Origin of the sequence: Aeromonas sp. ASNIH7 (genome assembly GCF_002903485.1) — a bacterium.
GTDB classification, from domain to species: domain Bacteria; phylum Pseudomonadota; class Gammaproteobacteria; order Enterobacterales; family Aeromonadaceae; genus Aeromonas; species Aeromonas caviae.
Genome location: NZ_CP026226.1, coordinates 2,342,101 through 2,399,771, shown reverse-complemented (window position 1 = coordinate 2,399,771; position 57,671 = coordinate 2,342,101). Strand labels below are relative to the sequence as shown.

Genomic DNA, 57,671 nt, shown 5'->3' with positions numbered 1-57,671 from the left:
GGTATGTGCTATCCAGATGGTCAGCATGCCCCGCTCCGCGGGCCAACCCACCAGCTGGGCCATGGCCACGAACAACAGCAGCAGGGAGAGACCGGTGATCACCTCGGGCATCACCAGCGGCGCCGTCACCATGCCGCCGAACAGGGTCCGGCCACGGAAGTGAGGGATCCGGGTCAGCACGAAGGCCGCCACCGTCCCCAGCGCCACCGCCGCGATGGCGGTGTAGAAGGCGATCTCCAGGGAGCGGAACACGGACCCGATCAACTGTTTGTTGTCGAGCAGGCCGAAGTACCACTTGAGCGACCAGCCTCCCCACACCGTCACCAGCTTGGAGGCGTTGAAGGAGTAGATGACCATGATGATCATGGGCAGGTAGATGAACAGCAGCCCCAGCCACAGCATCAGCTTGGCAAAACCGAAACGTCTCATGCCTTGCCCTCCAGCTCTTTGGCCTGGTTGCGGTTGAACAGGATGATGGGAATGATCAGCACCGCCAGCATCACCACCGCCAGGGCGGAGGCCACCGGCCAGTCACGGTTGTTGAAGAACTCCTGCCACAACACCTTGCCGATCATCAGGGTCTCCGGGCCACCCAGCATCTCGGGGATGACGAACTCGCCCACCACCGGGATGAAGACCAGCATGCAACCGGCGATGATGCCGTTCTTGGAGAGTGGCACCGTGATCTGCCAGAACCGGGTCAGGTTGCGGGCACCCAGATCGGAGGCCGCCTCCAGCAGGCTCTGGTCGTGCTTGACCAGGTTGGCATAAAGCGGCAGCACCATGAACGGCAGGTAGGAGTAAACGATGCCGATATAGACCGCCAGGTTGGTATTGAGGATCTGCAGCGGTTCGTCGATCACCCCGATGCCCAGCAGGACACTGTTGAGCAGGCCGTTGTTGCTGAGGATCCCCATCCAGGCGTATACCCGGATCAGGATCGCCGTCCAGGTCGGCATCATGATGAGCAGCAGCAGAACGGTCTGGGTCTCCTTGTTGGCCCGCGAAATGGCGTAAGCCATGGGATAACCGATCAACAGGCAGAGCAGGGTGCTGACCAGGGCTATCTTGAGGGACCCCAGATAAGCCGCGATATAGAGCTCATCCTCCTGCAGCAGCAGGTAGTTGCCCAGGTTGAGCAGTATGGTGAGCTGATTGTCTGCCCAGCTCACCACGTCCGTGTAGGGCGGGATGGCCACGTCCGCTTCGGCGAAGCTGATCTTCACGACGATGATGAAGGGCAGCAGGAAGAAGAGGAACAGCCAGAAGAAGGGGATACCGATGACCAGCTGCCGCCCTCCCACCTGTTTGAGTCGTCTCAATGCCTTCATGATTGCAGCACCACGCCGCTGTCATCTTCCCAGTAGAGGAACACCTGGTCATCCCAGGTCGGCCGTTTGCCGTGGCGTTCGGCATTGGCGATGAAAGCCTGAACGATTTTGCCCGAGGGCAACTGGATGTGATACACGGAATGGCCGCCCAGATAGGCGATGTCATAAACCTCGCCCTTGGTCCAGTTGAAGTCCGGATGCTCGATCTCTTCCGGCTTTTGCAGGCTCATCAGCAGTTTTTCCGGACGCAGGGCATAGGTGACCTTCTTGTTCTCCGCCCGGGAGCTGATGCCGTGACCCACATAGATGGGCTGCTCCAGATCCGCACAGGCGATGATGGCGTGGTCCTGCTCATCCTCCACCAGCAGGCCGTCAAACAGGTTGACGTTGCCGATGAACTCGCACACCAGCCGACTGGCCGGGGTCTCGTAGATGTCCATCGGGCTGCCGATCTGCTCGATGCAACCGAGGTGCATGATGGCGATCCGCTCGGCCATGGTCATGGCTTCTTCCTGATCGTGGGTCACCATGACGCAGGTCACGCCCACCCGCTCGATGATCTCGACCAGCTCGAGCTGCATGGTGGAGCGCAGCTTCTTGTCGAGCGCCCCCATGGGCTCATCCAGCAGCAGCAGCTTGGGACGCTTGGCCAGGGAACGAGCCAGCGCCACCCGCTGACGCTGACCACCGGAGAGCTGGTGCGGCTTGCGGCGGGCGTACTGGGTCATCTGCACCAGCTTGAGCATCTCTTCCACCCGGGCATCGATCTCCGCCTTGGGCAGGCCATCCTGCTTGAGGCCGAAGGCGATGTTCTGGGCCACCGTCATGTGGGGGAACAGGGCATAGGACTGGAACATCATGTTGATGGGGCGTTCATAGGGCGGCATGTCGGTAATGTCGACGCCGTCGAGGAACAGCCGTCCTTCCGTGGGTCGCTCGAACCCGGCCAGCATCCGCAGCAAGGTGGACTTGCCGGAGCCGGACCCACCCAGCAGGGCGAAGATCTCGCCCTTGTGGATGTTGAGAGACACGTTGTCGACCGCCAGCGTTTCGTCGAACTGCTTGCTTACCCTGTCTATTTTGACCAGCACTTCTTTACGCTGCTGGCTGCCCTCGAGGGCTTTCTTGTAGGCACTGGAGGCTATCGCCATTACCAAACTCCCAAAGGTGATTCCGGCCTGGGCCGATCCATCAATACAATCTGGCGCCCCGGGATGGGCGCCAAGGTTAGGTTCCGGATTTGATCTTGGTCCAACTCCGGGTGATCAGGCGCTGCACCGAGCGGGGATGTGCTTCCTGCACATACAGACGCTCAAGCACCGCCTGGGGGGATAGACAGACTCGTCCTCGCGCACGGCCTTGTCCATGAACTCTCCCGCCTTGATGTTCGGGTTCGCGTAACCCACATAGTCGCTCACCTTGGCGATGACCTGCGGTTCGAGAATGTAGTTGATCAAGGCGTGAGCCTCTTTCACGTTGGTGGCATCGGCCGGGATCGCCATCATGTCGAACCAGAGATTGCCACCCTCCTTGGGGATGCTGTAGGCAATATTGATCCCCTTGCCCGCCTCCTCGGCCCGGGACGCCGCCTGCAGGATGTCGCCGGAGAAACCCGCCGCCACGCAGATGTTGCCGTTGGCGAGGTCACCGATGTACTTGGAGGAGTGGAAGTAGGCCACGTAGGGGCGCACCTTGAGCAGCTGCTCTTCGGCCCGCTTGATATCCGCCGGCTCATGGCTGTTGGGGTTGAGCCCCAAGTAGTTGAGGGCAGCCGGGATCATCTCGTCCGCCGAATCGAGGAAGGCCACGCCGCACTGGGAGAGCTTCTTCATGTTTTCCGGCTCGAAGATGGTCGCCCAGGAGTCAATCTTGTCGACACCCAGCACTTCCTTGATCTTGTCGACGTTGTAGCCGATGCCGTTGGTGCCCCAGAGGTAGGGCACGGCGTACTGATGGCCCGGATCCACCTTCTCGAGCTGCTTGAGCAGCATGGGGTCCAGGTTGCTCAGGTTTGGCAGCAGGGTGAGGTCCAGCTTCTGGAAGGCCCCCGCCTTGATCTGCTTGGCCAGGAAATTGTTGGAGGGCACGACCAGATCGTAGCCGGTGCGTCCGGTCAGCAGCTTGCCTTCCAGCGTCTCGTTGGAGTCAAACACGTCGTAGACGGTCTTGATCCCGGTCTTCTGCTGAAAGTCACTGAGGGTGGTCTCGCCGATATAATCGGACCAGTTGTAAAAATGAACCACAGGGGCTGCCTGGGTCAGATTTGCAAACCCCAGGGTCAGGGCCAGCGTTGCCATCTTGGTCATGTGCACTTATCAGTCCTCATTTGTGTGATTTTGCCAGTCGCGCATCCATACGCGCCGTCCAACCTGTCGGGTGGTCACCACCCTCCCGGCCGAACTGCGGACCGGGAGGGGTACTCGTCACTCTTACTTGCCTGACTTGATCTTGGTCCAGCTGCGGGTCATCAGACGCTGCACCTTGGCCGGCAGATCCGGGAAGGTGTAGATCTTCTTGAGGGTATCCGGCGTCGGGTAGATACCCGGGTCGGTACGGATCGCCTCGTCCACCAGCGGCGTGGCCGCCTTGTTGCCGTTCGGGAACTGCACCACGTTGGTGATGTTCGCGATCACGTCCGGCTTCATCAGGTAATTGATGAAGGTGTGGGCCGCCTCGACGTTCTTGGCATCCGCCGGGATGGCGATCATGTCGAAGAAGCTGCCTGCCCCCTCTTTCGGAATGGTGTAAGTCAGGCTGACACCGTTCTTGGCCTCGGCGGCACGCGCCTTGGACTGCTGCAGGTCACCGGAGTAACCCACTGCCACGCACAGGTTGCCGTTGGCCAGATCCGAAATGTACTTGGAGGAGTGGAAGTAAGCGGTATAGGGACGGATGGAGAGGAACAACGCCTCTGCCTTCTTCAGCTCGTCCGGCTTCTGGCTGTCCGGCTTGAAGCCCAGGTATTGCAGGGCGGCCGGCAGCATTTCGGTCGGCGAGTCGAGGAAGGAGACACCGCACTCCTTCAGCTTGGCCATGTTCTCCGGCTTGAACACCAGATCCCAGGAGTCCACCGGGGCATCGGCCCCCAGCACGGCCTTCACCTTCTCGGCGTTGTAGGCATAGCCGATGGTGCCCCACAGGTAAGGGATGGAGTATTGGTTGCCCGGATCGCTCGGTTCGAGCGCCTTGAGCAGGTCGACGTCCAGGTTCTGCCAGTTGGAGAGTTTGGACTTGTCCAGCTTCTGGAAGACACCTGCCTTGATCTGCTTGGCCAGGAAGGGGTTGGACGGTACGACGATGTCATAGCCCGACTTGCCTGCCAGCAACTTGGCTTCCAGCACTTCGTTGCTGTCGAACACGTCGTAGACCACCTTAATGCCCGTCTCCTTCTGGAAGTTTTCCAGCGTATCCGGCGCGATGTAGTCGCTCCAGTTGTAGACGTGCAGCACCTTCTCGTCGGCCATCGCCCCGGTACTCATCATGACCAGCGCCACGGAAGCAGCCATCATTCCCTTTTTAAAAGACATAGTCCTTGTCTCCTAAGCAAATTGTATGCGTAAGCCAACCTGCCCGGTTCCCGCCTATTCCCGCAGCTTTGCAGCCGTCAGGTCCAGACTGAGCCTGGCCAGTTTGACCAATTCATCCACCTGTTCCTCGGTGATCACCAAGGGGGGCGATATGATCATGGTATCGCCGACAGCCCTCATCACCAAGCCATTGTTAAAACAGAACTCCCGACAGGTCATCCCGGCATGGAGCTCGGCCGGGAAGCGACGTTTCGTCTGCTTGTCCTGCACTATTTCCAGCGCGGCGACCAGGCCTTTTCCACGGGTTTCCCCCACCAGCGGATGGTCCGCCAGCTCAGCCCAGCGGCGCTGCAAATAGGGGCCGATACTATCATGAACTCGCTTAACTATGCTCTCCCTTTGCATAAGCTGGATGTTGGCAATGGCCACGGCGCAGGCGACCGGATGGCCGGAATAGGTGAAGCCATGGTTGAACTCCCCCCCCTCTTCCACCAGCACCCTGGCAACCCTGTCCCCCACCATCACGGCGCCCATCGGCAGATAGCCGGAGGTAATGCCCTTGGCCAGGCACATGAGGTCGGGTTTGATGCCAAAACCTTCACTGGCAAACCAGTGACCGGTGCGGCCAAAGCCGCAGATCACCTCGTCGGCGATAAGCAGGATGCCGTACTGGTCGCAGATGCGCTGGATCTCGGGCCAGTAGCTCTCGGGGGGAATGATGACCCCCCCCGCACCCTGGATAGGCTCGCCGATGAAGGCGGCCACCTTGTCCACCCCCAGTGCCAGGATCTTCTCTTCCAGCTGGCGGGCACGGGCCAGACCGAACTCGTGGGCGCTCATGCCCTCTCCCTCACCGAAGTGATAGGGCTGGTCGATGTGGACTATGCCCGGAATGGGCAAGCCGCCCTGGGCGTGCATCCCCTTCATGCCCCCCAGACTGGCCCCCGCCACGGTGGAGCCGTGATAGGCATTGTGGCGGCTGATGATCACCTGCTTGTCAGGTTGTCCCTTGCTGGCCCAGTAGTGGCGCACCATGCGCAGCACGGTGTCGTTGCACTCGGAACCCGAGCCGGTGAAGAAGACGTGGTTGAGGTGGGAAGGCGTGATCTCGGCGAGCAGGGTGGCCAGCTCGGCAGCAGGGGGGTGGCTGGTCTGGAAGAAGAGGTTGTAGTAGGGCAGTTGCTGCATCTGGCGGGTGGCGGCATCCACCAGCTCCTGACGGCCGTAGCCCATGTTGACGCACCACAGACCCGCCATCCCGTCCAGAATGCGCTTGCCTTCGGAGTCTTCCAGATAGACGCCTTCGGCCTTGGTGATGATGCGACTGCCCTTCTTGTTCAGGGCCTGAAAATCGGTAAACGGATGCAGATGATGGCTGGCTTCCAGTTGCTGCCACTCACGGGTGGTGTGCTGCATTGCTTGCTCCTCGGTTCCTTCGATTCGGCGAATCTTGTCGCCATTCATGAGGGCACGGGTGGCCTGCCCGGTCACTGCCATTCACGGGGCTGGCACTCTCTTGCCTGCTCGATGCCTTTCCATGGGGCGAACATCGTCGCCAGTTGATTGCAGGTGACGCCCCTCTCCATTGCGAGAGCGGGCCTCACCTATACTCGGTGCCTTCCGGGTCGCGGGCGCCGCCGCGAGACGGGCCTTCGGCACCTTGCTTGCGATATGACGGGGAGAGGCCTCGCCTCCCCCGGGGACAGATCAGACGTTCAGCAACAGGAATTCCCGTTCCCAGCGGCTGATCACGCCGAAGTAGGTCTCGTACTCCTTGCGCTTGACGGCCACGAAGGCGCGGATGAAGCGCTCCCCCAGCATGTCCTTGATGGGTTCACACTGCTCCAGGTGGCTCAGCGATTCCTCCAGCGAGCGGGGCAGGCTGTAGGGCAGGTCATAAGCACTCGCCTTCATCTCCTGCATGGGTTCGAGCTTCTCCAGCATGCCGAGGTAGCCGCAGGCCAGGGTGGCGGCCAGGGCCAGATACGGGTTGGCATCGGCCCCGGCGAAGCGGTTCTCGACCCGACGTGCGCTCGGTTCGGAGAAGGGGACCCGCAGGCCGCAGGTGCGGTTTTCCACACCCCACTGCACGTTGCGCGGCGCACTCTCGCCAAAGGTGAGGCGGCGGTAGGAGTTGACGTTCGGCGCCAGCAGGGCGGTCACTGCCGGGGTGTATTTCTGCAGGCCGGCGATGAAATGCATGAACAGATCGGAGTTGCCCCCTTCGCTGGTACCAAACAGGTTGTTGCCATCCATGTCTTCCAGGCTCTGGTGGATGTGCATGGCGGAACCCGGTTCGTTGCTCATGGGCTTGGCCATGAAGGTGGCATAGATGCCGTGGCGATGAGCGGCCTCGCGCATGGTGCGCTTGAACAGAAACACCTGGTCGGCGAGATCGATGGCATCCCCGTGCAGGAAGTTGATCTCCATCTGGGCGGCGCCGGATTCATGGATCAGGGTGTCCACCTCAAGCTCCTGGGCCTCGCAGTAGTCGTACATGTCCTCGAAGATGGGGTCGAATTCGTTCACCGCATCGATGCTGAACGACTGGCGGGCCGTTTCCGGGCGGCCGTTGCGGCCCACCGGCGGCACCAACGGATAGTCGGGATCTTCGTTGCGGGTCACCAGGTAGAACTCCAGCTCCGGCGCCACCACCGGCTTCCAGCCCTGCTTCTCGTAGAATGACAGAACCCGGCGCAGCACGGAGCGGGGAGCGATGTCGATGAGCTTGCCGTTGACGTCAAAGCAGTCGTGGATCACCTGGGCGGTGGGCTCCAGCGCCCAGGGTACGAAACGAATGGTGTTGGGATCGGGATAGAGCTGCATGTCCCGCTCCAGCGGGTCTATCATGCTGTCGTCATCCGGGTACTCGCCGGTCACCGTCTGGGTGAAGATGACCTCGGGCAGCCGCATGCCCCCTTCGCGCAGAAACTTGTTGGCTGGAATGATCTTGCCTCGGGCATTGCCGGTGAAATCCGGAAACAGGCACTCCACTTCCGTGATGCGATTGCTCTCCATCCAGCCCTTGATACTGTCCATGTTAAACCCCGACTTTACGGTTGCCATTGTCAAGGGTGTCTAATATAAGGAACACCCTTGTTAAGAAAATGTAATCGACCACACCATAAAAGCCCGTGATAAAGGCCTTTGTCAAGCAGCGGTGTTTAAAAAACTATAAACAACGGCCTGTATAATGACCAGCTCGGCACCAAATACTAAACACTTTGTGTCACGATCAGCCCACTGCAAGCTCGATGCCAACGGCGGCGGGATCTCGTTCGATACTCAGTCAGACCCTGTCGGAGAAGGCCCATTTCTTTGCAAGGGCGCACACTCCTTATCCAATTTCCTTTGCATGTCTGCATTTTTTTGGTACAAGGCCCGCCCTGATTTGCACTCTCCTGCATGGATTTGGTGCAAAACGGGATACAAGGGCTTGGTCTGACGACAGACAGCCCCCATCAATGGGTAACATTGGGAAACTGACTGGTAGCAAACCGTATGTGTGATTTCATGACAGAAGACCAACTGACCTTCTACAAAGGCCAGATCGAGCGACAAATCCTTGAGCTCGAAGAACGTCTCAACTCCCAGGCCAGCCAGGCTATCGCCACCGATACCAACGAGATGGCGGATGAAATTGACCGTGCCAGTGTCGAGGAGGCCCGTCGCCTGGAGCTGAACCGCATCGAGCACGACAAGTTGCACCTGCGCAAGCTGAAAGGGGCGTTGAAGCGGATCAATGAAGGGGATTTCGGCTATTGCGAATCCTGTGGCGACGAGATCTCTCTCAAGCGGCTGCAGGCCCGTCCCGAGTCCCGCTTCTGTGTTGAATGCCAGAGCACCAAGGAATTCAACGACACTCACGTGTTCCGTCGCGTCGCCTGATGCGGCGAACAAGCCCGGCCTCGGTACGAGCCGGGCACAGGGCAGGCCATGCCCGAAGATGACGCGGCCGGGTGATCCCCGGCCCCTTTCACAGCAAGAGCGTGACAACTTCTGTTAGACTCCGGGCAAGTCCCGGATCCTACAGGAGATCAAAGCGTGAAATGGCTCATCAGGCTGTGCTTGTGCCTGCCATTGCTGGCACAAGCACAGACGCTCACCGTCAAGGTCCCCAGCCGACCGATCAACGATCTCGACAACGAATACCAGCTCAAGCTGCTGGAACTGGCGCTCAACCACGCCGGGCAGCCCTACAAGCTGGAGCGGGTCGACCTCAATCTCAACCAGTACAGCCTCCAGCAGGCGCTTGCCAAGGGCAAGGTCATCAATGTGTTCTGGATGGGTACCTCCAGCGCGCTGGAATCCTCCCTCACCGCAGTGCCAATCCCGCTGTTTCGTGGCCTGGAAGGGCTGCGCCTCTCCTTCATTCACGCCGATGCCCAGGAGCGGTTCAACCAGATCAACACCCTGGCAGACCTCAAGAAACTGAAAGCCGCACAGGGGGTGGGCTGGGCCGACAACAAGATCCTGGAACTGGCAGGCATTCCCACCTATGCCGGGCGCTACAGCAACCTGTTTCGCCTGATGAATGACGGCGACAAGCTGGACTTCTTCCCCCGTGGTCTGGTGGAAATCTTCGCCGAACGCAGCGAGCTGGCGGCACAATATCCCAACCTGGTGATCGATCAGCACCTGCTGATCCGCTACCCCTTCGCCGAGTTCTTCTTCGTCAGCCCGGAGTCGCCGAAGCTGGCCAAGGCGATCCAGACCGGCCTCGAGCGTGCCTATGCCGACGGCAGCTTCATGGCGTTCTTTCGGGAGAACCCCAAGATCCGCGAGGCCCTGGCCAGCGCGAATCTGGAGCAGAGAGTCACCATCGCCCTGCCCAATCCCGACATGACCCCCTTGCTCAAAAGCATTCCGGCCCAATATTGGGAATATCCACCGTCGCAGGAGTAAACGGACACGATATCCGGCGTTGAGAATATCCACCGCTGCGAGCATAAACGGACACGGTATCCCGGCGTTGGGAATATCCGCCGCCGGGAGCGTGATCAGCCGCGGGTCATCCCATCCGGTGGGCGCAGCCCGCCGCAGACGCACAGGAACGCGAGGTCGCCCGGCCTCAATACGCGCACCAGGGAGGTGCCATGAAACGACTGGATGACTGGTTTCGCGACTACGGCCAGAGCCATCAACACCCCGTCAATGTGGCCATCCACAAGGTGGCGGTGCCAGGCATCTACCTCTGCATCCTGGCACTGCTCTGGTGCCTGCCCGCTGGTCCCCTGCCAGCGTCCCTCAACTGGGCGGAGCTGGCGGCCATCCCGGTGCTGGTCTTCTACCTGCGGCTGTCGTTGACGATCTTTACGGGGATGACGGCCCTGACCGCCCTGGGGCTGGCCTTCTGCCACGTCTGGCAGGGGCCGCTGCTGTGGCCTGCCCTTATCGGGTTCGTGCTGTTCTGGATAGCCCAGTTCGTCGGTCACCATATCGAGGGGAAACGCCCCTCCTTTCTCACCGACCTGCAATTTCTGCTGGTAGGCCCCGCCTGGGTGCTGGCCAGCCTCTATCGTCGTTTGGGCATCCCTTTCTGAGGGAGGCCAACAGGAGAGACCATGAGACATCTTCAGACCCTTGCTCGCACCCTGCCCCTGCTGCTGGGGGCACTGATGGCCGGCCCGGTGCTGGCCGACAAGGCCGATCCCGTCGGCGAGGTGAGCACCGCCTTCAAGCTGCTCGGCCCCAACCACAAGATCCTGGTGGAGGCGTTCGACGACCCTAAAATCGCCGGTGTCGCCTGCTATCTGGCCCGCCCCAAGACCGGCGGCGTCAAGGGCGGACTCGGGCTGGCGGAAGATCCCTCCCACGCCTCCCTCTCATGCCACCAGATCGGCCCCATCACCCTGCCCGCCAAGCTGAAGGCGGGGGAAGAGGTGTTCGACGTCAGCACCTCGCTGGTGTTCAAGGAGCAGAAGGTGGTGCGTTTTTACGACGAGAAGCGCAATGCCCTTGTCTATCTGACTTACAGCACCAAGTTGGTGGATGGTTCGTACAAGAGTGCAGTGAGTGCCGTCCCCATCATGCCCTGGGGTTGAAACAGCACCACTTATCCCGTGATGACGGCCACTATTTGTTGTAATTTAACCACATCATTATCTACGGAGAGCGCACCATGAGAGTCGCCGTTTTCAGTACCAAGAGCTACGACAAGGAACATTTCCACCAGGCCAACGCCCAGTACGGTTTCGATCTGGAGTTCTTCGACGTGCGGCTGGAGGCCAAGACGGCCCGTCTCGCCCACGGCTTCCCCGTGGTCTGCCTGTTCGTCAACGATGATGCCGACCGCGAAGTGCTGACCGAGCTGGCGCAGTACGGCACCAGGGTCATCGCCCTGCGCTGCGCCGGTTACAACAACGTGGATCTGGCCGCCGCCAAGGAGCTGGGACTCAAGGTGGTGCGGGTGCCTGCCTACTCCCCCGAGGCCGTTGCCGAACATGCGGTGGGCCTGATGATGACCCTCAACCGCCGCATCCATAAGGCGTATCAGCGCACCCGGGACGCCAACTTCTCCCTGGAGGGGCTGGTGGGCTTCAACATGCATGGCCGTACCGCCGGCATCATAGGCACCGGCAAGATCGGCATCGCCACCTTGCGCATCCTCAAGGGGTTCGGCATGCGCCTGCTGGTGAGCGACCCCTATCCGAACCAGGCGGCCATCGATCTGGGCGCCGAGTACGTGGATCTCGACACCCTGTTCCGTCAGTCCGATGTCATCAGCCTGCACTGCCCCCTGTTCAAGGAGAACTATCACCTGCTGAACAAGGAGGCCTTCGCCAAGATGAAGGACGGGGTGATGATCATCAACACCAGCCGGGGCGGCCTGCTCGACTCCAACGCCGCCATCGAGGCCCTCAAGACTGCCCGCATCGGCGCCCTGGGGCTGGACGTCTATGAGGAGGAGGAAGACCTCTTCTTCGAGGACAAGTCCAACGAGGTGATCACCGACGACGTCTTCCGCCGCCTGTCTGCCTGTCACAACGTGCTGTTCACCGGTCACCAGGCCTTCCTGACCCGGGAGGCGCTGCACGCCATCGCCGACACCACCCTCAGCAACATCCAGGCCATCGAGAGCCAGGGCCGCTCAGACAACGAAGTGGAGTGATCCCTGAGACGTTGTCGCCACGCCATTGATCCCGCCGCCGGGTTGTGAGACCCGGCGGCATCGGGTAGGCTACCAGCCCTTTTTTGTACAGGAGTCTGGCCAGCATGTTCATCGGATTTGATTACGGTACCTCCAACTGTGCCGTCGCCGTGATGGAACAGGGCAGCCCCAGGCTGCTGACCCTCTCCGGTTCCCATTACCTTCCCTCCACCCTGCACGCCCCCCACCGGGACGCCATCGCCGGCCTCCTGGCCGAAGGCCTGGCCCCCGTCCAGCAGAGCGAATACCTCAAGCTGCGCGGTCCCGTGGTGACCCGGGCCCAGGCGGTGCGCCGCCAGATGCGCGAAGAGGGACTCATCGACGAGCTGAGCTTCGGCGGTGCGGCGCTGGCGCGCTATCTGGAAGAGCCGGACGAGGGCTACTACATCAAGTCCCCCAAATCCTTTCTCGGGGCCTATGGCCTCAAGGCTCCCCAAATCGCCCTGTTCGAGGACATTGTCTGCGCCATGATGTTGCACGTGCGCCGGGAGGCGGAGCAGCAGACGGGCAGCACCATCCGCCAGGCGGTGATCGGCCGACCGGTCAACTTCCAGGGACTGGCGGGGGAAGAGAGCAACCGCCAGGCCATCGCCATCCTGAGGGAGGCGGCACGCCTCGCCGGGTTCGAGCGGGTGAAGTTCCTCTATGAGCCGGTGGCCGCCGGCTTCGAGTTCGAAGCGCGCCTCACCGAGGATGCGGTGGTGCTGGTGGTGGATATCGGGGGCGGGACCACCGACTGCTCCGTACTGCGCATGGGCCCGAGCCACCGTGACCAGCTGGATCGCAGCGGCGATCTGCTCGGTCACAGCGGCCAGCGCATCGGGGGCAACGACTTCGACATCCGCCTGACCGTGGAGGGCATGATGCCGCTGCTCGGCATGCACGAGACCCTCAAGACCGGCAAGCCACTGCCCCATCCCCTGTTCTGGGACGCCGCCGCCATCAATGACGTCAGTGCCCAGAGCCGTTTCTACAGCCTGGATACCGCACGTCAGTTGCAGGATCTCCAGCTCGACAGCCAGCCGGGCAGCAAGCTCCCGCGCCTCGCCAGCCTGCGGGCCCACAAGCTGAGCCATCAACTGGTGTGGCGCGCCGAGCAGGGCAAAATCGCCCTCTCCGACCACGAGCATAATCACCAGACCCTGAACGAGCTGGAAAAAGGGCTGGAGGCGGCACTCACCCGCCCCCAGCTGGCCAGTGCTTCCGCCCCCTTGCTGGAGAAGATTGGCGAGCTGATGGACGAGGCTATCCTGGCGGCAGGCGTGCAGCCTGACCGGGTCTTCGTCACCGGCGGCAGTGCCCGCTCCCCCCTCATCAAGGCCTTCATCCAGCAGAAACTGCCCAAGGTACCGCTGGAGGGGGGTGATGACTTCGGTTCGGTGGCCTCGGGCCTCGCCCGCTATGCCGAGCGCCTGTTTGCGGACTGAGACGGCCAGGGGAGCCATGGGCAACCGGTAGACAGGTTCGCTCGGGGCGGGTGTTGCCATTTGCCGACACCCCCTCTTCCCCCGGGGCGACAGAAGCGGTCGGGCTCCTCCCCCCTCGCCCTGCCGCCTGGGCCCGGGGACAGGTATGCTTGTCATACCCACCACCGGAGCCCCTTCAATGCCCAGATACCTGCTACTGTTGCTCGCCCTGCTTCTGCTCAGCGCCTGCAGCAGTGCTCCCCGCTTTGCCTCGCAAGACCTGCAACACCATCACTGGGTGCTCGATCGGCTGGATGGCCAGGCCATCGCCAGCCGCCGCAGCAATCCCCCCGACATCGAGATCGGTGAGCACTTCACCGTCAACGGCATCGCCGGTTGCAACCGCTACTTCGGCCAGGGTCACCTCAAGGGGAACAAGCTCTGGGTCACCAGCCTCGGCAGCACCGCCATGGCCTGTCCCCCCGAACTCGATCTGATAGAGCAGGCCGTGCTCGCCACACTGACGGAGGGGGCCACACTGAGCGGTTCCACCCAGACCCTGATCCTCCAGGGAAAACGGCACCGTTTGGAATACAGACTGCAAGACTGGGTGTACTAGGGCTCACAAAACCGCTCGCCAGCAGGAACAACTGGCCAGGCTGTGGCACAATATGAGGCATTGTTAGCAATGGAGGCTGCCTCAGCCATGTCGATGGATCGCCTGTTTGGCAAGATCAAGCAACTGCCCACAATTCCGAAACTGCTGCACGAGCTGATGCAGAGTTTCAACGACGAGAATGCCCGCATCGACGAGATCGCGGCCAAGATCGCCATGGACCAGGTGATCAGCGTCAAGGTACTGCGGATGGCCAACTCCGCCGCCCTGCGCCGTGGCAATGAAATCACCTCCATCGAACAGGCGGTGATCCGCCTCGGTTTCAACCGCCTGCGCTCCGTGGTGGTCGCCTCCGGCATCATCAGCAGCTTCAAGGCCCCCCCCGGCTTTGACAAGCTCCACTTCTGGACCCAGACCTTCCAGGTCGCCACCATTGCCCGCACCCTGGCACAGCAGACCACCTCGGTGGATCCCGAGACCGCCTTCACCTGCGCCCTCATTCACAACATTGGCGAGCTGCTGATCCAGAGCACCCTGCCGGAAGAGGCGGGGCTCATCAATCTGGCCATCGAGAAAGGCAGCAGCCGGGTCGATGCCCAGCGGGAGATGCTGGGTTACGACTATGCCCAGCTCGGCGCAGAGCTGGCGCGGCGCTGGAACCTGTCGCCCGCCTTCGTGGATGCCATCGCCCAGCAGCTCGACCCCCTCTCCCACGATCCGGTCAGCAAGGAGGCCGTGCTCATCCGGCTCGCCGTCTTCGTCTCCTTCGCCTGGCAGGCCGGCGTACCGGCCCAGGCCATCATCGCCCGTTTCCCCAGAACCCTGGCTGACCAGCTGGGGCTGGATCCCGCCAGCCTGGCGGATCAGCTGGAGCAGCTGCACGAACAGGGCAACGCCCTGGCCGATTTGCTGACCCAGTAGATGTACAACGGCCGATCAGCAGGAGCCGGATCCCCGTCTCATTCTGGCGGAACAGCTCGAACACCTGCACGAGCAGGGCAACGCCCTTGCCGATTTGCTGACCCAATAGCGTCACGGCAGACCGCCCAGCCAAGCCGGAAGCACCGTCTCATTCTGGCCGGTCGTCACATACACACGCCCATGGACGGGATAAGATGGCCTGCGCCCATCCCCCATTCCTGAGCCTCTCTGACACAGTAGATACCATGACCCATCCCTTCCTGTTTCACCCCCAGGCGGCACCCTGGTTCAAAGAGAGTGCCGACACCCTGCAGCTCACCCTGTTCAGCGAGCTGGACGCCCCCATCCGCGAGGTGTGGCTGCGCCACGAGCCGGACAACGAGGAGTATCTGGTCGCCATGACGCCGGTCGCCACCCGGGACAGGCTTCAGGTCTGGCAGGTCGAACTGCCGCTGGCCAGGGGGCAGGAGATCCACCTCTACTGCTTCAAGTGCCTCACCGACGAGGAGCAGTGGTGGCTGCACGGGGCAGGCGTCAGTGCCGCCATGCCGCCGCGGGAGCAGCATTTCCGCTTCAACAGCCATCACCAGCCCCCGGCCTGGGTGCAGGATCAGGTGTTCTACCAGATCTTCCCCGACCGATTCTGCAACGGCGACCCGTCGCTGAGCGTCAAGCATCACGAGTACGAGTACAGGGGCAAGGCGGTCATCAGCAAGGCCTGGGGCGAGCCGGTCAGCCGCCACGAAGAGGGGCACGGCGCCTGTGAATTCTACGGCGGGGATCTGGCGGGCATCGACGCCAAGCTGCACTACCTGCAATCCCTGGGGGTGACGGCGCTCTACCTCAACCCCATCTTCGATTCGCCGAGCAACCACAAGTACGACACCCAGGACTACTTCAAGGTGGATGCGCACCTCGGTACCAATGCCCAGTTTGCCGAGCTGACCCGCAACCTGCACCAGCGCGGCATGAGGATCATCCTGGATGCGGTGGTCAACCACACCTCCACCGAGCACCCCTGGTTCTGCCCACCGCTGGGCGCCCAGAGCAACCCGGACTCCCCCTGGCGCAGCTTCTACACCTTCGATCAGGAAGGGGATTATGTTAGCTGGAAAGGGATCCGCAGCCTGCCCAAGCTGGATTTCTCAAGTGAACAGGTGCAGGACGCCGTTTATCGGGCAGACAACGCCATTCTGCGCTACTGGATGCGCGCCCCCTACCAGATCGATGGCTGGCGCTTTGACGTCATCCACATGCTGGGGGAGCGAGGCACTGCCGAGGGCAATCGCGGCCACGTGCGCGCCATTCGCGGTGCGGTGAAGCAGGAGAATCCGGACGCCTACGTCCTCGGCGAGCACTTCTTCGAGGCGAGCCAGTGGCTGCAGGGGGATCAGGAGGACGGCGCCATGAACTACTACGGCTTCGCCCACCCCATCCGCGCCTTCCTGGCGGGGCAGGACATCGCCTATCACCCCATCAAGATCAGCGCCACCGAGCTGGATCACTGGCTCAAGCTGGCGCGGGCCCATATTCCGTTCAAGAACCAGCTGGCCCAGTTCAACCTGCTTGACAGCCACGACACCGCCCGCTTCCTGCACCTGCTGGGGGAAGACAAGCAGCGGATGCGACTCGCCGCCACCCTGCTCATCACCTACATCGGCGTGCCCTCCATCTACTACGGCGACGAGGTGGGGCTCTCCGGCGGCAACGACCCGGACTGCCGCCGCTGCTTCCCCTGGGATACCACCGACTGGGATCACGTGCTGCACGACCACTATCGCCGCCTGATCCAGCTGCGCCGCCAGCGCCCGGCCCTGCGTCGGGGAGACATCCAGACCCTCTACGCCGGCCCTCACAGCTATGTGTTCGCCCGTACCCTGCAAAGCGATCAGGTGGTGGTCGCCTGCAACCGCCACCCCACGGAGCCGCGCACCATCAGCCTGCCCCTGTGGCAGACCGCCAGCCCCGCCAGCCGCTTCACCGATGCCTTCAACGGCGACAAGTTCGAGGTAGTGCAGGGGGAGGTGCAGCTCACCATCCCGGCCAACTCGGCCAGGGTACTGCTGTCGAGCTAGGGATCGCGGCAATAGAAAACCGGCGCTCGGGGCGCCGGTTTTTTTATGCCTGCATCCCCCGAAGTGACGGATGCTGCCTCATCGCTGTTTTTCGATCCAATAACCCTACGCCGCCATGTGTGATGCGACGAATACATCAAACATCATCTCTTCATCAGTAGTTGATGCTGACATAGGGGACTTCGGTCACATCCCACGCCTGCTTGAGGTAGACGGTGAGCACGAAGAAGAAGTTGGCCAGCAGGTTGGCGAAGCGATAGAGGATAGGATCGAAGCGCACGCCGCTCTCTTCCAGGCGTACCAGCAGACGCACCACCTTCTTGCTGCCACAGCGGCACAGGTGCAGGGTGGGAATGGGCTGGGGCCCCTGGGGCAGCACGAAGCCGGTCACTCGGCCGCGACTCGCCTCGTTGTAGTGATCGTACCGTCCCTTCAGCCAGTCCAGATCCTCCTCGAAGATGCCGAGCCGTCCCCGCACCGAGCCGTTGAGGTTGTAGATGAGCCGCTGCAGGGTCGCCAGATCCGCCATCACGGGCCGGGTATCCTCATCCGGCATCAGATGAGAGAGCACGGCCCCCACCTGGCAGCAGAGCTCGTCGGTGGCGATCTCGTAGTCGCACTGGAACTGGGTTTCGAAGATGAAGGGGTAGCAGAGCTCGCGCTTGTCTCTTGGCTTCTTGGGGTTCATGGCATCGCCGGGCTGGGGAAAAGGGCAGTGTGCCAGCCCGGGGACGGGCTGGCAAACACCCCGCCCCCGCCGGCATCACGGGGGCGTCGCCAGACTAGCCGGTCGCCATCTGCTGGCCAAGCAGCCTCATGGCTTCCAGCATCCGCTGGTTGAAGCCCATGAAGCCTGCCCCCTGGGTCGCCCCGTCCTGACCCCGCGCCGCCAGCACGGTGGGCGTCAGCGCCTCTTGCTGGGAAGGGGGCAGCAGGGCGTCGGCCTGCTGCTGCAACCGGCTGAGCCTCGGCAGGTAGTCCGCCAGGGGCTTGAGGCTCTCCTGCAGGGAACTGGCCCCCTGGTAGGTCTGACTCAACTTGGCCGATTGCTTGAGCTTGAGGGAGTAGGAGACCAGCTGGCTGTCATCCAGTTGCAGCCCGTTCAGCCCGTCAGCCAGAGTCTTGCCGTCGCCCCCCTTGAAGAACTGCCCGGCCAGCTCGTCCAGCCCCTTGACCAGGGTGCCGATGGCATCCATCTCGGCACTGTCGAGATCCCCCTCCAGGGAGAAGTCGAAGCTCTGGCTCGACTTGAGGCTGAACTGGCTGCCGCCCCCATCGCTCTGGGACTTGAACTGCCAGCTGTCGCTGAAGCGCAACATCACCTTGTCCCCATCCCGGGTCTCGATCTCGAGGAGGGCCTGCTGGCGGCTGGCCATCCTGGCATCCCCCAGATCCGTCGTCGACACCTTGCCGAAGAACTCCTTCTCGAACTCGTCTAGCCCCTTCTGGATCAGCTTGTAGCTCTGATCCATGCCGGTCTTGATGTCCTCGTTGTCCGCCCAGTCACCGAGCTGCTTCCTGGCGTCACCGAAGCCCTTGTCCACCCCCTTGCGGGCCTGCTCCATCATCTTGGTCAGGTCGTCGTCGGACTTGCCGTCCGCACGGGCCGCGCCTATCCGCCCGGTGACGAACTGCAGCACGTTGTCCGCCACCGACTGGAAATCGAACAGGGTCTCCGGGGTGATCTCCTGGGGTTCCTGCACCTTGGGTGCCTTGTAGCCCTGGCCGTTGATCTCCAGCGCAAATTGCAGCGCCTGCTGGATCAGCACCTGGGCCCATTTCGGGGGCTTGTTCAGGGAGACCTCATCCCCCTTGTCCGCCGTTTTCGACTCCGTCTGTTGAGGCGATTTGGGAGCAATGCCCACTCCCTTGGGTTGGGCTGCGCCCATGCCATCAATTTGCATCATTACTCTCCCGCCTATAGTGGTGGATCGGTTATCGGCCCGACTGGCCACTTCTTGACCACAAAAAATTACATCTAACTAAAACTTAGATTAAAAACTTAGAAAGCCCTTGTATAAAGCAGCCTACAATGACTTTATCTAATTTATGGCCTATTTATCTAATTTTTCACGCTTTTCAAAGGGTTGACTCACGGTGGCAAGCATGAAAAATTAGACAGTTAGCATGCAGAAATTTATCTAAAAAAATTTGAAAAAGATCGCTTGATGGTCATTTCATGTTCAATTGCGATCCACACCTGCCAGATGATGAGAAGTGGGCATGGTGGAGAGGTGAAGGCGTTGCTGCTGCTCGATGGTCGTAGTATCGTCAACGGCGAGGCTATCAAGCTGACTATCCCCCGCACCAACTTGACACCGAAGCGACAAGCCCATAGATATCGAGCTGGAAGGGAAGTTACTTGCAATGGACAGGGAAATCGCGCCCTCAATGTGGCGGCCGATAACTGTTTGATGGTTGATGAATGGAAAACGGCGGGAGACCCTCTGCTACTCCAATCAGTGGCTGGAAAGTATCTTAACCGCTTATGTCGGCGTTGTAGACTCCAAGGGTAGGAGAAAGAATTTCATACGAATCTACGAAGACGAAAAATGAAATAACAATCTTCGTTTGTTCCATTGATGTTAAATCGATCTAACAAACCCTTTCATAAAATTTTCTAGAGAATAATTATGCTTGATAAAGAAGAAGTATATAAAAAATTCATAGAAATTCACCTCACCTCCACAAATGATTTTCTTTCGTTTTTTTCACCATATCTTAATTCGAAGTTTGATTTTAGAAACTTTATATTTAGAGGGCATGGGAATATAACCCACAAACTCATCCCATCAGTCCTGCGCAGAGATGCAATGACTATTGATAAAATACAAGCAATGAGCGCACGAATATCGATAACTGAAACTGATTTATTTTTTGAGTCTAAACAAATTCAAGCCGAAATAGCTATACTTAGACAGTTCTATAAAATATCTAATCGAAATGGTCTGTTCACTCCACCTACTGAAAGATGGTTTAAAGATGATATACATTTGGCAACCAACCAGTTTGCTATAGAAAATCGTAGTGAAGATGAAGAGTGGCCGCCAAAAGAATTGTTAGAACTTGGTGCGTTGGCACAACACTATGGTATACCTACACGTCTTATGGATTGGAGTCATGATCCTATGGCAGCCTGTTTTTTTGCATGTACCTCTGATGTTGAGAGTGCAAATGATTTATGCGTATGGGCAATGAATGCTCATTGGATTACTCTTTTAAAAAAATCAGGGAAAGTTAATAAAATTAACTTCTTTACACCTAATTATCAAAACAATGAAAACGTTACAGCTCAAAAAGGATTATTTACCTATTGCACGTCCACTTTAAAGAAAAACATTTTCCCGAGAGAAATTTTTGCGCTTCCACACGATCAAAGAGATCATGTTCTTGGTCTTAAAGATAGAGTTGACATCAGACCATTGAATGATGTTGTATTTGATGAATTAATAGAGAGTTCAAATACAAATCTTGGTGATGAACCTTTATTTATAAAGGTTACCCTTCCTAACTCTCTTCGCATGGAATTATACAGAATGTTAATTCTCTTAGGGTATGATTATCCTCGTATCTACCCAGGATACCATGGAGTAGCAAATCATTTAACTTTTTTGAAAAACATCAAAGATGATAAATCTCGCCAAGAATTCCTCCTATAAACTTCGAATTAATTTGTATTGAATTTTGTGACGAAAATTAATATTTACACCATTCACAATTTTAGAAAGGGTGCGAAAAACTCACTGAGCACAAAAAATCTTTGTAACCAGTTGAGCTGAGAGGACTAAAATTTCAGTTTATTTAAAGATGGTGCTTATTAGCCCTCTTCTTAACTCACCATCTTTGGCCAAAATTGATAGATGAAATTTGACATATACTTTGACCGATCACTTTTTGATTGTATGCACATTCGGTGAGTCTATGCGTGTGGCTGTTTTATAGCGATGCAGCTCCCAAGTCAGTTGTGCAATAGAGTCTGCCATCACTTTCAGCTCGGCTTGAAGCTGGCTATTCTCATATTTCAGCTTGTCATTTCTCGCTTCCAGCTCATCGTACCGCTCTTTTTCGACTGTATTACGCCTCTCTTTCACGACAGGTGCAGCATCGGAATTTAACTGTTGAAGTTTGGATTTTTCTAACAGCACAATTTCACGCAATACCGGATGGTTTTTTAATGAACCATTAGCGACACCAGCACGTTTTTCCACCGCCGATGGGTTGATTTTCTTCTTCTCTTTTCTCAATGCATCAAGGGCGTTTTCCAGTTTGGTTTTGACGCTAGTCATCACAAAGCTCCTAAATCAAAGCGCTCGAAGGCTATGTTATGGTCTGCCATGACTTTCTCCGCTGAGCGGATATCGGTTAACTCACGGGCCAGTGTGTTGCGGTTGTAAAATCCCATCGCTTTCATCTGCTGCAACTTCTCGCCAATGCGTTTATGTCGCTCTTGCCAGCGCTTGGCTTCGGCCTGATTGATGTTCAGGTTTTCGCAGTCGCGTCCCACACAACTGGATGGCTCAAACAAATGGGTCATCTTACACTTTTCCCCCGCAAAGCATCGGCCATAGCCCGTAGACTTGTTAGCCCCTCTAGTGCTCATCACCAGCGCCTCGAATTGCTGTTCTGTCATCACCTTGGGGTCTCCTTCAAAGTTCTTCATGTAGCCACCAGATTGTTCTTCTGGGTTATCTATCATGTCTTTCAGATAGGCTTTGTGGCTTTCCATTTCTGCATCTTCTATGGCTTTTTTCATACTGGCTGGGTTTTCTATCCCCATCAGAGTCAGCACCTCTGAGTGGCTGGCATAGATTGCCGTCATGGCGAGGCTGATATGTTTGAACTGATGCTTGAGTGCGGCCAATGACACCAAGCCGTTACCCACCACAAAATGCGCAAAGGTTCGTCTGAGTGAGTGAGCAGAAAAATGCCAGTAAAACGTACCATCCTCCCGAGTTTTTATCGGATGATATTGAGCGGAAACCACCGGATTGAGCAGTCGATACACTTCATCCATCGCAACGGGGTCATAGCTAATATCAATGTGATTTGAGTATGTAGAAAATAAAAGTTGAATATTAGATTTATTTAAAAAAATCTCATCAAGCTGACGATTAATAATGTCACCACCTCCAAGGTCTCGTTTAAAACTGAATCGCGGCGAACGGTGAATATCCCCCTTAATTGAACGGTAGTCATCATTGATGGTGGCCAGCACTTTCAATGCTTTTTCGCAGATAGGCGCACAGGCCCACACATCCTCTCGGGGCAATTTCTCCAGCTTGCTCGTCCATGAGCGCACCGTACAAAGCTTGATACCGTCGAGGTCAATTTCCTTATATGAAGTAGCATTTATTTGGGTGAGTTCACTGATACGCATACCAGTGAAGGCCGATAGAGACATGAAGCACGCCCCCTCGAATTTCTTGAATTCACTAACAGCCTGCCGCTCCGTCAGCGCGTATTGTTTGGCATATGCTTTGACATTTCGAAGGTGAGGCAGTCTTTCGTGGGCACTATTCACGTCCTGCATTAATCGCCCCATCAACTGCTCATAAATTACCGGAACCACAGTGGGGTAGTGTCCTGCTCCGTTAGACGAATATTGTTTGGCTACTTGCTGTTGAGTTTTCCCTTCCGGTAGCCCTAATGCGAACCATGCTTGTACTGGAAAATGTGAGTTAACTTGCGTGAGCACACTCAGCGCGGCGATATTAGTCATGACTGATTTTTCGCTAAATGCCTTCCATGAGTGAAGCATTTGGCTGAAAATCAGTTCATTGCTGAGCAACGAAAAGGAGTCAATGCTGGTATCTTTATACACTCTAATCGCCGCATTTACAGTACGCGCTGTTTTACAGCAGCTAGAGAACTTGCGAAACGTATCACCCTCCATGTGCAACAGGTCACCTTTCGCCCCCCAAATCAAAAAATAGATTCGCTGCTTAAATTCCGTGAGCAATTTTTGGTTGTGTTTCTCAGGATGAAAGTTGATCTGGTATCGACTCTTTACTTCGTTAGTTTGATTAAAAAATGCATTGTAATCCCAGATATCATCTACAAAATATGAAACAGGTTTGCCATTTTTATCGACGCTGACCACAGTGTGGTTATCCGGCATTACAAGCTGACCAGAGGTTTGTGGTAAGGCGTACTCTTCAAATTTACCGACATCCCTACTGACACAGAACATAACTACCCCCTGAATATATCCATAACTGACTCTTCATCCCATAAAGGGTGACATTCTCGCTCCAAAAGCCTCTCTGCTGCCTTTAGGTGCGCTTTCTTGAATTGCTCTTTGAGCTTATTAAGCTTAGCTTTGACCTCACCGTAATTGTTCAGGAAATGTTTTACATTTTGGTGAGCGAGCATGGCCTCATTAAGACGCTTTTCAAAGGAAAGTAAGCGCCAGATGTCGTGCGGATCATCGACAATACCGAAATTGGCACAACTAAAGCACTTCACGACAAAGCCGCATCCATGTTCTGTCTTTTCTTCGTCATTGAGAATGCCTGTTCGGGTGACGGCCATCTGAAACTCCCGTATTTCTGGTGTGTCTTCACCCCTACAAAATCCGCCGTTTATATTCTCTACGACCCGATCTGCGGTATCGCTAGTCTTGAGTGACTTCCATTCCTCATTTGAGAGCACCTTACCGAAAGTCTCTTTGGCCTTTGCCACCGCGATAATTGATCCACCACTGGGGTTTTCCCCCAAATAATGCAATGCCGTTAACCCCACCGCCAGTTGACTTCGTGCTTCGCCCTTGGAGACCTTACCGTACTTAGAGTTATCATAAGTTGATGGTGCATTGCGCGTATTATGAGCCGCTTTCTCTCTACCCATTCTCTGTTCGGCATACTGCTTAATGGAGGATTTCAGCAGGTTACAATTCAGCCGAAAGGTTGGATTATTTTTGATTAACGACTGAAGGCGAATTGAGTGTTTAACTAAGAATTTCTTAGCGTAATTCTGAAGCTCTTCTGTATTAGGCGCTTTGCCGTTCATTTTTCGGAAAAGATAATGTTTATCAAGACCGAGGCTTACGGAATGCTCCTTTGACAATTCGAGGTGATATTCAAAAAATCCTTTACAAGCTGCTCGCGGGGTAAACGTGCGAAGCTCAACCTTTTCTCCACGAGTCTTAAATCCCTCAATGCTGATGCGTCCTGTACCGGACTGCTTGCAAACCCATTCATTCTCTAAAAACATGCTGAGTGTTTCCGTCTGCCCGGTACCCAGATAATAGATGGTCAGAAACACCGCATTGCAAACCAGTCTGTTGAAAACAACTCGTTTTTGGGACTGACTTAACGTGTCATCCTTATATCGCGATCTCAGCCTCGCACGGTCTTCCAGCAACGCACGAGCAATTGCGCGTAGCTCATTGACGGTGTAATTATCTGAATCCAATACGGCTGACCGAGTATCGAGGTTTCGAGCAGCTTTAGGGATTTGTCCGAAACCAAATTTTCTACAGATTGAATTCAGGTTTGAACCCCGCCAACCAAGCATTTTTGCTTGGATGGGAATGCCGTTCAGCCCCTTTCCAGTACTTGCCATAGACAGGTAGGTCGCATGAATATATTTAGTGCAAGTTTCAGGTGAGAACTCCACTTTGCCTTTTTGTTCGCCGCTTTGCGCATTAAACGCATGAGCCAGCACACTTCGGACATCAATAAACCGCGATACTTTCGTAGCTTCTCGCCATCCCGACTGCTGGAACTTGGAGATCAGTAATCGAACATGGTCATCGGTGGCATACGCTTTGAGCGCTGTAAAGTCACAGTTACTGTTGCCTCCCCTGCTGTCTTTCCAAACATAATGCCATTTGGTGATGCAGGTCAGAGTATTGTCCGTAACCATTTCAGTGGTTGGGGTGGAGCGGTAGGTGCGTGCGTTTTCCCTTTGGGGTGAATCCATCACAGCAGTCATGAAATCGCCTCATCTTCTAGCAAATTCATTGTTATCTCAGGGATCTGGTTCTTCTCCGGGTTTCCCTCATGATGCTTGAGATACAGCATGGTCGTATCCAGATCTTTGTGGCCCATCTCATTCTTTAAGGTTTCCAGTGCTTGCAACATCGACAGCCCTGGTACTTGTGCCAAGGAATCAAGTTTGTAGGCTCCAAAGGTGGCTCGGCAATCATGCTGTTTGTGCTTAAAGTGCGGGTTGCTGCGCTCTTGGATTGCCGTCCGTAGTTTTCCCCAAAGAGTATTAAGGCTTTGGGTCGTGAAGCTGTCGCCGTCCTTGTTGATGAAAGCTGGCGGATTCATGTCACCCGTATTCATGAAATACAGCTGTTGCCGCTTCTTATATCGCTCACTTTGATGGTATTGGTTTATCGATTCCATCAACCAAATCGGCATAGACACCTGACGGTTAATGTCGTATTTCGTTTTACACTGGTGGTCAGGCCCAATCCAAATACCTGTCAATGTTTTGCCATTAAATCCTTTGGGGATCGAAAAATGCACAGGCTTAATATTTGCCACTTCAATCGCTCGAAGCCCTACACAGAGCATAACACTGACCATTAGGCGAAACTCTATGGACAGTCCATTGCTACACCAGTTGTCTCTTACATGTTGAAGATCGAGGTCGTTTAAGGGTTGCAGGTTGGTATCCCTTGATTGACTGCGAATAGAGCAGTCTGTCATCGTTTGTCCGTATTTTGTCACGCCAGTGATTTCAAAAGGCAGCTTTGAAATGTAACCATGTCTGAAACAAAACATGTAGAAGCGTCTTGCGATAGACAGCGCAGCCACAGCTGTGTTGCGTCTTAGTTTGCCTCTTTCAATCTCACCATCGAGGTATGCGCGGTATAGAAATATGGGGTAGCGTTGAAGCTGCTCTTCATGGTCGTCCCACTTGAGGTGATTGGCATCCAAGAACCGGTAATACCTTAACAAGTGAAAGCACGTTGGTTTAATGTCTTTGACACCCTCATTGATACGGCGATTCAGGATGAAGGCATTCGGTTCAAACACAGGTCTGCCTTCGCTGGTGAGCAGCATGAGCACGCCTTTGAATGAGTTCGGCTTTTCAACACTGAAAGAGCCATCGTCATCAGCCACTTTCACATGACCTATGTCTATAACGGGGTTTGTCTCTACAAGGTGGTAGAAATGCTCCATCCTGCTTTTACTCCATTAGATCTAATTTTTAGTATAGATTGTTATCTAACAAAAGCAACAATTGACATTATCTAATAATTATCTAAAAATCACTATTGGTGCAATTAGTTGAATGTAAAAAACTTGGACAATCCGCAACGGCCTTTTAAAATCCCCACCCTTTGGTTGGCTGCGGCCTTCCCCCGGTCTTTCCCCGGCTCAGCCCGGTGCATGCGAGGTATCCATGACTCAATCCCAGCCATCTTCCGCCGACGCCCAGGGCAGACGGACTCCTGCCGACTACCAGGCCCAGCTCGACGAGAAGCGCGATCGCCTCACCCAGCTGTTCGCCCCCTTCAATCCGCCCGCGCTGGAGCTGCACGCCTCTCCCGCCCAGCACTACCGGATGCGCGCCGAGTTCCGCATCTGGCACGAGGGGGACGACCTCTTCCACTGCATGTATGCACCGGCCACCAAGGAGATTATCCGGGTCGACAGCTTCCCCACCGCCAGCCTGCTCATCAACCGGCTGATGCCTGTGCTGCTGGCCGGGCTGCGCCCGCACCCCGTGCTGCGCAAGAAGCTGTTCCAGATCGACTATCTCTCCACCCAGTCCGGCCAGATCTGCGTCAGCCTGCTCTACCACCGCAAGCTGGAAGCCGAGTGGCAGCAGGCCGCCGAGGCGCTGCAGGCCGACCTGCGTGCCAAGGGGTTCGAGCTGCAACTGATTGGCCGCGCCCACAAGCAGAAGATCTGCCTGGGGGATGACTTCGTCATCGAACGCCTGACCGTGCAGGGGCGCGAGCTGGTCTACAAGCAGGTGGAAAACAGCTTCACCCAGCCCAACGCCGCCATCAACGAACAGATGCTGGGCTGGGCCCTGGACGTGACCAAGGGGAGCGAGGGGGACCTGCTGGAGCTCTACTGCGGCAACGGCAACTTCTCCATCGCTCTGGCGCAGAACTTTCGCAAGGTGCTGGCCACCGAGATCGCCAAGCCGAGCGTGGACTCCGCCCAGTTCAACATCGCCGCCAACGGTGTCGACAACCTGATCATCCTGCGCATGTCGGCGGAGGAGTTCACCATGGCGATGCGCGGCGAGCGGGAGTTCAACCGCCTCAAGGGGGTCGATCTCGGCGCCTACCAGTGCAACACCATCTTCGTCGACCCGCCCCGGGCCGGTCTGGACGACGCCACCGTCAAGCTGGTGCAGGATTACGACAATATCCTCTACATCTCCTGCAACCCCGAGACCCTGCAGGCCAACATGGCCGTGCTCGGTGAAACCCACGAGATCGCCCGCTTCGCCCTGTTCGACCAGTTCCCCTGGACCCACCACATGGAAGCCGGGGTGTACCTGAAGCGCAAGGGCGGCTGATCCGGGCGGTTCCCCGGCTGCTCCATGGCAGCCGGAGCCGCTTTGGCCACTGAAGGGCGCGGATCCTGCCTCATCGCGCTGCCCCGACCCGCCATGGGACAAGTGGGGCGGCCCGATGCCAACCGCTTCATCCTGCCCCCCCATCCCCCGGGAGAAGGGGCAAAAACCCCCGCATTGATTAGTTATCCCGGTGCAGAGCGCGGACGCAGCCGTTATGCTGGCGACACGCCCACTCACGCCATGACCGGGGAATCACGCCACCATGCCACGCGTTCTGTTTGTTGAAGACGATCCCGAGATAGGCCAGCTCATCAGCAGCTGGCTCGGTCGCCACGACATCGAGGTGCTGCTGGAGACCCGGGGTGACCGGGCACTCGACAGGGCCCTGGCCGAGCAGCCGGATCTGGTGCTGCTCGACATCATGCTGCCGGGGCAGGATGGCCTCTCCCTGTGCCGGGATCTGCGCCCGCGCTTTGCCGGCCCCATCGTCATGCTCACCTCTCTCGACAGCGACATGAACCAGATCCTGAGCCTGGAGCTGGGGGCCAACGACTACATTCTCAAGACCACGCCCCCCCCGGTGCTGCTGGCCCGGCTACGAGTCCAGTTCCGCCAGCAGGGGCAGAGCCAGCAGGCCGTGGTCCCCGCCGCCCCGCCCCAGCGCCTGCAGTTCGGCCGCCTCCAGATAGACGGCCCGGGTCGGGACGTGCGCCTCGATGGGGAGAGCATTCCCCTCTCCACCGCCGATTTCGACCTCCTGTGGGAGCTGGCCTGCCACGCGGGCCAGATCCTGGGGCGGGAGGCGCTGTTTCGCAGCCTGCGGGGGCGCGACTACGACGGCCAGGATCGCAGCATGGACGTGGCCATCTCCCGTCTGCGCCGCCGGCTCGGGGATGACAGCAACAACCCGACCCGCATCAAGACGGTGCGCCAAAAGGGTTATCTACTCGTACCCCAGGCTTGGGAATGAGCTGGTGTCTCACACGCCTGCACACCAGAAGCCAGGGAATGACAGCAACAACTCGATCTGGATCAAGACGGTGCGCCAGAAGGGTTACCTGCTGGTGCCCCAGGCCTGGGAATAAGCCCCGCCGAATGACCTTGATGCACTCAGCCTTCTCCCCTTGCGGGAGAAGGGTTGGGGATGAGGGGCAACAAGGCAATGTCCAGACGCAATCCAGGCAAGAGGAGATCCCCCATGCGACGCCTGTTTATCCAGTTCTATCTGTTGCTGATAGGCTGCTTCACCCTCGCCATTCTGCTCATCGGGCTGGTCTATCAGGTCAGTGCAGAGCGGGCGGGGGACCGTTATCTGGAGCGGATGATGCAAGGCTCCCTCGGCCTGCTCACTGGCGAGCTGGCCCGGCTGCCGCCGGAACACTGGGCCACCCGCACCGGCGAGCAGAGCCGCCAGCTCAATCTGCCGCTGCAGATCGGCGTCCTCGCCAACCAGCCCCTGGCCAGCGAGGATCAGGCCTTCCTCGAGGCGGGAAACATCGTCATCGTCGAGGAGGATGACACCTTCCTGCAGCGCATCCCGAACACCGACAAGGTGCTGATCGTCGGCCCCGTCCCCTACCTCTCCTACCTGCACGAGCTGCACTGGGTGGACGTGGGGCTGCTGCTGCTCATCGGCCTTTCCCTCGGCCTGCCCATCCTGCTCTGGCTTCGCCCACACTGGCGCGGCCTGCAACAGCTCGAACAGACCGCCCGCCGGGTCGGCGACGGGGATCTCTCCTGTCGCACCGGTTTGCCGCCCGGCAGCAGCCTGGGCCGGGTCGGCCGCACCTTCGACCAGATGGCGGAGCAGTTGCAGGCCATGCTGGCCAGTCGCAAGCAGTTGACCGACGCCATCGCCCACGAGCTGCGCTCCCCCCTGGTGCGGCTGCGCTATCGCCTCGCCATGCTGGCCGAGCCTCCCTCACCCGAGGAGCAGCAGGGACTGGAGCGGGACCTCGGCGCCCTCGATGCCCTCATTGAGGAGATGCTGACCTATGCCAGGCTCGATCGCCCCGAACTGCCGCTGCAATGCAGCGATCTAGAGCTCGGCAGCTGGGCCGGCAGCCGCCTGGCCGACTGGCAGGCCCTGCGACCGGACAAGCAGCTCGACTTCGTGCGCCCGGCCATGGCTCTGCCCTGGCGCGGCGACACCCGATTGCTGGACCGGGCGCTGGAAAACCTCATCGGCAACGCCCTGCGCCATGCCACCAGCCAGGCAAGCCTCTGCATAGCGCGACAGGGGGACGACTATCTGCTGGAGGTGGCCGACGATGGCCCCGGCATCGATCCCGCGCTGGCCCCGCAAATCTTCGAGCCCTTCGTGCGCCTGGATCAGAGCCGGGACAGACGCACCGGCGGCGCCGGGTTGGGGCTGGCCATCGTGCGCAGCATCGCCCACCACCACGGCGGCGAGGTACAACTGCTGCCAAGCAGCAGCGGTGCCCGTTTCTGCCTGACTCTGCCCGTACATTTGGATACAAACCGTCACCAGTCGCTCACTGAACCGCAGGTCGAACAGCCCTAGGATGAAGTCATGGAGAAACGCTCCATGTCATCAAACCGAACGAGGAACTGGAATATGAACAAGCTGATCCCCCTGACTCTGGCCGCTGTCTTCGCCCTGACCTCCGGCTTCACCATGGCCGCCACCCCGACCAAGGCCGCCGCTCCCCACGCCACCCAGACCAAGGTCGTGAAAAAACATCACAAGGCAGCCCACGCCAAGGCGCCGGCCGTCAAGGTTGCCCCCAAGACCAAGTAAGCCGCCCGCTTCCGCCATGAAAAAGGGGCCCCCTACAGGGGCCCCTTCTGTTTTTTTGCGCGCTTGCCGTGACTCAACCCAGCATGTAATCCCCTGGCAGTTCGATGCGGGCCACCCCGGAGGCAACCGCCGCCAGCGCCACGGCACGGGCAACCCGCGGCAGCAGGCGGGCATCCATGGGCTTGGGAATGACGTAATCCTTGCCGAAGGCGAGTTCACTCACGCCAGCGGCGGTCAGCACCTCGGCGGGCACCGGCTCCTTGGCCAGAGCCCGGATAGCCTCCACTGCCGCGATCTTCATGGCATCGTTGATGCGGCTGGCACGGGCGTCGAGGGCGCCGCGGAAGATGAAGGGGAAGCAGAGCACGTTGTTGATCTGGTTCGGGTAGTCCGAGCGGCCGGTACCCATGATGAGATCCCCGCGCACTGCGTGAGCCAGGGCAGGCTTGATCTCGGGGTCCGGGTTGGAACAGGCGAAGATCACCGGGTTGGGGGCCATCAGGGCCACCGCCTCGGCAGGCAGTACGTCCGGGCCGGAGACGCCGACGAAGACGTCAGCCCCGTCGATGACATCCATCAGGGTGCGCAGGGGGGTGTCGTTGGCGAAACGCTGCTTGTACTGGTTGAGATCGGTGCGGCCGCTGTGGATCACACCCTGGCGGTCCAGCATGAAGATGTTGTGCGGCGCAGCCCCGCACTTGATCAGCAGATCCATGCAGGCGGTGGCGGCGGCGCCGGCGCCCATGCAGACGATGCGGCTGGTGCCAATCTCCTTGCCCTGCACTTCCAGCGCGTTGAGCAGCCCGGCGGCGGTGACGATGGCGGTACCGTGCTGGTCATCGTGGAACACCGGGATGTCGCAGCGAGCGATCAGCGCCTCTTCAATTTCGAAGCACTCGGGGGCCTTGATGTCTTCCAGGTTGATGCCGCCGAAGGTGTCGGCGATGGCGGCCACCGTATCGATGAACTGGGCGCTGGTCTCGTGCTTCACCTCGATGTCGATGGCGTCGATGCCGGCAAAGCGCTTGAACAGCAGGGCCTTGCCCTCCATCACCGGCTTGGAGGCCAGCGGGCCCAGATTGCCCAGCCCCAGGATGGCGGTGCCGTTGGAGATGACGGCCACCAGGTTGCCCTTGCCGGTGTAACGGTAGGCATCGGCCGGATTGGCGGCGATCTCGCGTACCGGTTCGGCAACGCCCGGGCTGTAGGCCAGCGCCAGATCGCGAGCGGTCTCGGCGGGCTTGGTGAGGGCGATGGCGATTTTGCCCGGAACGGGTTGGGCGTGGTAGTCGAGTGCCTGTTGGCGGAGATCGTGCTGCTGATCGGACATGGGGGACCCCGATACGGAAATGAATGAGTGATGCGTTGGCTCGCCAGCGGGCGAGGGCTGAGGATCATAAAGAAATCCCCCGCCCTTTCACAGCATAAAATATCGCTGGATAGCAATGACAGGCTAATCAGTAGCATGTCATGCCACCCGAAACTACCCAATTAGTTATAGATTCGATTTCAATCCATGACTGGAATGCCGGCTTTTGCCTCTGCCTGCCGGGCGATGGCCTCCGTCATCCCCTGGAAGATGAAGAGGTGAAACGGCAGCATGGCAAGCCAGTAGGCCAGCCCCCAGGCCCCCTGCGGATGCCAGTGGGCCGTCACCCTAAGCCGGGTCAGGCCGGACTCCAGGGGCTGGATGTTGAACTCCAGCCGACCGACGCCGGGGGCCTTCATGTTGAACAGCAGATCCAGCCTGCGTCCTTCATCCACCCCGAGGATCTGCCAGGAGTCCAGCATGTCCCCCTTCACGAAGCGATCCGGGTTGGTGCGTCCCCGGGTCCGGGCCGGGCCGCCGATCAGGTGATCCATCCATTCGCGCACCACCCACAGCTCGTTCATGTAGAAGTAGCGCTGCTCACCCCCCAGTTGCTGCAACACCTGCCACACCACCTCGGGGGCGGCGAGGCAATCCGCCTCCCCGCTGGCGGTGCGGTCGTAGAAGCCATACTCGGGATGACGCCAGCGCAGACCAAGGGGCGTCTCCTCCCCGTGCTGCTCGGCACCGAGCCTCTGCTCCAGCGCCAGGCTCTCCGCCAGCGCCTCATCGAAGCTGAGCAGATGCTGGGGCAGCAGGGCGCGCAAGGGGCCGTCATCCGCCGGGATGTCGTGCTTGAGCCCCCCCACCAGCGCCTTGGCGATGGGCTGGGGAACCGAGGTGGCGAACTGCAGCCACCAGGCGGAGAGCCGGGGGCTCAAAAAGGGGATCGGAATGATGGGGCAGCGTTTGCCGATATGGGCGGCGAATTTCTGGAGCTGCTGCTGGTAGCTGAGCAGCTCGGGGCCCGCCGCATTGAAGATCTCGCCATCCACCCCGTCGGCTTCCACCAGCCCGCCCAGATAGTGCAAGAGGTTGGAGAGGGCGATGGGGGGCGTGCGGGAGCGCACCCACTTGGGCGTCACCATCATGGGCAGGTTGTACACCAGATCCCGCATCACCTCGAACGCCGCCGAGCCGGGGCCTATGATGATGCCGGCACGCAACTCTACCGTGGGCACCCCTGCGCTGCGAAACAGCTCGCCACAGTAGCGCCGGGAGTTGAGGTGGCGACTGTTGCAGGGCTCGGGCTGGATGGCCCCGAGATAGACGATGCGGCGCACCCCGGCAGCACGGGCGGCGGCGGCGAAGTTCTTCACTCCCTGCTGCTCCAGCCGGTGAAAACCGGCCCCCGCCCCCATGGCGTGTACCAGATAGAAGACGGTGTCGACCCCCGCCAGCGCAGGGGGCAGGGTGGCCGGCTTGAGGCTGTCGGCGAGGCGAAACGCCACCCCCTCCGGCAGACGGCAGGGACGACGGGCCCCGGCGATGACCCTGTACCCCAGACCCTGCAGATGGGGCACCAGGTAGGATCCTATGTACCCGGCAGCTCCCATCACCAGACATGTGCGCATCGGCTCTTCTCCCTTGGTTGAGCCAACACCATAGGGCAAAGCGGTGAATTACAGAATGGCGGCCAATAAAAAAGGCACCCGATGGGCGCCTTTTTCAGAATTCTTCAGAAGCAAGATTACTTCTTGGAGGTCAAGCCACCGAAACGCTTGTTGAACTTGTCTACGCGGCCGCCGCTAGAAACTTCTTTCTGCTTGCCGGTGTAGAACGGGTGGCACTCGGAGCACACGTCCAGGTTCAGATCTTTACCGATGGTAGAGAAGGTGTTGATGACGTTACCGCAAGAGCACTTGGCGGTGATGGCTACGTAGTCAGGATGGATACCAGCTTTCATGGACAACCTCAATTATCAGGCCGTGTCGCCATCCGATCTCTTGTCGGACACCACACGATTGTTGAACACAGTTTCAAAGGCTGCGAATAATATAGGAAACGCCTGAGATCAGGCAAGTGGCTTCGCAGAAAAAATAGGCAACCCCTGGTGAATTCTTCCCAAACGCTGGATCTGGTTCGTGTGGCTGTGCCGGTGCCGTTACGCCGTCATTTCGACTATCTCTCTCCCCTGCCCTTGCCTGCCCCCGGTTGCCGGGTCGAGATCCCGTTCGGCCCGCAGACCCTGGTCGGTCTGGTGGTGGATCACCCGACCGAGAGCCTGGTCCCCCGCAACAAATTAAAGCCCTTGAAGAGGGTGCTCGACAGCGCCCCCGTGCTGGGGCCCGACATTCTGGCGCTGATGGCCTGGAGCGCCGGTTACTACCAGCACCCGCTGGGGGAGGTACTGCCCCACGCCCTGCCGGTGCTGGTGCGCAAGGGGGAGCCCGCCGCCTATCGGGAGCTGGAGTTCTGGTTTGCCACCGATGCGGGCATGGCCATCGACCTCAACGAGCTCAAGCGGGCGGCCAAGCAGCAGCAGGCCCTCGCCTTGCTGCGCAAGGGGCCGCAGACCCCCTCCGCCCTCAAACAGGAGGAGATCCAGAGCGCAGCCCTCACCGCGCTGGAGAAGAAGGGACTGCTGGAGAAGCGCTCGCTGGAGCCGAGCCATGATGGCGATTGGGCCACCCGCTTCGAGCCGGGTGAGGGGCTGCGCCTCAACGGCGAGCAGGCGCTGGCGGTGGCCGCCGTCACCAGCCAGAGCAACAAGTTCGGAGCCTTCCTGCTGGACGGCATCACGGGCTCCGGCAAGACCGAGGTTTACCTCAGCATCCTCGAGCCCCTGCTCAAGGCGGGCAAGCAGGCGCTGGTGATGGTGCCGGAAATCGGCCTCACCCCCCAGACCATCAACCGCTTTCGCCGCCGCTTCAACGTGCCCGTGGTGGCGATGAACTCCGCCATGAACGACAGGGAGCGGCTCGATGCCTGGCTCGCCTGCCGTGACGGTGGTGCCGCCATTCTGATCGGCACCCGATCCGCGGTGTTCACGCCGTTCAAGGACCTCGGCATCATCATCATCGACGAGGAGCACGACGGCTCCTTCAAGCAACAGGACGGCTTTCGCTACCACGCCCGGGATCTGGCGGTGATGCGGGCCCATCGCGCCGGCATTCCCATCCTGCTTGGATCTGCCACCCCGTCGCTGGAGACATTGCACAACGCCCGTAGCGGCAAGTATCACCACCTCAGCCTGACCCGGCGCGCCGGCAACGCCCAGACCGCTCGCCAGGTGATCCTGGATATCAAGAACGTGCGACTGCAGGCGGGGCTCTCCCCCCAGCTGGAGCAGCTGATGGCCGAACACCTGGCGGCGGGCAACCAGGTGATGCTGTTTCTCAACCGCCGGGGCTATGCGCCGGCACTCATCTGCCACCAGTGCGGCTGGAGTGCCGCCTGCGAGCGCTGTGACGCCTGGTACACCTGGCACCAGGCCGGGCGGCGGCTGCACTGCCACCACTGCGACAGCGTGCGCCCGCTGCCCCACCACTGTCCCGAGTGTGGCAGCAGCGAGCTCATCGGCTCCGGGGTCGGCACCGAACAGCTGGAGCAACTGCTTGGCACCGTGTTCCCCCAATATCCGGTGGTGCGCATCGACCGGGACAACACCCGCCGCAAGGGGGAGCTGGAGACGCACCTCGGCGACATCAAGGCGGGCAAGTACAAGATCCTGATCGGCACCCAGATGCTGGCCAAGGGCCACCACTTCCCGGACGTGACGCTAGTGGGCCTGCTGGATGTGGATGGCGCCCTGTTCAGCGCCGATTTTCGCGCTGCCGAGAAACTGGCCCAGCTCTACACCCAGGTGGCGGGCCGTGCCGGTCGCGCCAGCAAGCCCGGGCTGGTGGTGTTGCAGAGCCACCATCCCGAGCATGCCCTGCTGCAGGATCTGACCCAGAACGGTTACGGCCACTTCGCCGACACGGCGCTGAAAGAGCGCCGCCTGCTGGGGCTGCCACCGTTCAGCCATCAGGGACTGTTCCGGGCCGAGGCCAACGGCCGCGACGAGGTGCAGCTGTTCCTCAGTCGTCTCGCCGATACCCTGCGCAGCGCTCGCTATCCCCAGGTGCTGGTGTTGGGGCCCATCAGCGGCTTCATGGAGCGCAAGGCGGGCAAGTTTCGCATGCAGCTGCTGGTACAGGGGCCCAGCCGGGCGCCACTGGCCCAGTTGCTCGACTGGGCGGTGAAGGAGCTGGAGGGGTGGCCCGAGACCAAGCGGGTGCGCTGGAGTCTGGATATCGACCCCACGGAACTGAACTAGCGCGGCTCATGTTATCTCCCAGATAGATAGTGCTAACAGATGTGTAATATAGGAACACAAGGTGAATACATGGCTGTAGCTATATTTTAGTTATTTAAAAATCATGCATCAGCATTTAAAAAAATATAATTGGCATAAGAATGCAATATATTTCGCCTATTATCACCCATAACACAAAGATAACCACACGAGACCTGTCCGAATGGGGGGTTAAACAACCGATGCTTATAGCAATATAATCATGGAAGGATAAAAATAAACTTGGAGTCAAGATTGAAAATTAAAAAAGCATCATTGATACCTGTTTTGTTAACTATAAATGCCTATGCCATACCTATGGACATTTATCTTCAAGAAGATAGCCAATTAGATGGAGTGGTTGAGAACGCCAGCTTAGAAAATATCTCATTATCTAGGGAGCAATCCATATTTTCAGGAGCGGCAAACGAGAGCATATATGTAGGTGAATATCTTCACAATGATGCCATAATTAAATTTACCAAAGGTAATGCACAAGACACAACATATTATATTGGACATAAGACATCCGGTTCAGAGTATCAAGGTACCTGGTATCAAGCTGGTGGCGCCGCTGGTGACTTTACCCTAAGTACAGACTCCAATACTGCACCAGATTGCTCTGGTGCCAGTGAAACAGGCTGGCATAGTGGGATATATTGCAACATGGATGTAGATGGTGGAAATTGGCAACTCGTGGCAGTAAGAATGCCATCGACTGCTAGAATAGCTGTTAAAAGCATCTCCTCTCTTACCTTTAGTCAATATTTATCCCCGGAACAATGGGAGCCTCTGATGAACCGATCTTCAGAAATATTGTTCTATCAGCCAGATACTAAACAGTGGGGAACAATGACAGTAGCTGCTGCAAGTAATAACGAACTATGCAGCCCATTAAATTCTGACCTCAGCAAAGACGTCTTAGTCCATGCTGAGGTAAAAGGGTGCAATATCACTGGACTTGACTACACCCTGGTTGGTCATAGGGATGCCTATCGTCAGGCTTGGTTGGATAAACGAGGCCCTAAAATATGGGAAAGAACCTCCGCATGGAACCCATCGACTAGCAGTGCCCAATTAATGGTATTTGTTCGGTAGTTATCTTTAAGAGCCCCGTTATGGGGCTCTTAAGTGTTCCTTTAAGATATGATCATTATTCTGACTGTACACTCACCCCGGTCAGGCGCACCTCGACCCGGCGATCCGGGGCCAGGCAGGCGATCATCTGCGCCTTGGCGCCATCCGGGCAGCTGCCCCCGGTCACGGGCGAAGACTCTCCCCGCCCTTCGGCACGCACCTTGTCGGCAAACAATCCCTTGGCGATGAGATAATCCGCCACCGTGCGGGCACGCTGTTCGGAGAGGGACTGGTTGTAGGCCTCCGAGCCGATGCGGTCGGTATGACCGATCACCGTCGCCACCCCGTCTTTCGGATTGGCCGCCAGGATCTGGGCAAACAGGTTGTCGAGGGCCTGGCTGGCGGCCGGCTTCAGGGTCGCCTTGTTGAATTCGAACAGCACATCGGAATCCAGGCTGAACTGTTTCTCCACCAGCACGGGGGCCGGGGCGGGCGCAGGTTCGGGCGCAGGCGTTGGTGCCACCGGCTCGTCGCCGATCTGGCCGAAGCGATAGAGCATGCCGACCGACAGCAGGCCGTTGTCCATCTCGATGCCTGACTCGTCGAGGGAAGTCTTGCCCAGGGGCGTGGTGTACTGGTATTCGAGGCGGGCGGCCCAATCCTTGTCGATGGCGTATTCGACCCCCAGCGCCCCGACAAAGGCGGCACCATGATATTTGTTGCCCTCATGGGATTCGGAGAGGCTGCTGGTGCCATCGCTGGCCCTGACGTTGAGTGAGCTCTCGGTCCAGGCATAGGCCCCCCCGAGACGGCCGTAGATATCCAGTGCCGAGGTTGCAGGCAGGATGATCTTCATGGTGGCCTGCACCATCTGGGCCTTGGCCTCGCCATCGAGTGCGAAATCAACCCCGTTGCCCGAGTAGTGCTTGTCCACCTGATACTTGCCGAGCCAGTCATAGCCGAGCTCAATCGCCACGTTTCTGTTCACCTGATAACCGGCAAACAGCCCCAGACCGAGATCATCGCTGTTCTCGTTCACCTTGGTCGCATCGAACAGCTCTTCGACCTGGGCGTTGTAATCCACCCCGTAATAATTTGACCAGCCGGCCTTGCCGCCGACATACCAGGTGTTGTCCTGGGCGGCAGCCTGCACCGTCCCTGTTGCCATCAAAGCGCCGATCAGGACGGCGAGCATAGATCTGTTCATGGATGAGCCCCTGCAATGAATTGTTATGACGCGGCTGCGTCTCTCTTCCCTGACGGGGCCCTGAACCCAAGCCCCGCATTCAGATTATCCCATCTGCAACCAGCCTCAAACGACCAGGGACTCAGGAGTGTGATATTGGCGACATTATCAGCCACCGTGCCCCCAATCATGGGGGCCGGCGCGTTGCCCATAAAAAAACGAAGAGCCGGGCTCTTCGTTTTTCATCTGGCAAGGTGATGGCTCCCCGCTCACTGACTGCCCTGGCTCGCCAGGAACAGGCGGTAGGCGGGATCCTCGCTCACCTCTTTCCAGCCGTAGCCAATCTCGTGCAGGTAGTCGTGGAAAGCCGCCACGTCCTCGTCCGGCAGCTCGAAGGCGCAGAGCACCCGTCCGTAGTCGGCGCCGTGGTTGCGGTAGTGGAACAGGCTGATGTTCCAGCGACAGCCCAGGGTCTCGAGGAAGCGCATCAGGGCCCCCGGCTGCTCAGGGAACTTGAAGCTGTAGAGACGCTCACCGAGGGGCCGGGCCGGGCGGCCGCCAATCATGTAGCGCACGTGGTTCTTGGCCAGCTCGCTCTCGGTCATGTTGACCACCGGATAGCCGTTGCCGCCGAGCTGATCGATGATCTGGCCCAGCTCCTCGTCACCGCCGGTGAGGCGCACCGAAACGAACAGCGACGCCTGCTCGGCATCCGCATAGCGGTAGTTGAACTCGGTCACCATGCGCGGCCCCAGCTGACGACAGAAGTCGAGGAAGGCACCTTTGCGCTCGGGGATGGTCACCGCCAGCATGCCCTCGCGCTTCTCACCGATCTCGCAGCGCTCGGAGACGTAGCGCAGGCTGTGGAAGTTCACGTTGGCGCCGGACAGAATGGCCGCCATCCGCCCCCCTTTCACCTGCTCTCGCTCGCTGTACGCTTTGAGGCCTGCCAGGGACAAGGCCCCCGACGGCTCGGCGATGGCGCGGCAGTCATCGAAGATGTCTTTCAGTGCGGCGCAGATCTGGTCGTTGGAGACGGTCACCACCTCGTCCAGATACTGGTTGCACAGGCGGAAGGTCTCCTCGCCGATGCGCTTGACCGCCACCCCGTCTGCAAACAGGGAGACCCGCTCCAGATTGACCGGCTCGCCGGCCGCCAGCGCCGCCTTGAGGCAGGCGGACCCCTCCGCCTCCACCCCGATCACCTTCACATCCGGCAGCAGCAGCTTGATGTAGACCGCCACCCCGGCGGCCAGGCCGCCGCCGCCCACCGGCACGAAGACGTGGGTGAGGTGGGTATCCTGCTCCAGCAGCTCCTTGCCGATGGTGCCCTGGCCCGCGATCACCTCGACGTCGTCGAACGGCGGGATCAGGGTGTAGCCCTCCAACTCGGCGAGTCGGCGGCTCTCGCCGTAGGCCTCATCGAAGCTGTTGCCAAACAGCATGACGTTGCCGCCCTGACGGCGCACCGCGTCGATCTTGATGTCCGGCGTGGTCTTGGGCATCACGATGATCGCCTTGATGCCGAGCTTGGCGGCCGACAGGGCGACCCCCTGGGCGTGGTTGCCGGCAGAGGCGGCGATGACGCCGCGTTCTTTCTGCTCCTGGGTCAGGGTGGCGATCTTGTGGTAGGCGCCGCGCAGCTTGAAGGAGTGAACCGGTTGCAGATCCTCCCGCTTCAGGCTGACGTGATTGCCAAGCCGCTCGGAGAGTTTCTTCAGGGTTTGCAAAGGGGTGACCCGCGCCGCCTCGTAGACGGGGGAGAGCAGTACCTTGCGTAGATAATCCGCCGCAGAGACCATGGTTTATACCCCCGTCTCGTGGCGAAGGGCGCGCAATGCGCCCATATCATGACAGTTCATCCTCTCACTCCCCCAGCAGGGTGCGGTCACGCACCGCGCCCTTGTCGGCGCTGGTGGCGAACATGGCGTAGGCACGCAGGGCAAAGGAGACCTCGCGCTGACGATCGACCGGCTTCCAGCCACGGGCAGAGACGGCGGCGCGGCGAGTGGCCAGCACGCTGTCGGCCACCTCCAGCACCATGCTGCGGGCCGGGATGTCGATGTTGATGATGTCGCCATCCTCCACCAGACCGATAGTGCCGCCAGAGGCCGCCTCCGGGGAGACATGACCGATGGAGAGACCCGAGGTACCGCCGGAGAAGCGACCGTCAGTGATGAGGGCACACGCCTTGCCCAATCCCATGGACTTGAGATAGGTGGTGGGATAGAGCATCTCCTGCATGCCGGGGCCCCCTTTCGGGCCCTCGTAGCGGATCACCACCACTTCACCGGCTTTCACCGTGCCGTCCAGAATGCCGCTCACCGCGCTCTCCTGGCTCTCGAATACCCGGGCCGGGCCGCGGAAGGTGAGGTTCTCCTCGTCCACCCCGGCGGTCTTGACGATGGCCCCGTTGAGGGCGAGGTTGCCAGCGAGGACCGCCAGGCCACCTTCCTGGCTGTAGGCGTGATCGAAGGAGCGGATGCACCCCTCGGCGCGGTCCAGATCCAGCTCGGGCCAGCGGCAATCCTGACTGAACGCCTTGGTGGTACGGATGCCCGCAGGACCTGCACGGTAGAAGTCGTGAACCCCCTTGTCATTGCTGCGGCTGACGTCATATTCGGCCAGCAGCTCCACCAGGGAAGTGCCCAGCACGTTGCGGGTATCCCCGTGCACCAGGCCCGCTTTTTCCAGCTGACCCAGGATGGCAACCACGCCGCCGGCGCGGTGCACGTCTTCCATGTGGTACTTCTGGGTGGAGGGCGCCACCTTGCACAGCTGGGGCACCTTGCGGGACATGCGGTCGATGTCGGCCATGGTGAAGTCGACGCCCGCCTCCTGGGCTGCCGCCAGCAGGTGCAGCACGGTATTGGTGGAGCCGCCCATGGCGATGTCCAGGGCCATGGCGTTCTCGAACGCCGCCTTGGTGGCGATGTTGCGCGGCAGTGCCGAGGCATCGTCCTGCTCGTACCAGCGCTTGGCCAGAGTGACGATGCGCTGGCCCGCCAGCTTGAACAGTTGCTCACGATCGGCGTGGGTCGCCAGCAGGGAGCCATTGCCCGGCTGGGAGAGACCCAGTGCCTCGGTCAGGCAGTTCATGGAGTTGGCGGTGAACATGCCGGAGCAGGAGCCGCAGGTGGGGCAGGCGCTGCGCTCGATCTGATCGCTCTGTGCATCGGAGACCTTGGGGTCGGCGCCCTGGATCATGGCGTCCACCAGATCCAGCTTGATGATCTGATCCGACAGCTTGGTCTTGCCCGCTTCCATGGGGCCGCCGGAGACGAAGATCACCGGGATGTTGATGCGCAGGGCAGCCATCAGCATCCCCGGGGTGATCTTGTCGCAGTTGGAGATGCAGACCATGGCGTCGGCGCAGTGGGCGTTGACCATGTACTCCACCGAGTCGGCGATGAGTTCGCGGGACGGCAGGGAATAGAGCATGCCACCGTGGCCCATGGCGATGCCGTCATCCACGGCGATGGTGTTGAACTCCTTGGCGACGCCGCCGGCGGCCTCGATCTCCCGGGCCACCAGCTGGCCGAGATCCTTGAGGTGCACGTGACCGGGCACGAACTGGGTGAAGGAGTTGACCACGGCGATGATGGGCTTGCCGAAATCCTGATCGGTCATGCCGGTGGCACGCCAGAGGGCGCGGGCCCCGGCCATGTTACGTCCGTGGGTGGTGGTGGCGGATCTCAACTTCGGCATTGTCTCTACTCCCTGAATGCCCCTGGGGCGCATTGTCTTTCAACATGAATGTGTGATTCGCGGATCGGGAATCGATCCTGGTGAAGGCACCTCGGGGAGCCTTCACCGGAAGCGACTCGGGGAGGCGTGACGCCTCCCCGCTATCATCAGTCGTTGACGGGGGTCAGCCAGCCCCACTTGTCTTCGGTCTTGCCGTTGAACAGGCCGAAGAAGGCATTCTGCAACTGCTCGGTCACCGGGCCACGGCAACCGGCGCCCACCTTCATCCGATCCACCGAGCGCACCGGGGTCACCTCGGCGGCGGTGCCGGTCATGAAGATTTCGTCTGCGACGTACAGCGCTTCACGGGGCAGCGCCTGCTCGCGCACCTCGTAACCCAAGTCGCGCGCCAGCGTCATGATGGTGTCGCGGGTGATGCCGGGCAGGATGGCGGCGGTGGCGGGCGGGGTGAACAGCACGCCGTTCTTCACCAGAAACAGGTTCTCCCCCGCCCCTTCGCTCAGATAGCCGTTCACATCCAGCGCCAGCCCCTCGGCGAAGCCGTTGCGCTTGGCCTCGCGGCTGATGAGCTGGGAAGAGAGATAGTTGCCCCCCGCCTTGGCACCGGTCGGGATGGTGTTGGGAGCGAGCCGGTTCCAGGAGGTGACGCACACATCCACTCCGTTTTTCAACCCCTCTTCACCGAGGTAGGCGCCCCAGGGCAGGGCCGCGACCATGAGGTCGGCCTTGGCATCCAGCGGCGGATGCAGCCCCAGCCCCACGTTGCCGACAAAGGCCAGCGGGCGCAGGTAGCCGCTCTTCAGGCCGTTCTCGCGCACCACGGTGCGGCAGGCTTCATTCACCTCAGACTCGCTGTAGGGGACGTCCATCCAGTAGATCTTGGCGGAGTCGAACAGGCGGCGGGTGTGCTCCTGCAGGCGGAAGATGCAGGTCCCCTTGGGAGTGTCATAGGCCCGCACCCCCTCGAACACCGAGGAGCCGTAGTGCAGGGCATGGCTCATGACATGCACCTGGGCATCCTGCCAGGGGACCAGCTTGCCGTTGAACCAGATGTATTGGGGGTGGGCGGCGGATTGGGAAGGCTGTGACATTGGCTTGGCTCCTTAAGCTCTGATCCGGGGTTGCTGTTCCAGTGCATCGACCCGGGAGACATCCACCAGCTTCACCAGCTGGCTCCACAACTGCTGGATGGGACGTACCGATTCGACAGTAACCGTGATCCGCAGCTGTTGGCAATCCTGCTCCATGTTGAGGGCGCAGAGATTGAAACCGCGGTGACGGACCACCCGCAGCACCCGTTCCATCACTTCGGCTCTGGGTTGGGCATGGATTTCCAGGGTGCTGGTATTGAGCTGGTTCATGGGCGTTGCTCCATCATCTTGTGGTTGGCGACTCCTGGCGGAACCAGGGGCCAGACATTTTCTTCCTCTGAAATAGCCACATGCAGCAGATAGGCACTCTCGCTCGCCAGCAGGCGATCCAGTGCCGGACCTATCTCTTCCTTGCATGTGATGGTCTCGCCGGGAATGCCGAAGGCGGCAGCCAGGGCGACGAAATCGGGGTTGTCGGACAGATTGGTCTCGCTGTAGCGACCGTCGAAGAACAGCTCCTGCCATTGGCGCACCATGCCGAGGCGCTGGTTGTCCAGCAGCACCATCTTCACCTTGAGCCGGGCCCGGCGGATGGTGCCGAGCTCCTGCACGTTCATCATGAAGGAGCCGTCCCCGCTCACCAGCACCACCTCGTCATCGGGGCGCGACATCTTGGCGCCGATGGCGGCGGGCAGGCCGAAGCCCATGGTGCCGAGGCCGGCACTGGAGAGGTGGTTGCGCGGGCTGGTGAAACGCATGTGCTGGGCCACCCACATCTGGTGCTGACCCACGTCGCAGGCCACCACGCTGGTGTCAGGCAGCTGGCTTGAAAGCTCTTTGAGCAGGGCCGGGGCGTAGATGGCCTGACCCGGATGGTCGTAGCGGAAGGCGTATTCCCGAGCCATGGTGGCGCAGTGCTCGCGCCAGGGGTCGAGGGTCAGCGTCATCGCCAGGGCGGGCAGCACACGCTTGAGATCCGTGGTGATCCCCACATCGGCGGCGCGGCGCTTGCCGAACTCGGCGGCGTCCACATCCAGGTGGATCACCTTGGCTTCGGGGGCAAATTCCTCCAGCTTGCCGGTCACCCGATCATCGAAACGGGCGCCTACCACCACCAGCAGATCGCACTGCTGTACCGCCAGGTTGGCGGCCTTGGTACCGTGCATGCCGAGCATGCCCAGATAAACGGGGCTGTCGGGGTCGAGGGCACCTATCCCCTTGAGGGTGGTGACCGCCGGCATCCCCGTGGTGGCGGCAAAGTCGCGCAGCTGCTGCTCGGCATTGGCCATGCCCACCCCGCCGCCGACGTAGAGTACCGGACGCTCAGCTCCGGCCAGCAGGGTACGGGCGACCGTCAGTTCGGCCGGATTCAGGGGGTCGGGTTCCTCCACGGCAAACAGCGGGCTTTGAGAGGGAACGGCGGCCAGTTGCACATCCTTGGGCAGGTCGATGAGCACGGGGCCCGGACGCCCTTCGGTGGCGATGGCGAAGGCTTCGGCAATGACCCGTCCCAGATCCGCCGGGTCAGTCACCATGAAGGAGTGCTTGGTGCAGGAAAGGGACATGCCGAGCACGTCCACTTCCTGAAAGGCATCGGTACCGACGGCGGCGCAGGGCACCTGGCCGCTGATGGCCACCAGCGGTACCGAATCGAGCAGTGCCTCCGCGAGGCCGGTGACCAGGTTGGTGGCGCCGGGGCCAGAGGTGGCGATGCAGACCCCCACCTGACCGGAAGCGCGGGCATAACCCACCGCAGCCATGGCGGCACCCTGCTCGTGGCGGCAGAGCTGATGGGCCAGGCCACCGTCATACAGGGCGTCATAGACCGGCATGATGGCCCCGCCCGGGTAACCAAACACCTGGGTCACACCCTGTTTTTTGAGAGCCTGTACCAAAAACTGCGCGCCGTTCATGTGGAAAATCCTGTCCTTTGGTCGAAAAAAAACCCCCGGGCCGTGAGGCTCGGGGGTCGCTTGTTTCGTTCTGTCCGGTGGTGGGTCTATCCCTTGTTCCGTGCAGCCAAACGAGCCCCGAGCGGTGAGATAATAATCACCACTAGGACCACAATAATGCTGACGAAACGGGAGGCCATGTTCATAGTTACAACCGGAAATCCTGTGAAATGGGAGCGGAGCTTGCCGCGAATGGCTATTAGAACTAGCACGGTGATTTTTATTGGGCAAGCACTTTTTACCTGACAAGACTCTGATTTTAACTGCTCTGAAACCTGACAACTGGAACAAAAAACTAATAAAAAACGGTTAACCAGCATATACATCAAACCAAGGACGGTATTTATGTCATTAGCTGTTGTTTATAGCCGTGCCAGCCTGGGGATAGCGGCGCCACAAGTCACGGTGGAGGTGCACCTCTCCAACGGCCTGCCCGCCTTCAACATGGTGGGGTTGCCGGAAACCTCGGTGAAGGAGTCGCGGGATCGGGTGCGCAGCGCCCTGCTCAACGGCAATTTCGAATTTCCGGCCAAGCACATCACCGTCAACCTGGCACCTGCGGATCTGCCCAAGGAGGGGGGCCGCTTCGACCTGGCCATCGCCATCGGCATTCTCGCCGCATCCAAGCAGATACCCGCAAAATACCTGCTAGACCACGAATTTTTAGGGGAATTGGCCCTGACGGGCGAGATCCGCCCCGTGCTTGGGGTGCTCCCCTCGGTGCTCGCCTGCCGCGACGCGGGGCGCACCCTGCTGGTCCCACGGGAGAACGGTCCGGAGGCTTCCCTCATACAGGATGCCGAGGTGCGCACCGCCCACCAGCTGCTGGCGGTCACCGCCTGGCTGGCGGGCCAGTACGAACTACCGCTGCCGGAACCCCAGAGCGCGGAGACCCTGCCCGACGTGCCGGATCTACAGGACGTGATCGGTCAGTCCCAGGCGAAGCGGGCGCTGGAGATCGCCGCAGCTGGCAGCCACAACCTGTTGTTCATCGGCCCCCCCGGCACCGGCAAGAGCATGTTGGCCAGCCGTCTGCCCGGCATTCTGCCACCGCTGAGCGAACAGGAGGCGCAGCAGACCGCCGCCATTCACTCCATCGGCGGCCTCACCCCCCGCGCCGGCCACTGGCACCACAGGCCGTATCGCACGCCCCATCACAGCGCCTCGGCGGTGGCGCTGGTGGGCGGGGGTTGTCATTTGTGGAAATAGATGAGACATTTTTGAAATTAATGAGACAAAACTGCTGTTGGTAGCTTGTTAACAGCGGTCTGAGTAGTAATGATTTGGTTCTCCGTTCTACCCGCCCCTCACACCCGCTACAGCAACAATCACTTGCATGCGATGCGAATGCAACAAAGCGCCAAAGGTGAAAGCCTCAGGTAACAAGGGTCGAGAGAAACTTTGATACCTGGAAAACAAGCCTCAGGCGGATAAATAGAAGGGGATGCTTACCGCTATCTGCTCCCTCTCATCAAGGATGTTATCTACCGGATTCCAAGGTCTGCAGATCGAAAAACATCGTGCAAATAACCCACCGTAAGGTGGCTTTTGTTCGGAGAATAGATTATGCCTGCTCCAAGTATCCGATCATGATCATTGGCGGTATAAGGTCCATAAAGCTAAAGATGTTTAGCCCACCTAAATTTCCCTTGCAAAAAATTAAGAGCACGCTTACCTTCGGAGTTAAGCGGCGCTAAAGATCTTTAGCCCCGCATTGATGAAGGATGCAAGAATGGCTAAAAAACCAACTGATTTAAGTAATACAATCAACAATATAAAGAAAGATATCAACTCAGGCTTTACCGAGCTACTAAGCCGAGTCGAGGCCCTAGAGGCAAGTGATGCCCAACACAGCATGGCTATACGCGATCTACAAATTCAGACGCGAGCAGCTCGTGGCGATAAACGAATGGATATCGCTAAAGACTTTGGTCTGAGCGAGGGCCGAATTAGCCAAATCGTTAATGCAGGTCGTAGTTAAGGAGGACCTATGAAAAATGAACAAGACTATCAATCAGGCTGGACAACACAGACAACTAATCCCGCAACTGGTAAAAAATGCTCGGGAGGCGCCGCTAGGAATCTGAGAGTAGCTCAAGCTGGCGGAGCTAACGCTGTTCAGGTTATAGCCGCAGTGAATGCAGTTCAGTCAATACAGCCAATAGTTGATGCACAGCAAACTCAAATACAGCAACAACAAACTCAAATTGGAGTGTTGACTCAAGCTCTCGATCAGGCCATCAATGCACTTACCAAGGACGGTAAAAAATAAGTTGCTATTAATTAAAATAATATCTGTTATACGAACGCCCTGAAATTCACTCAGGGCGTTCAGATATTTGCTCGATTTCCTACAGCCGCACATCACTATGAGACACTACGAATCTGAAACCCTAAAGCCTGCACAATCGCCAAATTGATCACGCTGCCTGACTTTGTCCAAGCCCCACACAGACGCCTGCCGTATGCTGATCATCAGTCCTGATCTATAGCGATCTGTGAGTATGGAAAAGTCAGCATAATCTGGCAAAAACGTCTCAGACTTTGTAGTCCTGAACATCACCACCAATGGAATTTGGTTCTGTTCTCAGATAGAAAAGCTCTTCCTAGTAGTTCCCATGCTTCCGAAGCCCCACCGGGGCTGTATTAATTGTAATTTATGCAAATAAATTAGGCCCTTACATCGTATTTTAGTGCATGAGGCTAGCCAATTCAGACGTTCGCGAGTCTGTCGTTCGAGGGCTGCAATACGATGGATACATACCATTGAGGAAAGTCGCAAATTAAGCATTTCCCCTAAATAGCTGTTCCGAATAGTAGATCACCGGAGGAAGGGAACTCAGTCCAGTTTGTGCGATCTGATTAGTCGCTAAACAAAACAAGCCACACCCAAAGGACTGAGTTGATGCCTATCCTACCACCTCTGCCACGACCACAACGGCGCCGCATTCACAAAATCATCCATGCCACCCGTGATAAAGGACATGCTCGTCGCTTGATGGCCATCTTGCTGTTACATGAAGGACGCACGATCACCGATGTTCATCACCTTACCGGCGCTGCGCGCTCGACCATCGGTCGTTGGCTTCGGTGGTATCGAGATGAAGGCATAGATGCGCTAGAAGCCTTACCGGCTGGCCGTGCCCCAGTCTTACCTATCGCCAAGATTGTCACCTTACTGGTGCTGCTCATGCAGTTTTCTCCGCAAGATTTTGGTTATCAGCGCAGCCGTTGGTGTACTGAACTATTGGCTATAAAAATCAATCGGTTAACAGGGCTCAATGTGGCAGCCTCCACGCTCCGCCGATGGTTACCTCGTATGGGCATTGTCTGGCGCAGGCCCGTGCCGACCTTGCGGATAAAAGACCCAGCCTATCAGGAAAAAATGGCGAATATCGACGCCGCGCTGGCCCGCTGTGATGCCGATAATCCGGTGTTTTATGAGGATGAAGTCGATATAGACCTCAATCCCAAATTAGGAGCCGACTGGATGTTCAGAGCGCAGCAAAAGCGGGTTGTCACACCGGGGCAGAATGCCAAGCATTATCTGGCAGGCGTTCTCCACGCAGGCAACGGAAGGGTACTTTACGTCAGCGGGATCAAGAAAAACTCATCGCTGTTTATTGCCATGCTGGAAAAGCTGCGCCACCACTACCGACGAGCCAAAACCATCACGTTGATCCTCGATAACTACATCATTCACAAAAGCAAACAGACCGAGCGATGGTTGAAGAAGAATCCCAAGTTCTGCCTGGTGTTCCAGCCAGTTTACAGCCCTTGGGTTAATCACATAGAACGGCTATGGCACAAGTTACATGAAACCATCACGCGCAATCATCAATGCAGAGGGATGGCAAACCTGCTGGCCCGAGTGAAACACTTCATGGATACCGTGTCTCCTTTCCCGGGGAATGGCTATGGCACAGCGAAGGTGTAGCACTATTGGGATCAGTTATTTAGCTAGTACCTACAAATTCCAGCACCATGGGGGATGCTCTTATGTGACGATAAAAAATCGAGCTAGTAGAGAGCAAAACACTAGCCAAGAACTACTGACCTAGAGGTCCCGTCTGGTATGGCGACACAACAAATTCAATTGAAAACTGTTCATGAGCTACGCACCTTCCATGCAGATGAACGGCCCCAACGCTTCTTCATCCCAGCCTACCAGAGAGGATACCGCTGGTCCTCACTCCAGATAACCCAACTGTTGGATGACTTCCGCGAGTTCACCCAACGACCTAATCCTCAGCCTCAGGAGTTCTACTGCCTACAACCCTTAGTAATCAAGGCTCGGCCACAAGGGGACTGGGAGGTAGTCGATGGCCAGCAACGTCTGACTACACTGTTGTTGATCCTTCGTCACTTCAACGAACGATTGGCAGAGCGCTTCCGCCAACCACTCTACCTGCTGGATTATGAAACTCGCCCCAAGCTGGCGGGCTTTCTAGACGAGCCGTCGCCGGCACTAGCGGATACTAACGCCGACTATTTTCATCTCTATGTGGCCATGCAGACAATAGAGAACTGGTTCGCCCAGCACGAAAGCGAGGTGGAAACGATCAAGGCTGTGATACTAAACCAGGTCAAGCTTATCTGGTTCGAGTTGGCCGAAGGGGACCATCCAGTTGAGGCCTTCACCCGGCTGAATGTAGGCAAGATACCGCTAACATCAGACGAACTGATCCGCGCGCTGTTTCTGCGCCGAAGCACCGGTGCCGGAGCGGATCCCACAAGTGCCCAATTACGCATCGCATACGAATGGGACCTACTGGAAAAAGCTCTCCAAAACAATGCTTTTTGGTACTTCATAAGCAACAAGCCAGCTCCTGCCCAGAACCGCATCGGCCTATTGTTTGAACTGGTAGCGCAACAAGACGGTTTACCGCAGGCATGGCAACACGACGCCTATGCCGCTTTCCATCACGTCAATGGGCGGCTCAAGGCATCTGGTGCCAGCGTTGCGGACGAGTGGGGACGCATTAAGTCCAGCTTTCTGCAGTTAGAGGAATGGTTTGAGGACCGAATGCTCTTCCATATGGTGGGTTATCTGGTTCATCAAAGCGTTGGTATCAACAGCATTCGCCAACTGGCGCAAGGCACAACTAAGAGCGGTTTCGAGCTGACTTTGCGTCGAGAGATCTTCAAATGCGTTACAGGATATGAGCTGTCTGTTCCTGTGCAAGAGGCGGTTGTACGGGAGCGACTGCTTACACATATGGATAGACTCAGCTATGACCGTAAGGTGAGCCACGTACGCATCCGTGCATTGCTTCTGCTGTTCAACCTCGCAACCTTGTTGCAAGACGGGCGCTCCAACCTGCGTTTCCAGTTCGACAGTTTCAAGACCCAGTGCTGGGATATCGAGCATATTCGTTCCGTTAGCGACGATAGGCCTGGCCGTCCTGATACGCAAAAGACCTGGCTGGAACACTGCCTAAGATTTCTGACTGCGCAAGGCACGGCCAATGCTTTATGCAAAGAGATTGATATCTACTTAGCTGACCAAGCAGTCTCTAAGACTCCGGAAGTGTTTGACGGTCTGTATGACAGAGTGCTGGAGTTTTTTGCCGAAGCTAAGGAGTGGGAGGAAGAGCATGGCTTGGGCAACCTGACTCTGCTTGACGACCATACCAACCGCAGCTACGGCAATGCCGTGTTTGCGTTAAAGCGTCAACGACTACTGTCGCTAGATCAGGCCGGCATCTTCGTGCCGCTGTGTACCCGCAACATCTTCCTGAAGTGCTACAGCCCCCAAGTGGGCAACACACTATTTTGGACCGAACAAGACCGAGAAGCATACGAAACCGTCATGTTGGATACACTCACCCGCTTTTTCTGCGGTAGCAGGAGGGTAATACAATGAACTTGGGTCAACAAATCAGCTACATTCAACTGCTGCAGCGGCACACACACATCCAGATTCCGATTATCCAGCGTGACTACGCCCAAGGCCGACCTGATGAGCAAGAGGTACGTGATTCCTTCCTTGCCGCACTGGAAGATGCCTTGCTCAAGCCTGCTCATGACACCAGCCTGCCGCTGAATTTAGACTTCATCTATGGCAGTGTTGAAGTATGCCATGGAAAGACTCATTTCCTCCCTTTGGACGGACAGCAGCGTTTAACCACTCTGTTTCTACTTCACTGGTATCTCGCATGGCACGATGATGCTTGGGAAGTGTTCACAGCCCTATTCGTGGCAGACGGCAAATCCCGTTTCTGCTACGGAGTGCGCCCCAGTAGCAATGATTTTTTTGATCAGTTGGTGGCGTACCGTCCAACCGAAGCAGTGGACGAAGTGGCTTCGCTCGCTACCATGTTGTGCGATCAACCTTGGTTTTTCCGAAGCTGGCTGCGCGATCCAACTATCCAGTCTGTCCTAGGCATGGTGAACGCCATCCATAAGCGCTTTGCAACGCATTCGAACTTATTCGCCAGACTGACAGACGAAGTTCGTCCGCCAGTCACCTTTCAACTCTTGGGCCTGCATGACTTCGGCCTATCGGATGACCTTTACATCAAGATGAATGCCCGGGGAAAGCCTCTCACTGCTTTCGAAAGCTTCAAGGCTCGTTATGAGCAGTTGCTGAAAACCCAGCTCGTAAATCGCAGGTTTAAGATCAGTGACCAATCATTCCCCGTCCATGAATACGTAGCCATCCAACTGGACACACAATGGGGGGACTTGTTCTGGCAATTCAGAGACAAAGTCAGCAACCTATTTGATCAGACTTTCCTACGCTTGTTTCGGGCAGTGGCTTTGGTGACGCGAGACTCGGGGACAGAAGCATTCAACAACGATACCGAGCGGTTACGCAATGTGCATCAAACACTCTCATTCCATGACTACTATCGCCAGGATTGGCTGGATGAACATTTCTCTACGTCGCTCATTTATTTGCTGAATGCGTTACACGCCGAAGGAGGTAGATTATGCACGGGATTGCTAAACGGTCAGTCCTTCAATGAGTCTGTCATCCTGGGAAAAATTCTTAATCCTAACAACAATTCACTCAGCTACAGTGAGGCGGTGCAGTTCACGGCCTATGTGGGCTATCTCCATAAACATCAGGGCAAACCAGAGCCAGAGGCATTCGATCACTGGATGAGGATCATCAAGAACCTATCCGTGAACACCACCTATAACCGGATAGATGATTTCCGGCGTAGCGTTGAAAGTGTGAATGTACTGTTGATGCATGCGGACCGCATTCGGGAGCATCTAGCAAATCCGGACAACTCCGTAGAGGGCTTCAGTAGAGTTCAAATCGGCGAAGAGCGTATCAAGTGCGCGTTGATGCTGGCCCATGAAGGGTGGAAGCCTCTGATCCAAGTAGCAGAATCGCATGGGTACTTCGCCGGACAAATTGACTTCCTTTTAGAGTTCTCAATGGTGACAGACAAGTTCAAAATGGCAGCACCCAGTGACTGGGCTGCTGAGCAGCACCGAGAGCTCCAGCATGCTTTTGAACACTACTGGAGCTGGGCTCGTGTCACCTTCTCGAATATGGGCTTAAAAGAATTGGGGTCGCATTGTTGGCAGCGAGCTCTTTTGAGTCTTGGTGATTGCTTATTGCAAAAGGGAAGAAATAAATCCTTCTTAGTGGACCGCTCAGATGATGAAGTCAGCTGGAAGCGATTCCTACGCATGGTGGGAAAGCGCGATCTGCTGAAAAAATTATGGGATCAAATGGACCCCAACATTGACTTATCTAATCAACTGGAGCGTGTCATATCCAGTGTGTCCGAGTGTGAAAGTTGGCGACGATTGATCGTCGGTACACCGGAGGTCATGGCGTTTTGTGAAGCTAAAGCTATTCGCTTTGAATCTAGCGAGAAGGTTTACATACTAAAACGTAGACAACTTAATGGTGAACATGCCGAGCTGCTCACATTCTGCCTCTATCATAAACTTAGGGCTAAATCGCAAACTTTTAACAATTTACATATAACCTATGTGACAGCAGTTGGTACTGCCTCCAGCCCTTATATCAAACTGACTTGCCTCCAGGCGGATAGATGGCCTGAATTCAGCATCGTCGCAGATCAGAGCCAATTCTGCATAAGAACAACATTACCAACCAAGGAAATTGAGCCACAAATTAGCGCAATGCTTAGAGATATTTTTCACAGCCAAGAACATGGTCACTATCAAATAGTGTCGAATAGCTATGACGTCGGACATGTATTGGAGCAACTAAATAATCACATCTCAACGGCGTCTGATTTACCTGAGCGAATCACTTCCTAAAGGACTCTCATTCCAAACATCAACAGGGTAGTGGAAGGCACAGTACCAAGGCCATAGGGTCACATACAGCACAGCCCGATATGGAGACATGACTAAGGAACTGGCAAGCAGGGCTGCCAGAACGGATGCAGAGGCGGCTTGCTACTTGAACGAAAGGAACAATTATGTCTGAACGTATTGGGTATGCTGTTTACAGCAAGATAGAAGGTGGGTATCTGGTCACTGCATCACCAAGCAATTATCACTGGGATCCTGCTGCGGCACTGATGTATGAGACTACGGCTAAGGCTTGGGCATCAGCAAAACGTCGGGGACCAGGGTACGCAATTGCTGTTGTCATCAGCCGTGGCGAAGATGGTTCTTTGCATCATGAGGAGTTATCCCCTCCAATGAAAGCTGTTTCAGGCAGTTGGATTGTGCGCATCGAGGATGCGGGACTGCCAATAGGCCCCCTATATATCTCAAGCCTTAGTCGCGATGGAAAAAGTCGTGCATCTACAGAAATTTGTGACGCCAGAGGGTTTAGCTATCAGCAAGCAGTTGAGTTAGCCGCCAAATTCCAAGGCAGGCCGAATTGTACCGCTCAAATCGAACAAGTATCTGATTGAATTAATTCACTATGCCGGTTATGTCGATTATCTTGATTCTCATATGAACCAAGTATGTGGGTAAGGTTGCATGCATAGCAAATGGAGATGGCCAGCATTGAAGGTCGCCAGATGGTATCTATTCACCAGGACGGGGTTGACGGCATCAGTTCTGCCGGGATGGGATAATCTGTCTTCTCGATGCACGCCCTGACCACGGCCCTCAACCACTCCTGTGGGCAGCGGCCCAATCGCTTGCCGGTCTCCACCAACGACAGGATGCGCTGGCGAAACAGCTCGCCCCGGTGAGACCACACGCCGTAGCTACCCTTGCGCCAGAGCACATAGCCACGCAGCGCCCGCTCCGCCTCGTTGTTGGTCAGCGCTATTTCGTCGTCAGTCATAAACCGCCACAGCATCTCGTCATCCCGCAGCAGCAACTGGCATCGTCCACGGTAGCGTTTGCTGCACAACAGGGCGCCGCGCTCCAACTGGCTTCGCCAGCTTTGCCGGTAACGCGCGAGCCTGCGCAGGTATTTCTGCTTGCTCAACGCACCGCTTTCCCAACGGTGCCGGGTACGAAACACCGCATCCGCCAGCAAGACCAACCGGGCACCGATGGGCTGGTTGCACTGCTCGCTACTCTCGGCGATGGCCACGAGATTGCGGGCCACGTGGGCCCAGCACAGTTGCCGCTGGTCGGCGTCGATAAACCGGTAGCCGGCGTACTGGTCGGTCACCAGCACCCCGTCAAACTCGGCGCCCAGCAGCCGCTTGGCCGCCTCCTGACCACGGCCATAGGCCGTCATGAAGCAGACGGCTATCTTGCTCAGCGCCAGCCACATCCAGCGGCGCTCTCCACCCCGCTGATGCCGGGTCTCATCGGCATGAACGTGGGTGGCCGTCTGCACCTGCTGCTTGATGGCCTGGTAGGTCGGGGTGAGCATGGCACTCACCCGCCCCTGCGCCTCACTGATGGCGCCCCGGCTAAAACTCAGGCCGAAATGCTGTTTGAGCTGCTGCTGTATCTGGCTGACGCTCTGGTGAAACTGGCCGCTTTGCAGCGCGATGTAGCTGAGCAGATTGGCCCCCATCTGGCTGCTGCTGACGTTGTCTGGCAGTGCGGCCTGGGTCGTGCCGATACACCGTGAGCAGGTCGCACGATACAGTTGGTGTTCGGTGACGAGATAGCTCACCTCGGGCAGCTCGAACACCTGATGAACCTGATAGGGTTTGGCATGGGCCACCATGTCCCCGCCACAGCAAGCGCAATCGGCGGCAGGGTAATGCGGGACCAGGGTCAGGCGGGCATCAAGCGGATGCCGCTCGCGGCGATGTCCCTTGTGACCGGGCTGCGCCCCCCGTTGCTTGCCGGACGCCGGACGCTTGCGGGCCGGCGGCGGTGCACCGGGGCCGTCGCTGGAAGGCGGCTTGGAGGAGTTGCCGCTGTGCTGATTGAGGCGGTCCTCCAGCTCGGCGATGCGGTCGAGGAGCTTATAAATCAGCTCGTTGGCCTGCTCCAGAGTGGTGGGCATTCCCGCGGAATGCATGGTGTTTTTGCTCATGGGGGGAGCGTATCTAAGGAGCAGGATCAAGCAAGCAGGAAAGTGGGATCAAGAGACGATCGTCTCATTTTTCCTGTGTCAATACTGTTCCGGTGAATACTTACGCCAGATGGGGGTTGCAACATGGTGAGTTCTTCGATCTTTACGATGTTGCTTATCAGTTTGGGATACCGATTCATGAGGCCGGTAAAGTTATGCTCTATCTGAGGTCATTACGCTATGTGGAAAAACAGGCTGAAACACGACATTGCAAGCCGGAACAAGGGAAAATGGCAGCTCGGCGGATCTTCATCAAGGTACTGGCCATTCATCCAGAATCAATAAAAGTAGACCCTATAGTTCAGGAGAAACCCAACCTTACTTAGCCCTAATCCACTAATGTACAAAAATTTCTTTCAACGTAGCTAAGTCACGATTGTCGAGCTATTTTATATCGATAATTGAATATTCATTATTTAATAAAGCTCGAGAACTTATATCCTGCTCACCCCCCCTATAACCATAATTACTCATGTAAAAATAATATTACATTGTTAATAGTAATGAATTCTCTCTTTCGGCTACACTTCTGTAATAGCGTGAGCTTGATCACGAAGGCATAATAATAATTGTACCTCTTCCCCATGAAAATTGCATGACCCTCATATAAATAGTACTCTTATGACTACACATATAAATAAAAATGGAAATCTTTATGGAAAAAGTAAAGCTCGTACCGGCCAAAAGGTTTTTTGTTGAAATGTTGACCAGGGATATAGATTTGGCTGATGCAATTTTGGACCTCATCGATAATTGCCTAGATGGAGCTATGCGTGTATTAAAAGGTAATAACAAAGGGCCCAAACCATATCATGGATTCCAAGTCGATATCAGTTACGATGAAAATCATTTCATGATAACTGATAATTGTGGCGGTATACCTAGACAAGTAGCTATTGACTCCGCATTTAGAATGGGAAGACATGACAGCGAACGGGACAAAGACCTACCTACTGTAGGTGTGTATGGTATTGGTATGAAACGGGCCATATTTAAAATTGGTGAGGACAGCTCTGTTGTATGTAATACAGACCATGAACGCTATCAAGTCAATATTACAAAAGAATGGATGATGGATGACTCTGATTGGGAGATACCACTTATTGATTTATCCCATGGGGATGACAGTAATTATGGGACTACAATAGAGATTCGTGAGCTCAGGGAAGGAATAAAACTCCAGTTTTCGAATCAAGACTTTATTGAACAATTACATAGTATAATCTCAACTCACTTCTCCTATATCATATCTAAAGGCTTGAACATCAGAATCAACAAAGAATCTGTCACCCCAAAAATATCTATAACTCGCTATACTAAAGACTTCTCTAATAAAGAAAACGTGATAGCCCCATATATTTATAAACATAGTATCGATGGTGTTGATGTGGAGGTAGCCATTGGCTTCTACCGTTCACTTAGTACAGATGAAGAAGAGCAGGATGAGAAAGACGGAAAGTCAGTGAGCACAAGCGCTGGCATAACCATTATCTGTAATGATCGGGTCGTTCTCCACAACGATAAAACACATATAACTGGTTGGGGTGAAGCAGGAGTACCAAGATATCATACTCAATTTATTGGCATATCTGGCGTAGTTATTTTCCAATCAAACTCTCCTGTGAAATTACCACTTAAGACAACTAAAAGAGGGGTGGATAGTAGCTCTCAAATTTATGCTTTAGCTAAGGATAAAATTAGAGAAGGTATAAAAATATTCACTGATTTCACTAATAAATGGAAAAAAGTTCCTAAGGGCGAGTTGTCACAGCATTTCAGAATAGAGGAAACAGAGTCAGCTCCCAGTATAATGTTATCCCAAAGAGTAAGAAAAGAAGATTGGAGTAATGTACGAAGGGATGGAGGTCAAGTCTTCAAACCTAAGCTACCATTACCTAGAGAAACCGACCCCACTGAACGAGTTATTTTTACTAAGAAGAGAAGTGAGATACAAGCTGTATCAGAATATCTCTTTGATGAAGTAAAACCCACTTCTTTCATTGGGGAGTATTGTTTCGACCAAATTCTTAAAAAGGTGTTGTGATATGTCTTCTGGAACATCAATACCATATCACCTGAGGCCAAATAAGGCTGTCGAGCGCGGTTTGTTTATTCATTCACTACGGAAAATAGATAATTACTTCAACATCTCTGATTATTGTTACATCGGGTTTGGAGGCCCATTTCTAGAAGATTTTAAAGTGCTACATCATGAGTTGAAAATCACAGACATGAAATGCATTGAAATAAATGACAATGTACGACTGAGACAAATTTTCAATAA

The 57,671-nt window shown here is 57.3% G+C and carries 46 protein-coding genes and 2 pseudogenes (2 of these 48 only partly in view); 25 read left to right on the top strand and 23 right to left on the bottom strand.

From position 1 onward, the window contains the following. The 7 genes and pseudogenes from C2U47_RS11280 to C2U47_RS11250 form a co-directional block, all read right to left on the bottom strand. On the bottom strand, positions 1–429 hold the 5' portion of the coding sequence (locus tag C2U47_RS11280; protein ID WP_010676054.1) for an ABC transporter permease subunit. It extends 414 nt beyond the left edge of the window; 429 of the gene's 843 nt are visible here — the first part of the coding sequence; its start codon is at positions 427–429; its stop codon lies beyond the left edge, outside the window. Continuing rightward, positions 426–1,331, bottom strand: a complete 906-nt coding sequence (locus tag C2U47_RS11275; RefSeq protein ID WP_010676055.1) for an ABC transporter permease subunit — start codon at positions 1,329–1,331, stop codon at positions 426–428. The genes C2U47_RS11280 and C2U47_RS11275 overlap by 4 nt, the downstream gene beginning before the upstream one ends. After that, positions 1,328–2,482 carry a polyamine ABC transporter ATP-binding protein gene (potA, locus tag C2U47_RS11270; protein ID WP_010676056.1) on the bottom strand — a complete coding sequence of 385 codons (1,155 nt, stop codon included), beginning with the start codon at positions 2,480–2,482 and terminating at the stop codon, positions 1,328–1,330. Before potA ends, C2U47_RS11275 begins: the two co-directional genes overlap by 4 nt. A 76-nt stretch (positions 2,483–2,558) precedes the next feature. Beyond that, positions 2,559–3,637 (bottom strand): annotated as a pseudogene (locus tag C2U47_RS11265) (polyamine ABC transporter substrate-binding protein). A gap of 123 nt (positions 3,638–3,760) precedes the next feature. Further along, complete coding sequence (locus C2U47_RS11260) at positions 3,761–4,858, bottom strand: polyamine ABC transporter substrate-binding protein (RefSeq protein ID WP_029314872.1); 1,098 nt, start codon at positions 4,856–4,858, stop codon at positions 3,761–3,763. 54 nt (positions 4,859–4,912) lie between these two features. Next, positions 4,913–6,274, bottom strand: coding sequence for an aspartate aminotransferase family protein (locus C2U47_RS11255; protein WP_010676059.1), 1,362 nt, complete (start codon positions 6,272–6,274; stop codon positions 4,913–4,915). Between the two features lie 291 nt (positions 6,275–6,565). Continuing rightward, entirely contained in the window at positions 6,566–7,897 is a 1,332-nt protein-coding gene (locus tag C2U47_RS11250) for a glutamine synthetase family protein (protein WP_010676060.1), read from the bottom strand. A gap of 462 nt (positions 7,898–8,359) precedes the next feature. Between C2U47_RS11250 and C2U47_RS11245 the strand changes: the two genes are divergently transcribed. The 9 genes from C2U47_RS11245 to malZ all read left to right on the top strand — a co-directional run bounded on the left by C2U47_RS11245 (position 8,360) and on the right by malZ (position 17,026). Beyond that, the gene (locus C2U47_RS11245; RefSeq protein ID WP_010676061.1) at positions 8,360–8,746 is read left to right on the top strand and encodes a TraR/DksA family transcriptional regulator; all 387 of its coding nucleotides are present in this window, start codon (positions 8,360–8,362) and stop codon (positions 8,744–8,746) included. A gap of 156 nt (positions 8,747–8,902) precedes the next feature. Further along, entirely contained in the window at positions 8,903–9,763 is an 861-nt protein-coding gene (locus C2U47_RS11240) for a hypothetical protein (RefSeq protein WP_010676062.1), read from the top strand. Between the two features lie 191 nt (positions 9,764–9,954). Further along, positions 9,955–10,401 carry an Mpo1 family 2-hydroxy fatty acid dioxygenase gene (locus C2U47_RS11235; protein WP_043153437.1) on the top strand — a complete coding sequence of 149 codons (447 nt, stop codon included), beginning with the start codon at positions 9,955–9,957 and terminating at the stop codon, positions 10,399–10,401. A 21-nt stretch (positions 10,402–10,422) separates the two neighbouring features. Continuing rightward, a complete protein-coding gene (locus C2U47_RS11230; protein ID WP_041214236.1) occupies positions 10,423–10,902 on the top strand; it encodes a CreA family protein in 480 nt (159 codons plus the stop codon). A gap of 77 nt (positions 10,903–10,979) precedes the next feature. Beyond that, a complete protein-coding gene (locus tag C2U47_RS11225) occupies positions 10,980–11,969 on the top strand; it encodes a 2-hydroxyacid dehydrogenase (RefSeq protein WP_042864752.1) in 990 nt (329 codons plus the stop codon). A 104-nt stretch (positions 11,970–12,073) separates the two neighbouring features. Then, positions 12,074–13,435, top strand: a complete 1,362-nt coding sequence (gene yegD / locus C2U47_RS11220; RefSeq protein ID WP_049636070.1) for a molecular chaperone — start codon at positions 12,074–12,076, stop codon at positions 13,433–13,435. Between the two features lie 178 nt (positions 13,436–13,613). After that, positions 13,614–14,033, top strand: a complete 420-nt coding sequence (locus C2U47_RS11215; RefSeq protein ID WP_010676067.1) for an META domain-containing protein — start codon at positions 13,614–13,616, stop codon at positions 14,031–14,033. Between the two features lie 69 nt (positions 14,034–14,102). After that, entirely contained in the window at positions 14,103–14,951 is an 849-nt protein-coding gene (locus tag C2U47_RS11210; protein WP_039039670.1) for an HDOD domain-containing protein, read from the top strand. A gap of 245 nt (positions 14,952–15,196) precedes the next feature. Beyond that, complete coding sequence (gene malZ / locus C2U47_RS11205) at positions 15,197–17,026, top strand: maltodextrin glucosidase (RefSeq protein WP_029314873.1); 1,830 nt, start codon at positions 15,197–15,199, stop codon at positions 17,024–17,026. 154 nt (positions 17,027–17,180) lie between these two features. On the opposite strand, the gene C2U47_RS11200 is transcribed toward malZ, so the two are convergent. Beyond that, on the bottom strand, positions 17,181–17,714 hold the full coding sequence (locus tag C2U47_RS11200; RefSeq protein WP_042016441.1) for an ATP--cob(I)alamin adenosyltransferase: 534 nt from the start codon (positions 17,712–17,714) through the stop codon (positions 17,181–17,183). A 94-nt stretch (positions 17,715–17,808) separates the two neighbouring features. Next, on the bottom strand, positions 17,809–18,930 hold the full coding sequence (locus C2U47_RS11195; protein ID WP_049636071.1) for a DUF5610 domain-containing protein: 1,122 nt from the start codon (positions 18,928–18,930) through the stop codon (positions 17,809–17,811). A gap of 729 nt (positions 18,931–19,659) precedes the next feature. On the opposite strand from C2U47_RS11195, the gene C2U47_RS11185 reads away from it, so the two are divergent. Next, a complete protein-coding gene (locus tag C2U47_RS11185; RefSeq protein WP_103261659.1) occupies positions 19,660–20,685 on the top strand; it encodes an FRG domain-containing protein in 1,026 nt (341 codons plus the stop codon). Positions 20,686–20,913: 228 nt separating this feature from the next. Here the strand turns inward: C2U47_RS11185 and C2U47_RS11180 are convergent, their stop codons facing one another. From C2U47_RS11180 to C2U47_RS11165, 4 genes are read right to left on the bottom strand one after another with little or no spacing between them, the layout of a single operon-like run. Then, the gene (locus C2U47_RS11180) at positions 20,914–21,312 is read right to left on the bottom strand and encodes a hypothetical protein (RefSeq protein ID WP_103261658.1); all 399 of its coding nucleotides are present in this window, start codon (positions 21,310–21,312) and stop codon (positions 20,914–20,916) included. Then, the gene (locus tag C2U47_RS11175; RefSeq protein WP_103261657.1) at positions 21,312–23,216 is read right to left on the bottom strand and encodes a site-specific integrase; all 1,905 of its coding nucleotides are present in this window, start codon (positions 23,214–23,216) and stop codon (positions 21,312–21,314) included. The genes C2U47_RS11180 and C2U47_RS11175 overlap by 1 nt, the downstream gene beginning before the upstream one ends. A gap of 2 nt (positions 23,217–23,218) precedes the next feature. Further along, positions 23,219–24,961: a hypothetical protein gene (locus tag C2U47_RS11170; protein WP_103261656.1), complete on the bottom strand. Its 1,743-nt coding sequence runs from the start codon at positions 24,959–24,961 to the stop codon at positions 23,219–23,221. Further along, positions 24,958–26,163, bottom strand: a complete 1,206-nt coding sequence (locus tag C2U47_RS11165; RefSeq protein WP_103261655.1) for a tyrosine-type recombinase/integrase — start codon at positions 26,161–26,163, stop codon at positions 24,958–24,960. The genes C2U47_RS11170 and C2U47_RS11165 overlap by 4 nt, the downstream gene beginning before the upstream one ends. 223 nt (positions 26,164–26,386) lie before the next feature. Here C2U47_RS11165 and trmA point away from each other — a divergent pair, with 223 nt between their 5' ends. The 4 genes from trmA (at position 26,387) to C2U47_RS11140 (ending at position 30,281) form a co-directional block, all read left to right on the top strand. Next, on the top strand, positions 26,387–27,520 hold the full coding sequence (trmA, locus tag C2U47_RS11160; RefSeq protein WP_041214233.1) for a tRNA (uridine(54)-C5)-methyltransferase TrmA: 1,134 nt from the start codon (positions 26,387–26,389) through the stop codon (positions 27,518–27,520). A 262-nt stretch (positions 27,521–27,782) separates the two neighbouring features. Then, positions 27,783–28,490 carry a two-component system response regulator RstA gene (rstA, locus tag C2U47_RS11155; RefSeq protein ID WP_010676073.1) on the top strand — a complete coding sequence of 236 codons (708 nt, stop codon included), beginning with the start codon at positions 27,783–27,785 and terminating at the stop codon, positions 28,488–28,490. Between the two features lie 228 nt (positions 28,491–28,718). Continuing rightward, positions 28,719–30,044 carry a two-component system sensor histidine kinase RstB gene (gene rstB, locus C2U47_RS11145; RefSeq protein ID WP_049636072.1) on the top strand — a complete coding sequence of 442 codons (1,326 nt, stop codon included), beginning with the start codon at positions 28,719–28,721 and terminating at the stop codon, positions 30,042–30,044. A gap of 54 nt (positions 30,045–30,098) precedes the next feature. Then, the gene (locus C2U47_RS11140) at positions 30,099–30,281 is read left to right on the top strand and encodes a hypothetical protein (protein ID WP_010676075.1); all 183 of its coding nucleotides are present in this window, start codon (positions 30,099–30,101) and stop codon (positions 30,279–30,281) included. Between the two features lie 73 nt (positions 30,282–30,354). Here C2U47_RS11140 and C2U47_RS11135 read toward each other — a convergent pair whose 3' ends face one another. From C2U47_RS11135 to rpmE, 3 genes are all read right to left on the bottom strand, one after another. Further along, positions 30,355–31,611 (bottom strand): malic enzyme-like NAD(P)-binding protein, encoded by a 1,257-nt coding sequence (locus tag C2U47_RS11135; RefSeq protein WP_049636073.1) that lies wholly within the window; start codon positions 31,609–31,611, stop codon positions 30,355–30,357. A gap of 179 nt (positions 31,612–31,790) precedes the next feature. Continuing rightward, positions 31,791–33,224 carry a DUF2867 domain-containing protein gene (locus C2U47_RS11130; RefSeq protein WP_049636074.1) on the bottom strand — a complete coding sequence of 478 codons (1,434 nt, stop codon included), beginning with the start codon at positions 33,222–33,224 and terminating at the stop codon, positions 31,791–31,793. Between the two features lie 116 nt (positions 33,225–33,340). Continuing rightward, positions 33,341–33,556, bottom strand: a complete 216-nt coding sequence (rpmE, locus tag C2U47_RS11125) for a 50S ribosomal protein L31 (RefSeq protein WP_010676078.1) — start codon at positions 33,554–33,556, stop codon at positions 33,341–33,343. A 147-nt stretch (positions 33,557–33,703) separates the two neighbouring features. Here rpmE and priA point away from each other — a divergent pair, with 147 nt between their 5' ends. Then, positions 33,704–35,911, top strand: a complete 2,208-nt coding sequence (priA, locus tag C2U47_RS11120; protein ID WP_080988560.1) for a primosomal protein N' — start codon at positions 33,704–33,706, stop codon at positions 35,909–35,911. A 273-nt stretch (positions 35,912–36,184) separates the two neighbouring features. Continuing rightward, positions 36,185–37,027, top strand: coding sequence for a hypothetical protein (locus tag C2U47_RS22905; RefSeq protein WP_125117530.1), 843 nt, complete (start codon positions 36,185–36,187; stop codon positions 37,025–37,027). Positions 37,028–37,082: 55 nt separating this feature from the next. On the opposite strand, the gene ompA is transcribed toward C2U47_RS22905, so the two are convergent. The 6 genes from ompA to ilvG all read right to left on the bottom strand — a co-directional run bounded on the left by ompA (position 37,083) and on the right by ilvG (position 44,904). Next, positions 37,083–38,213, bottom strand: coding sequence for a porin OmpA (ompA, locus tag C2U47_RS11115; RefSeq protein ID WP_049636075.1), 1,131 nt, complete (start codon positions 38,211–38,213; stop codon positions 37,083–37,085). Positions 38,214–38,461: 248 nt separating this feature from the next. Continuing rightward, positions 38,462–39,994, bottom strand: coding sequence for a threonine ammonia-lyase, biosynthetic (gene ilvA, locus C2U47_RS11110; RefSeq protein WP_049636076.1), 1,533 nt, complete (start codon positions 39,992–39,994; stop codon positions 38,462–38,464). 64 nt (positions 39,995–40,058) lie between these two features. Further along, on the bottom strand, positions 40,059–41,900 hold the full coding sequence (gene ilvD, locus C2U47_RS11105) for a dihydroxy-acid dehydratase (RefSeq protein WP_049636077.1): 1,842 nt from the start codon (positions 41,898–41,900) through the stop codon (positions 40,059–40,061). Between the two features lie 146 nt (positions 41,901–42,046). Then, entirely contained in the window at positions 42,047–42,991 is a 945-nt protein-coding gene (locus C2U47_RS11100) for a branched-chain amino acid transaminase (protein WP_039039680.1), read from the bottom strand. Between the two features lie 12 nt (positions 42,992–43,003). Then, positions 43,004–43,261, bottom strand: coding sequence for an acetolactate synthase 2 small subunit (gene ilvM, locus C2U47_RS11095; protein WP_049636078.1), 258 nt, complete (start codon positions 43,259–43,261; stop codon positions 43,004–43,006). Further along, positions 43,258–44,904: an acetolactate synthase 2 catalytic subunit gene (gene ilvG, locus C2U47_RS11090; RefSeq protein WP_041211990.1), complete on the bottom strand. Its 1,647-nt coding sequence runs from the start codon at positions 44,902–44,904 to the stop codon at positions 43,258–43,260. Before ilvG ends, ilvM begins: the two co-directional genes overlap by 4 nt. Positions 44,905–45,288: 384 nt before the next feature. Here ilvG and C2U47_RS11080 point away from each other — a divergent pair. From C2U47_RS11080 to C2U47_RS22900, 7 genes and pseudogenes are all read left to right on the top strand, one after another. Further along, positions 45,289–46,140, top strand: a pseudogene (locus C2U47_RS11080) (YifB family Mg chelatase-like AAA ATPase); the annotation flags it as partial. 535 nt (positions 46,141–46,675) lie between these two features. Then, entirely contained in the window at positions 46,676–46,924 is a 249-nt protein-coding gene (locus C2U47_RS11075; protein ID WP_103261654.1) for a hypothetical protein, read from the top strand. Positions 46,925–46,933: 9 nt separating this feature from the next. Continuing rightward, positions 46,934–47,215, top strand: a complete 282-nt coding sequence (locus tag C2U47_RS11070) for a hypothetical protein (RefSeq protein WP_103261653.1) — start codon at positions 46,934–46,936, stop codon at positions 47,213–47,215. A gap of 633 nt (positions 47,216–47,848) precedes the next feature. Further along, positions 47,849–48,880 carry an IS630-like element ISAhy2 family transposase gene (locus C2U47_RS11065; RefSeq protein ID WP_001809438.1) on the top strand — a complete coding sequence of 344 codons (1,032 nt, stop codon included), beginning with the start codon at positions 47,849–47,851 and terminating at the stop codon, positions 48,878–48,880. Positions 48,881–49,018: 138 nt separating this feature from the next. Beyond that, positions 49,019–50,809 carry a DUF262 domain-containing protein gene (locus C2U47_RS11060; RefSeq protein ID WP_103261652.1) on the top strand — a complete coding sequence of 597 codons (1,791 nt, stop codon included), beginning with the start codon at positions 49,019–49,021 and terminating at the stop codon, positions 50,807–50,809. Further along, positions 50,806–53,196 (top strand): DUF262 domain-containing protein, encoded by a 2,391-nt coding sequence (locus tag C2U47_RS11055; protein WP_103261651.1) that lies wholly within the window; start codon positions 50,806–50,808, stop codon positions 53,194–53,196. Before C2U47_RS11060 ends, C2U47_RS11055 begins: the two co-directional genes overlap by 4 nt. A 164-nt stretch (positions 53,197–53,360) precedes the next feature. Further along, the gene (locus C2U47_RS22900; RefSeq protein WP_158657410.1) at positions 53,361–53,804 is read left to right on the top strand and encodes a hypothetical protein; all 444 of its coding nucleotides are present in this window, start codon (positions 53,361–53,363) and stop codon (positions 53,802–53,804) included. A gap of 122 nt (positions 53,805–53,926) precedes the next feature. Here the strand turns inward: C2U47_RS22900 and C2U47_RS11050 are convergent, their stop codons facing one another. Further along, complete coding sequence (locus C2U47_RS11050; RefSeq protein WP_032495448.1) at positions 53,927–55,348, bottom strand: IS66-like element ISKpn15 family transposase; 1,422 nt, start codon at positions 55,346–55,348, stop codon at positions 53,927–53,929. 694 nt (positions 55,349–56,042) lie between these two features. On the opposite strand from C2U47_RS11050, the gene C2U47_RS11040 reads away from it, so the two are divergent. Both C2U47_RS11040 and C2U47_RS22895 read left to right on the top strand, forming a co-directional pair. Then, on the top strand, positions 56,043–57,431 hold the full coding sequence (locus C2U47_RS11040) for an ATP-binding protein (protein ID WP_199766849.1): 1,389 nt from the start codon (positions 56,043–56,045) through the stop codon (positions 57,429–57,431). 1 nt (position 57,432) lies between these two features. Then, positions 57,433–57,671, top strand: partial view of an O-methyltransferase gene (locus C2U47_RS22895; RefSeq protein WP_158657409.1) — the 5' portion only. It continues 748 nt past the right edge of the window; the window shows 239 of its 987 coding nt (coding positions 1–239); the start codon lies at positions 57,433–57,435; its stop codon lies off the right edge, out of view.

Excerpts from the sequence above, each read along its gene's own strand:
- C2U47_RS11275 (WP_010676055.1), bottom strand. The coding sequence starts at position 1,331 with ATGAAGGCATTGAGACGACTCAAACAGGTGGGAGGGCGGCAGCTGGTC.
- potA (WP_010676056.1), bottom strand. The coding sequence starts at position 2,482 with ATGGCGATAGCCTCCAGTGCCTACAAGAAAGCCCTCGAGGGCAGCCAG.
- C2U47_RS11260 (WP_029314872.1), bottom strand. The coding sequence starts at position 4,858 with ATGTCTTTTAAAAAGGGAATGATGGCTGCTTCCGTGGCGCTGGTCATG.
- C2U47_RS11255 (WP_010676059.1), bottom strand. The coding sequence starts at position 6,274 with ATGCAGCACACCACCCGTGAGTGGCAGCAACTGGAAGCCAGCCATCAT.
- C2U47_RS11250 (WP_010676060.1), bottom strand. The coding sequence starts at position 7,897 with ATGGACAGTATCAAGGGCTGGATGGAGAGCAATCGCATCACGGAAGTG.
- C2U47_RS11245 (WP_010676061.1), top strand. The coding sequence starts at position 8,360 with ATGTGTGATTTCATGACAGAAGACCAACTGACCTTCTACAAAGGCCAG.
- C2U47_RS11235 (WP_043153437.1), top strand. The coding sequence starts at position 9,955 with ATGAAACGACTGGATGACTGGTTTCGCGACTACGGCCAGAGCCATCAA.
- C2U47_RS11230 (WP_041214236.1), top strand. The coding sequence starts at position 10,423 with ATGAGACATCTTCAGACCCTTGCTCGCACCCTGCCCCTGCTGCTGGGG.
- C2U47_RS11225 (WP_042864752.1), top strand. The coding sequence starts at position 10,980 with ATGAGAGTCGCCGTTTTCAGTACCAAGAGCTACGACAAGGAACATTTC.
- yegD (WP_049636070.1), top strand. The coding sequence starts at position 12,074 with ATGTTCATCGGATTTGATTACGGTACCTCCAACTGTGCCGTCGCCGTG.
- C2U47_RS11215 (WP_010676067.1), top strand. The coding sequence starts at position 13,614 with ATGCCCAGATACCTGCTACTGTTGCTCGCCCTGCTTCTGCTCAGCGCC.
- C2U47_RS11210 (WP_039039670.1), top strand. The coding sequence starts at position 14,103 with ATGGAGGCTGCCTCAGCCATGTCGATGGATCGCCTGTTTGGCAAGATC.
- malZ (WP_029314873.1), top strand. The coding sequence starts at position 15,197 with ATGACCCATCCCTTCCTGTTTCACCCCCAGGCGGCACCCTGGTTCAAA.
- C2U47_RS11200 (WP_042016441.1), bottom strand. The coding sequence starts at position 17,714 with ATGAACCCCAAGAAGCCAAGAGACAAGCGCGAGCTCTGCTACCCCTTC.
- C2U47_RS11195 (WP_049636071.1), bottom strand. The coding sequence starts at position 18,930 with ATGCAAATTGATGGCATGGGCGCAGCCCAACCCAAGGGAGTGGGCATT.
- C2U47_RS11185 (WP_103261659.1), top strand. The coding sequence starts at position 19,660 with ATGCTTGATAAAGAAGAAGTATATAAAAAATTCATAGAAATTCACCTC.
- C2U47_RS11180 (WP_103261658.1), bottom strand. The coding sequence starts at position 21,312 with ATGACTAGCGTCAAAACCAAACTGGAAAACGCCCTTGATGCATTGAGA.
- C2U47_RS11175 (WP_103261657.1), bottom strand. The coding sequence starts at position 23,216 with ATGTTCTGTGTCAGTAGGGATGTCGGTAAATTTGAAGAGTACGCCTTA.
- C2U47_RS11170 (WP_103261656.1), bottom strand. The coding sequence starts at position 24,961 with ATGACTGCTGTGATGGATTCACCCCAAAGGGAAAACGCACGCACCTAC.
- C2U47_RS11165 (WP_103261655.1), bottom strand. The coding sequence starts at position 26,163 with ATGGAGCATTTCTACCACCTTGTAGAGACAAACCCCGTTATAGACATA.
- trmA (WP_041214233.1), top strand. The coding sequence starts at position 26,387 with ATGACTCAATCCCAGCCATCTTCCGCCGACGCCCAGGGCAGACGGACT.
- rstA (WP_010676073.1), top strand. The coding sequence starts at position 27,783 with ATGCCACGCGTTCTGTTTGTTGAAGACGATCCCGAGATAGGCCAGCTC.
- rstB (WP_049636072.1), top strand. The coding sequence starts at position 28,719 with ATGCGACGCCTGTTTATCCAGTTCTATCTGTTGCTGATAGGCTGCTTC.
- C2U47_RS11140 (WP_010676075.1), top strand. The coding sequence starts at position 30,099 with ATGAACAAGCTGATCCCCCTGACTCTGGCCGCTGTCTTCGCCCTGACC.
- C2U47_RS11135 (WP_049636073.1), bottom strand. The coding sequence starts at position 31,611 with ATGTCCGATCAGCAGCACGATCTCCGCCAACAGGCACTCGACTACCAC.
- C2U47_RS11130 (WP_049636074.1), bottom strand. The coding sequence starts at position 33,224 with ATGCGCACATGTCTGGTGATGGGAGCTGCCGGGTACATAGGATCCTAC.
- rpmE (WP_010676078.1), bottom strand. The coding sequence starts at position 33,556 with ATGAAAGCTGGTATCCATCCTGACTACGTAGCCATCACCGCCAAGTGC.
- ompA (WP_049636075.1), bottom strand. The coding sequence starts at position 38,213 with ATGAACAGATCTATGCTCGCCGTCCTGATCGGCGCTTTGATGGCAACA.
- ilvA (WP_049636076.1), bottom strand. The coding sequence starts at position 39,994 with ATGGTCTCTGCGGCGGATTATCTACGCAAGGTACTGCTCTCCCCCGTC.
- ilvD (WP_049636077.1), bottom strand. The coding sequence starts at position 41,900 with ATGCCGAAGTTGAGATCCGCCACCACCACCCACGGACGTAACATGGCC.
- C2U47_RS11100 (WP_039039680.1), bottom strand. The coding sequence starts at position 42,991 with ATGTCACAGCCTTCCCAATCCGCCGCCCACCCCCAATACATCTGGTTC.
- ilvM (WP_049636078.1), bottom strand. The coding sequence starts at position 43,261 with ATGAACCAGCTCAATACCAGCACCCTGGAAATCCATGCCCAACCCAGA.
- ilvG (WP_041211990.1), bottom strand. The coding sequence starts at position 44,904 with ATGAACGGCGCGCAGTTTTTGGTACAGGCTCTCAAAAAACAGGGTGTG.
- C2U47_RS11075 (WP_103261654.1), top strand. The coding sequence starts at position 46,676 with ATGGCTAAAAAACCAACTGATTTAAGTAATACAATCAACAATATAAAG.
- C2U47_RS11070 (WP_103261653.1), top strand. The coding sequence starts at position 46,934 with ATGAAAAATGAACAAGACTATCAATCAGGCTGGACAACACAGACAACT.
- C2U47_RS11065 (WP_001809438.1), top strand. The coding sequence starts at position 47,849 with ATGCCTATCCTACCACCTCTGCCACGACCACAACGGCGCCGCATTCAC.
- C2U47_RS11060 (WP_103261652.1), top strand. The coding sequence starts at position 49,019 with ATGGCGACACAACAAATTCAATTGAAAACTGTTCATGAGCTACGCACC.
- C2U47_RS11055 (WP_103261651.1), top strand. The coding sequence starts at position 50,806 with ATGAACTTGGGTCAACAAATCAGCTACATTCAACTGCTGCAGCGGCAC.
- C2U47_RS22900 (WP_158657410.1), top strand. The coding sequence starts at position 53,361 with ATGTCTGAACGTATTGGGTATGCTGTTTACAGCAAGATAGAAGGTGGG.
- C2U47_RS11050 (WP_032495448.1), bottom strand. The coding sequence starts at position 55,348 with ATGAGCAAAAACACCATGCATTCCGCGGGAATGCCCACCACTCTGGAG.
- C2U47_RS11040 (WP_199766849.1), top strand. The coding sequence starts at position 56,043 with ATGGAAAAAGTAAAGCTCGTACCGGCCAAAAGGTTTTTTGTTGAAATG.